Source organism: Collinsella sp. CLA-ER-H2 (assembly GCF_040092405.1).
Lineage (GTDB): Bacteria > Actinomycetota > Coriobacteriia > Coriobacteriales > Coriobacteriaceae > Collinsella.
This window is the reverse complement of record NZ_JBBNLO010000003.1, coordinates 57,672-106,792: the sequence shown is the minus strand read 5'-3', so window position 1 is coordinate 106,792 and position 49,121 is coordinate 57,672. Positions and strand designations below refer to the sequence as shown.

At 60.0% G+C, this 49,121-nt stretch carries 35 protein-coding genes and 1 other RNA gene (1 of these 36 only partly in view); 8 read left to right on the top strand and 28 right to left on the bottom strand.

All coding sequences use genetic code 11. The features are described 5' to 3' along the window. Nucleotides 1-283: 283 nt before the first annotated feature. A complete protein-coding gene (locus AAAX59_RS01770) occupies nucleotides 284-2,371 on the bottom strand; it encodes a glutamine synthetase III (RefSeq protein WP_349070251.1) in 2,088 nt (695 codons plus the stop codon). Nucleotides 2,372-2,797: 426 nt separating this feature from the next. Here AAAX59_RS01770 and AAAX59_RS01765 point away from each other — a divergent pair, with 426 nt between their 5' ends. The 6 genes from AAAX59_RS01765 (at nucleotide 2,798) to AAAX59_RS01740 (ending at nucleotide 10,163) form a co-directional block, all read left to right on the top strand. Continuing rightward, the gene (locus AAAX59_RS01765; RefSeq protein ID WP_349070250.1) at nucleotides 2,798-3,670 is read left to right on the top strand and encodes a methylenetetrahydrofolate reductase; all 873 of its coding nucleotides are present in this window, start codon (nucleotides 2,798-2,800) and stop codon (nucleotides 3,668-3,670) included. Continuing rightward, on the top strand, nucleotides 3,670-4,458 hold the full coding sequence (locus tag AAAX59_RS01760; RefSeq protein ID WP_349070248.1) for a hypothetical protein: 789 nt from the start codon (nucleotides 3,670-3,672) through the stop codon (nucleotides 4,456-4,458). The genes AAAX59_RS01765 and AAAX59_RS01760 overlap by 1 nt, the downstream gene beginning before the upstream one ends. A 9-nt stretch (nucleotides 4,459-4,467) precedes the next feature. Continuing rightward, complete coding sequence (locus AAAX59_RS01755) at nucleotides 4,468-7,026, top strand: homocysteine S-methyltransferase family protein (protein WP_349070246.1); 2,559 nt, start codon at nucleotides 4,468-4,470, stop codon at nucleotides 7,024-7,026. Between the two features lie 108 nt (nucleotides 7,027-7,134). Continuing rightward, nucleotides 7,135-8,499: a PFL family protein gene (locus tag AAAX59_RS01750; protein WP_035136908.1), complete on the top strand. Its 1,365-nt coding sequence runs from the start codon at nucleotides 7,135-7,137 to the stop codon at nucleotides 8,497-8,499. Between the two features lie 318 nt (nucleotides 8,500-8,817). Continuing rightward, a complete protein-coding gene (locus tag AAAX59_RS01745) occupies nucleotides 8,818-9,705 on the top strand; it encodes a methyltransferase domain-containing protein (protein WP_349070244.1) in 888 nt (295 codons plus the stop codon). A gap of 158 nt (nucleotides 9,706-9,863) precedes the next feature. Continuing rightward, a complete protein-coding gene (locus AAAX59_RS01740) occupies nucleotides 9,864-10,163 on the top strand; it encodes a YhbY family RNA-binding protein (RefSeq protein WP_006234690.1) in 300 nt (99 codons plus the stop codon). Nucleotides 10,164-10,233: 70 nt separating this feature from the next. Here AAAX59_RS01740 and AAAX59_RS01735 read toward each other — a convergent pair whose 3' ends face one another. From AAAX59_RS01735 to ssrA, 8 genes are all read right to left on the bottom strand, one after another. Continuing rightward, nucleotides 10,234-13,233, bottom strand: coding sequence for a BTAD domain-containing putative transcriptional regulator (locus AAAX59_RS01735; protein ID WP_349070242.1), 3,000 nt, complete (start codon nucleotides 13,231-13,233; stop codon nucleotides 10,234-10,236). A 448-nt stretch (nucleotides 13,234-13,681) separates the two neighbouring features. Beyond that, nucleotides 13,682-14,410, bottom strand: a complete 729-nt coding sequence (gene nagB / locus AAAX59_RS01730) for a glucosamine-6-phosphate deaminase (RefSeq protein ID WP_195443890.1) — start codon at nucleotides 14,408-14,410, stop codon at nucleotides 13,682-13,684. Between the two features lie 271 nt (nucleotides 14,411-14,681). Then, on the bottom strand, nucleotides 14,682-15,149 hold the full coding sequence (locus AAAX59_RS01725; protein WP_229030367.1) for a PTS glucose transporter subunit IIA: 468 nt from the start codon (nucleotides 15,147-15,149) through the stop codon (nucleotides 14,682-14,684). 101 nt (nucleotides 15,150-15,250) lie between these two features. Further along, entirely contained in the window at nucleotides 15,251-16,588 is a 1,338-nt protein-coding gene (gene glmM / locus AAAX59_RS01720) for a phosphoglucosamine mutase (RefSeq protein WP_271730316.1), read from the bottom strand. 125 nt (nucleotides 16,589-16,713) lie between these two features. Beyond that, nucleotides 16,714-17,109, bottom strand: a complete 396-nt coding sequence (gene rpsI, locus AAAX59_RS01715; protein WP_022094634.1) for a 30S ribosomal protein S9 — start codon at nucleotides 17,107-17,109, stop codon at nucleotides 16,714-16,716. A gap of 2 nt (nucleotides 17,110-17,111) precedes the next feature. Beyond that, nucleotides 17,112-17,555, bottom strand: coding sequence for a 50S ribosomal protein L13 (gene rplM, locus AAAX59_RS01710; protein WP_022094635.1), 444 nt, complete (start codon nucleotides 17,553-17,555; stop codon nucleotides 17,112-17,114). A gap of 192 nt (nucleotides 17,556-17,747) precedes the next feature. Continuing rightward, complete coding sequence (locus tag AAAX59_RS01705) at nucleotides 17,748-18,626, bottom strand: patatin family protein (protein ID WP_349070241.1); 879 nt, start codon at nucleotides 18,624-18,626, stop codon at nucleotides 17,748-17,750. A gap of 689 nt (nucleotides 18,627-19,315) precedes the next feature. Further along, nucleotides 19,316-19,679: a transfer-messenger RNA gene (gene ssrA / locus AAAX59_RS01700) on the bottom strand. A gap of 237 nt (nucleotides 19,680-19,916) precedes the next feature. Between ssrA and AAAX59_RS01695 the strand changes: the two genes are divergently transcribed. Next, on the top strand, nucleotides 19,917-20,351 hold the full coding sequence (locus AAAX59_RS01695) for a hypothetical protein (protein WP_349070240.1): 435 nt from the start codon (nucleotides 19,917-19,919) through the stop codon (nucleotides 20,349-20,351). A 58-nt stretch (nucleotides 20,352-20,409) separates the two neighbouring features. Here the strand turns inward: AAAX59_RS01695 and AAAX59_RS01690 are convergent, their stop codons facing one another. From AAAX59_RS01690 to AAAX59_RS01665, 6 genes are all read right to left on the bottom strand, one after another. Next, a complete protein-coding gene (locus tag AAAX59_RS01690; protein WP_349070239.1) occupies nucleotides 20,410-20,925 on the bottom strand; it encodes a PIN domain-containing protein in 516 nt (171 codons plus the stop codon). Next, nucleotides 20,922-21,275 carry a hypothetical protein gene (locus AAAX59_RS01685; RefSeq protein ID WP_349070237.1) on the bottom strand — a complete coding sequence of 118 codons (354 nt, stop codon included), beginning with the start codon at nucleotides 21,273-21,275 and terminating at the stop codon, nucleotides 20,922-20,924. The genes AAAX59_RS01690 and AAAX59_RS01685 overlap by 4 nt, the downstream gene beginning before the upstream one ends. Nucleotides 21,276-21,417: 142 nt before the next feature. Beyond that, nucleotides 21,418-23,433 (bottom strand): heavy metal translocating P-type ATPase, encoded by a 2,016-nt coding sequence (locus AAAX59_RS01680; protein WP_349070236.1) that lies wholly within the window; start codon nucleotides 23,431-23,433, stop codon nucleotides 21,418-21,420. 78 nt (nucleotides 23,434-23,511) lie between these two features. Next, nucleotides 23,512-23,757 carry a DUF6110 family protein gene (locus AAAX59_RS01675; RefSeq protein WP_055250999.1) on the bottom strand — a complete coding sequence of 82 codons (246 nt, stop codon included), beginning with the start codon at nucleotides 23,755-23,757 and terminating at the stop codon, nucleotides 23,512-23,514. Nucleotides 23,758-23,938: 181 nt separating this feature from the next. Further along, nucleotides 23,939-25,696, bottom strand: a complete 1,758-nt coding sequence (locus tag AAAX59_RS01670) for an ABC transporter ATP-binding protein (RefSeq protein ID WP_349070234.1) — start codon at nucleotides 25,694-25,696, stop codon at nucleotides 23,939-23,941. After that, nucleotides 25,697-27,523, bottom strand: coding sequence for an ABC transporter ATP-binding protein (locus AAAX59_RS01665; protein WP_349070232.1), 1,827 nt, complete (start codon nucleotides 27,521-27,523; stop codon nucleotides 25,697-25,699). It lies immediately after the preceding gene. Between the two features lie 114 nt (nucleotides 27,524-27,637). Between AAAX59_RS01665 and AAAX59_RS01660 the strand changes: the two genes are divergently transcribed. Then, on the top strand, nucleotides 27,638-28,642 hold the full coding sequence (locus AAAX59_RS01660) for a helix-turn-helix transcriptional regulator (protein ID WP_349070230.1): 1,005 nt from the start codon (nucleotides 27,638-27,640) through the stop codon (nucleotides 28,640-28,642). A 64-nt stretch (nucleotides 28,643-28,706) separates the two neighbouring features. Here AAAX59_RS01660 and AAAX59_RS01655 read toward each other — a convergent pair whose 3' ends face one another. The 13 genes from AAAX59_RS01655 to AAAX59_RS01595 form a co-directional block, all read right to left on the bottom strand. Continuing rightward, complete coding sequence (locus tag AAAX59_RS01655) at nucleotides 28,707-30,071, bottom strand: ATP-binding protein (protein WP_349070229.1); 1,365 nt, start codon at nucleotides 30,069-30,071, stop codon at nucleotides 28,707-28,709. Nucleotides 30,072-30,423: 352 nt separating this feature from the next. After that, a complete protein-coding gene (gatB, locus tag AAAX59_RS01650; RefSeq protein WP_349070227.1) occupies nucleotides 30,424-32,100 on the bottom strand; it encodes an Asp-tRNA(Asn)/Glu-tRNA(Gln) amidotransferase subunit GatB in 1,677 nt (558 codons plus the stop codon). After that, nucleotides 32,100-33,614: an Asp-tRNA(Asn)/Glu-tRNA(Gln) amidotransferase subunit GatA gene (gene gatA / locus AAAX59_RS01645; RefSeq protein ID WP_349070226.1), complete on the bottom strand. Its 1,515-nt coding sequence runs from the start codon at nucleotides 33,612-33,614 to the stop codon at nucleotides 32,100-32,102. Before gatA ends, gatB begins: the two co-directional genes overlap by 1 nt. After that, nucleotides 33,614-33,925, bottom strand: a complete 312-nt coding sequence (gene gatC, locus AAAX59_RS01640; RefSeq protein ID WP_055250987.1) for an Asp-tRNA(Asn)/Glu-tRNA(Gln) amidotransferase subunit GatC — start codon at nucleotides 33,923-33,925, stop codon at nucleotides 33,614-33,616. The genes gatA and gatC overlap by 1 nt, the downstream gene beginning before the upstream one ends. A 285-nt stretch (nucleotides 33,926-34,210) precedes the next feature. Then, entirely contained in the window at nucleotides 34,211-35,095 is an 885-nt protein-coding gene (locus tag AAAX59_RS01635) for a class C sortase (protein WP_349070224.1), read from the bottom strand. A 982-nt stretch (nucleotides 35,096-36,077) separates the two neighbouring features. Continuing rightward, complete coding sequence (locus AAAX59_RS01630; RefSeq protein ID WP_349070222.1) at nucleotides 36,078-37,907, bottom strand: isopeptide-forming domain-containing fimbrial protein; 1,830 nt, start codon at nucleotides 37,905-37,907, stop codon at nucleotides 36,078-36,080. Nucleotides 37,908-38,021: 114 nt separating this feature from the next. Then, nucleotides 38,022-39,686, bottom strand: coding sequence for a SpaA isopeptide-forming pilin-related protein (locus AAAX59_RS01625; protein ID WP_349070221.1), 1,665 nt, complete (start codon nucleotides 39,684-39,686; stop codon nucleotides 38,022-38,024). After that, nucleotides 39,679-43,083, bottom strand: a complete 3,405-nt coding sequence (locus AAAX59_RS01620; RefSeq protein ID WP_349070220.1) for an FctA domain-containing protein — start codon at nucleotides 43,081-43,083, stop codon at nucleotides 39,679-39,681. The genes AAAX59_RS01625 and AAAX59_RS01620 overlap by 8 nt, the downstream gene beginning before the upstream one ends. Before the next feature lie 506 nt (nucleotides 43,084-43,589). After that, nucleotides 43,590-44,411 carry an HAD family hydrolase gene (locus AAAX59_RS01615; protein WP_349070218.1) on the bottom strand — a complete coding sequence of 274 codons (822 nt, stop codon included), beginning with the start codon at nucleotides 44,409-44,411 and terminating at the stop codon, nucleotides 43,590-43,592. Between the two features lie 183 nt (nucleotides 44,412-44,594). Continuing rightward, the gene (locus AAAX59_RS01610) at nucleotides 44,595-45,863 is read right to left on the bottom strand and encodes an MFS transporter (protein WP_349070217.1); all 1,269 of its coding nucleotides are present in this window, start codon (nucleotides 45,861-45,863) and stop codon (nucleotides 44,595-44,597) included. Nucleotides 45,864-46,126: 263 nt separating this feature from the next. Next, complete coding sequence (gene mobB, locus AAAX59_RS01605) at nucleotides 46,127-47,431, bottom strand: molybdopterin-guanine dinucleotide biosynthesis protein B (protein ID WP_349070215.1); 1,305 nt, start codon at nucleotides 47,429-47,431, stop codon at nucleotides 46,127-46,129. Between the two features lie 4 nt (nucleotides 47,432-47,435). Then, on the bottom strand, nucleotides 47,436-48,491 hold the full coding sequence (gene moaA, locus AAAX59_RS01600) for a GTP 3',8-cyclase MoaA (protein ID WP_349070214.1): 1,056 nt from the start codon (nucleotides 48,489-48,491) through the stop codon (nucleotides 47,436-47,438). 233 nt (nucleotides 48,492-48,724) lie between these two features. After that, nucleotides 48,725-49,121 carry the end of a hypothetical protein gene (locus tag AAAX59_RS01595; protein ID WP_349070212.1) on the bottom strand. Its footprint extends 641 nt past the window's final position, so the window shows 397 of its 1,038 coding nt (coding positions 642-1,038); its start codon lies beyond the right edge, outside the window — the gene reads right to left on this strand; the stop codon is at nucleotides 48,725-48,727.

Genomic DNA, 49,121 nt, shown 5'->3' with positions numbered 1-49,121 from the left:
ACACGACGTGGTACTTGCACATCCACTTCGTGTGCGACAGGCTGTAGGCCTTCTGGGCCATACGCCACCACCGCCCTCTCGACTCGGATTCCTTGCGGCCTGAACAATCGCAAGTGTCCGGCGAGGGGGCGGCTTTGTAAAGCCGTTTGTCCCCACCCGCATAGCGGGTGGTTTCTGATGCGGCGCGCTGCGCGCCCCGCACAGGCTAAAGCCTTTAAACAAAAACCGGGGCCCGCATGATGCGGACCCCGGCTCAATACCGTGACGATATGTCAGTTACGCTCTACACGTAGAACAGGATGTCGTCGTAGGTCGGGACCGGCCAGTAGTCGGCGGCCACGATCTCCTCCATGGCATCCACGGCAGCACGCAGCGCATCCATAGCGGGAACGACCTCGTGCGCGTAGACGTTGGCCTGCTCCTGACCATCGAGGCCCTCGGCCTTCTGATGCACGGCGTCGAGCGCCTTGATGGAGTCGTTGATGGTGGTGATGCCGTTGCAAAGCTTGTTGAGCGTATTCTGCTCACACTGCATGGCGGCCTCGGCGCCGGCGGCGCGGATAGTCTCAAGGCCCTTAGCGACCTTGGTGGCATAGGCGGTAATGACCGGGCGATAGGTACGACGCGCCTCGCGAACCATCGTGGTAGCCTCGATGTTCATGAGCTTGTTGTACTTCTCGAGCTTGCAGTCGTAGCGGCACTGGGCCTCGGCCTTGGTCAGGACACCCGTCTCCTCAAAGAGCGCGATGGCCTTATCGGAAACAAAGGCGGGCAGGGCGTCGGCCGTGGTCTTGTTGTTGGCAAGGCCGCGCTTCTCGGCCTCGACGGGCCACTCGTCGGAGTAGCCATCGCCGGAAAAGAGGATGCGCTGGTGGTCGGTCAGGACCTTCTTGCAGTACTCGAGCGCGGCGTCCTGGAACTTATCCTCGGGCGTACCCTCAAGCGCGTCGGCGAAGGACTTGAGCGACTTGGCCACGGCGGCATCGAGCACCAGGTTGGAGTCGGAGACGTTCTGCTCGGAGCCGCAGGCACGGAACTCAAACTTGTTGCCGGTGAAGGCAAACGGGGAGGTGCGGTTGCGGTCGGTGTTGTCCTGCATCAGCTTGGGCAGGGTATCGGCGCCCAGGTCAAGCACGCCGCGCGTGGCATGGACGGAAGCCTTGCCATCGATGATCTTCTCGACGACCTCGGTAAGCTGGTCGCCCAGGAAGATGGACATAATCGCCGGAGGGGCCTCGTTGGCGCCCAGACGATGGTCGTTGCCGGCCGAGGCAACGGAGGCACGCAGGAGCTCCTGATAGTTATCGACAGCCTCGATCACCGCGGTGAGGAAGACGATGAACTGCAGGTTGTCGAGCGGGGTGTCACCTGGATCGAGCAGATTCTCGGACTCGGTGCCGAGCGACCAGTTGTTGTGCTTGCCCGAACCGTTGATGCCCTCGAAGGGCTTCTCGTGCAGCAGGCAGACCAAGTCGTGGCGGGAGGCAATGAGCTTCATCTTCTCCATCATGACCAGATTCTGGTCGATGGCCTCGTTGACCTCGCCATAGACCGGTGCGAGCTCATGCTGGCAGGGAGCGACCTCGTTGTGCTTGGTCTTGGCGGGAATGCCGAGCGCCCACAGCTCATCGTCCAAGTCCTTCATGTAGGCCGAGACGGTGGGGCGGATAGCGCCAAAGTAGTGCTCCTCAAGCTCCTGACCCTTGCATGGAGCAGCACCAAAGAGGGTGCGGCCGGTAATGACCAGGTCCTTGCGCTTGCGGTAGGCGTCCTTCTTGATCAGGAAGTACTCCTGCTCGTCGCCCACGGAAGGAACGACCTTCTTGGGGGTCTTACCGAACAGCGCCAAAACGCGCTTAGACTCACGCGAGAGCGCGGTCATGGAACGCAGCAGCGGGGTCTTCTTGTCCAGGGCCTCGCCCGTGTAGGAGCAGAAAGCCGTGGGGATGCACAGGACATCGTCCTTGATAAAGGCGGGGCTAGTGGGGTCCCAAGCGGTGTAGCCACGGGCCTCGAAGGTAGCACGCAGGCCGCCGTTGGGGAAGCTCGAGGCATCGGGCTCGCCCTGGATGAGGTTCTTGCCCGTAAACTTTGTAATGGCGGTGCCGTCGTGGTTGGGCTCCAGGAAGCTGTCGTGCTTCTCGGAAGTAATGCCCGAAAGCGGCTGGAACCAGTGCGCGTAGTGCGTCGCGCCCTTGGAGATGGCCCAGACCTTCATGGCATGGGCAACGGCGTTGGCCACATCCAGGTCGAGCGGCTCACCGCCCTCGAGGGTTGCAGCAAGGCGCTTCCAAATGTCCTTGGGGAGGTAGTCCTTCATGACTTCCTCAGAGAACACCATGGTCCCGAAGCGGTCAGTAAGTTCGGCCATACGGAACTCCCTTCGTATCGGCACCGCGTGAGAAGCGGTGTTGATTACTAACGAACGAGTCATAGCTTAGACTCGCCGTGTTTCCGCGACATTACCGTTATGTTGCTGTCGCGAAACCAATCAATGAGGTTACCCTATCAAGGCGGCGTTGCCACCCTCAACAGCCAATCAACTGCATAAATTGCAGACCTCTCTCCATGGTTTAAGGGTAGTCAATTTGGGATGGAGCTCTATTAACTGGTATTTTGCATCAGATACCAGTCTTTATAGTCCGTGCCTAGATTAGCCGCTCTGTTATAGAGAAAGCCGATAGCAAGGCATCTTTGATTGGTATCCTCAAATAGCGAGTGAAACTCCACCGTGACACAGTGGTGCTGTAGAATCCTTACAACACATCACACTATTACGTATCTAGAGGAGCACGATATGCGCGTCGACGAGGTTTTTAAGCAGGCAGCATCCCAGGGCACCGCACCCGTTTCGTTTGAGATGTTCCCGCCCAAGGGCGAGCTGACCCTCGACACGGCTCGCGAAGTGGCAGGCAATCTGTGCAAGCTTTCGCCGAGCTTTGTCTCGGTCACCTGCTCGGCCGGCGGCTCGGGCAACGGTGCCGCCACCGCCCCCATCGCGCATATGATTACGAGCGAATTCGACACGCCCTCGGTGGCACACCTTACCTGCGTGGGCCGCTCGCACGCCGATATCGCCGCCAAGATCGACGAGTATCGCACCGCCGGCGTGGAAAACATCCTGGCCCTGCGTGGCGATCTTCCCGCTGGCGCGACCGAGGACGACAAGCCCGCCTCGGACTACGCCTACGCCCGCGACCTTATCCCCGAGCTCGTCGACGCCGGCTTTTGCGTGGGCGCCGCAGCCTACCCCGAGGGCCACATTGCCTGTGAGGACCTCAACCTCTCGGTCGAACACCTCAAGCAAAAACAGGACGCCGGCGCGAGCTTCTTTGTGACGCAGCTCTTCTTTGATAACGAGTGCTTCTACCGGTTTCGCGAGCTTGCCGACAAGGCCGGCATCACCGTGCCCATTACCGCGGGCATCATGCCGTTTATGGGCAAGTCACAGATCAGCCGCATGGTCTTTATGTGCGGCGCGTCGCTGCCCTCCCCCGTCATCAAGATTCTCGCCAAGTACGAGAACGACCCCGAGAGCCTGCAGGCAGCCGGTGTAGATTATGCAGCCCGCCAGCTTTGCGACCTCAAGGAGCACGGCGCCGACGGCTTGCACCTGTACACTATGAACCGTCCTGCGATCGCCGCAACCATTATGGAGCGCCTAGGGTAATGGAAAAACCGCACATCGATACAGCTTTTGTCGAAGTGCCGGCCGACCTTGCGTCGCCGGCGCTTTACCGTGTCGATGCTGCGCACCATCCCCGTGTCGACCGTGCCGAGATGCTGCGGTATCTGGGTTACGGCGGCCAGCAGATTGAGCCCGAGTTGTCGCAGCGTATTGAGCTTGTCGTTGAACGTCTGGAATTGGACATTGAGCCCCGTGGCGTGCGCCGCGTGTTTGCCGTCGATGCCACGGGTGTGGACGAGCAGGGAGAACCTTGCATTCGCCTGGTCGGCACCAACGTTGAACTGCGCGGTCGCGATATCTATCGTCATCTCAAAGACGCCCGCTTTGCCGCGCTCATGGCATGCACCCTCGGCATGGACGCCGAGCGTCGCCTGCGCATCACGGGAGCCCAACATCCCCTGGAGGGCGCCGTGCTCGACGCCGCGTGCTCCGCTTACGTGGAAGCCGCCGTTGAGCAAATGGACCAGCAGGTCAAGGCTGCGGCCGCCGCACACGGACTCGCCGGCAACTGGCGCTTCAGTCCCGGCTATGGCGACTGCCCGCTCTCGGCCCAGCGCTCGATCGTCAATGCGCTCAACGCCACGCGGCTCATCGGGCTTACCGTCACACCCACCAGCCTGCTCATGCCCACCAAAAGCGTGACCGCGGTGATCGGCCTATTCGACGGCGAGGTCCACGACGCCCAGAGCCGCCCCACCTGCAATATCTGCCGCATGCGCGAACACTGCCGCTTCCGCGCCGCCCACACCACCTGCTATTCCAGCCATTAGGAGCCCCCGATGTTTACTCCGCTTATCACTCATGATTCTGACGGCACTGCATTGGCGGCACCCGTTGATGCCGCACGTCGCAACGGTGCCACGTACAAGACGCGCACGATCGACGACCTTCGCATTAAGGACGATCGCCTGCATGCGGCCATCGAGGGCACGGGGCACCTGCTGTTCGACGGCGGCATGGGCACCATGTTGCAGGCCGCTGGCATGAAGGCGGGCGCCCTGCCCGAGCTGCTCAACTTTGAGGAGCCCCAGGTTATCACTGATATCCAACGTCAATATGTCGAGGCCGGCTGTGACGTGATCACCGCCAACACCTTTGGCGCCAACGCCCACAAGCTCGACGGTGCCGCCACCGTGGCAGGCGTCTTTGCCGCGGCCGTCGCCTGTGCCCGCGAGGCCGGCGCCCGCTACGTCGCCGGCGATATCGGCCCCATCGGCGCGCTGCTTCGCCCCTTGGGCACCCTGAGCTTCGACGAGGCCTATGACCTCTTTGCCGAGGAAGTGCGCGCCGGCGTCGATGCGGGCGTGGACCTCTTTATTATCGAAACCATGACCGACCTGGCCGAGATCAAGGCGGCGGTCCTCGCCTGCCGCGAGAACTCCGACCTGCCCGTCTTTGCCACCATGACCTTTGAGGAAGACGGCCGTACCTTCCTGGGCACGAGTCCCGAGGTCGCCGCCATCACGCTCGACGCCATCGGTGCCGACGTTTTGGGCATCAACTGCAGCCAAGGACCGGCCGAGCTCCGAGGACTCGCCGCACGTATGCTCACCGTTACCGACAAGCCCGTTATGGTGCAGGCCAATGCAGGACTCCCCCATGTGGACGACGACGGCAACACCGTCTTTGATATCCAGGCCCCCGAATACGCCGAGGCCGTCGCCGGCATGATCGCCGACGGCGTGAGCGTCGTGGGCGGCTGCTGCGGCACCACGCCGGCGCACATGGCGGCCTTGCGCACGCTTATCGACAACCACACGCCCAGCCCGCGCCGCCGCAAGCCCAGCATGTCGGTCACGAGCGCCCAAACGGTCGTGGACCTTCCCTGCGACGGCCACAAGATCGCCGTCATCGGCGAGCGCATCAACCCCACCGGCAAAAAGCGCCTGCAGCAGGCCCTGCGCGACGGCGACCTGGACTACGTCGTGAGCCAGGGTATCAGCCAGCAGGAACAGGGCGCCGACATCCTGGACGTTAACGTAGGCCTGCCCGAGATCGACGAGGTCAAGATCATCCAACAGGCCACCGAGCAGCTCCAGGGCTCCACGCTGCTGCCGCTGCAGATCGACTCCACCGACCCCGCAGCCGTCGAGGCCGCCGTGCGCCGCTACGCCGGCAAGCCCATCATCAACTCGGTCAATGGCAAGCAGCAGATCATGGATGAGATCTTTCCGCTGGTCGCCCACTACGGCACCAACGTTGTCGGACTTACGCTCGACGAAGGCGGCATCCCCGATACCGCCGAGGCCCGCTTTGCCATCGCCGAGCGCATCGTGGCCGAGGCTGCCCGCTACGGCATCGGACCGGACCGCATCCTCATCGACTGCCTGGTCATGACCGCCTCGACCAATCAACGCCAGGCCGAGCAGATCCTGCGCGCCATGTCCCTGTGTAAGGAGCGTCTGGGCGTCAAATGCGCGCTCGGCGTGTCGAACATCAGCTTTGGCCTGCCTGCCCGCCCGCTGCTGGGTTCGGTCTTTTTGGCCGCCGCCTTTGGCGCGGGCCTGGACGCCCCCATCATGAACCCGGGTTCCAAGCGCTTTATGGACACCGTCTACAGCTATCGTGTGTTGAGCGTTGAGGACGAGGGCTCGACCGGATACATCGAGCGCTACGCCGGTTGGACCGATCCGTACAAGATCGCCGCCAACCCGGCAGCGGCTCAGGCCGCATCGAGTGATGCCGCGCCCGCTGCTGGCACCGCCGGCACCGACGGCAACGACGACCCGATTCGTCGCATGGTCGTCTCGGGCCGCAAAGGCGAGATCGCTGCCGAGACCGAGCGTCTGCTGGCAGACCACGACGCCATGGACCTCATCAACAATCACTTTATCCCCGCCCTCGACGAGGTTGGCGTCCTCTTTGACCAGGGCAAGTTCTTCTTGCCGCAGCTCATGGCCTCGGCCGAGGCCGCACGCGTGGGCTTCGACACCATCAAACGCCTGATGCCCGCCGGCGAGATTGCCGACAAGGGCAAGATCTGCGTGGCCACCGTCAAGGGCGACATCCACGATATTGGCAAGAACATCGTCAAGATGCTGCTCGATAACTACGGCTACACCGTCTTTGACCTAGGCCGCGACGTCGACCCGCAAGAGGTGCTCAAGACCGTCAAGGAGCGTGACATTAAGCTCGTCGGCCTCTCGGCGCTTATGACCACCACGGTCGTCGCCATGGAGGAGACCATCAAGTTGCTCCATGCCGAGGTGCCGGGCGTCAAGATCATCGTGGGCGGCGCCGTACTCACCCCCGAATACGCCAAGCAGATCGGCGCGGACTACTACGCCAAGGACGCCGCCGAAAGCGCTCGCATCGCCGAAGAGGTCTTTGGGCAGTAACACAACGGAAACAACCGAGCACCAAAACGTGCCACATGCGCCACTTGGCACGTGCGGCACGTTAGAATAGATAAGACTATGCTCGTTTTGGCAGATAGGAGCGCAAGGATGGCGATCACGCCCGCAGAAATCGCGGAAACCCGCGGCATGGTTGAGGAGCAGAACCTCGACATCAGGACCATCACCATGGGTGTTTCGCTCATGGGTTGCGGTGACGAGAACCTCGACCGCATGTGCACGAAGATCTACGACCACGTGACGCACACGGCTGAGCATCTGGTCGAGACCGCCGAGAACCTCGAGCGCGAGTACGGTATCCCCATCGTCAACAAGCGCGTTTCCGTCACCCCGGTGGCGCAGATCGCCGCGTGCTGCAAGGATGAGGACCTCACCCCCATCGCGCACGCCCTCGACCGCGCGGCCGAGACGCTCGGCATCGACTACCTGGGCGGCTTCTCCGCGCTCGTCCAGAAGGGCATCGGCGACGCCGACCGTCGCGTTATCCAGTCCATTCCGCAGGCGCTCGCCACCACGAGCCGCGTCTGCTCCAGCGTCAACGTCGCCAGCCTGCGCGCCGGTATCAACATGGACGCCGTGCTTATGGCCGCCCAGACCATCATCGATGCCGCTAAACTCACGGCCGACCAGGACTCCGTCGGCGCTTCCAAATTTGTCTGCTTTGCCAATATGGTCGAGGACTCCCCGTTTATGGCGGGCGCCGTCCACGGCGGTGGCGAGGCCGACGCCGTCATCAACGTAGGCGTCTCGGGTCCCGGTGTTATGGCTGCAGCCCTGGAGACGCTGCCCGATTCCGCATCGATGATGGAAGTCGCCGAGAAGATCAAGCAGACCGCCTTTAAGATCACCCGTGCCGGCGAGCTCATGAGCCGCGAGGCCGCCCATCGCCTGGGTGTCGAGAAGGGCATTGTCGACCTGTCGCTGGCACCTACGCCTGCCATTGGCGACTCCGTCGCGCGCATCCTCGAGATCATCGGTGTGGGCACCTGCGGTGGCCCTGGCACGACCTGCGCGCTCGCCATGCTCAACGATGCCGTCAAGAAGGGCGGCGTCATGGCCAGCTCCAGCGTGGGCGGTCTCTCCGGCGCCTTTATCCCCGTGTCCGAGGATGCCGGCATGATCGCCGCCGTCGAGGCCGGTGCACTTTCGCTCGAGAAGCTCGAGGCCATGACCTGCGTGTGCTCCGTTGGCCTGGACATGATCGCCATCCCCGGTGACACCCCGGTCGAGACCATCGCCGGCATCATCGCCGACGAGATGGCCATCGGCGTCATCAATAACAAGACCACGGCCGTCCGCGTGATCCCCGCCATCGGCAAGGGTGTGGGCGACTGCGTCGAGTACGGCGGCCTGTTCGGGCGTGCGCCCATCATGCCGGTGAACCCCAACGCCGGCACCGTGCTTGCCCACCGCGGTGGACGCTTCCCGGCGCCGCTGAACTCGCTGAAGAACTAGCTGAGGGGTTCGGGCGAGGAGCCCCGGGGAGGGCAAATATATAAGGTCGCCTGCTCGGACAGTCCTGACTCGCACGGAGAGCACATTAAGTGCTCTCCGGCTCGTGCGGAACTCGCGATCGACCTTATATATTTGCCCTCCCCGGGGCTCCCGCACAACGGGACCTCAGTCGGGTTCTATCCCGATTGCAGTTGCTTCGCTCCTGCACCACTTGGCTGGTGCGGCGGTTTGGCGTTGGAACGGTTCTTTTTCTGATATATGCTGGTTGCGGCTCTTCTTTTGGGAGGAGTCGCTTTTTTGTTGCTAGGAGGTTGGCCCGTGGTTGATGGGGATGCTCGCTCTGAGCTTCTTTCTGCTGATTGGAATGGCGAGTGGATGCGTCTGCAAGCTGATCGGCGGCGGGCTGATGATTCTTTTGAGTGGGATAAGCGGGCTCGGCATTTTCGGCCGCTTGAGACTGCTCCGTATGCCCGGGATTTTATAAAGCTGTTGGCGTTAAAGCCTGGTGAATCCGTGCTGGATATGGGGTGTGGGGCTGGGTCGATTGCTATTCCGCTTGCTCAGGCTAGTCATCCTGTGATTGCGGCTGACTTTTCCCCTGCCATGTTGGGGACGCTTGATGCCGGCATTGAGTACTACGGGCTCGAGGGGCGCATAACGCCGCTTGAGCTTGCTTGGGATGATGATTGGGATTTGGTTGGACCGGTCACGAAAGCGGTAGATGTTGCCTTTGCCAGTCGCTCTGTCACCACGACCAACCTAAAAGGCGCACTTGCCAAGCTTGACCGTACGGCTCGTCGGCGTTGTGCCGTCACGATGGTCGCCAACTCCAGCCCGCGCTATGATCTGCACTTGATGAACGCCATCGGCGCCTCCGTTACCTGCAGCAATGGCTTTGTGTATGCCTTTAACATTCTCATTCAAATGGGTGCCCTGCCGCAGGTTACGTACTTTGAATCACCTCGTCGCGATACCTTCGATAGCCTTGAGGCAGGCGTAGCAGATTTTTCCCGTATGCTCGAGCATGGTAACGAAGATAAGATCGACCGCCTGCGCGACTACATCGCTCAACACATGATTGAGAACCCCCATGCCGGTGAGCCGGGCTCCAAGGGCGTGCCGCAGGGGCGCTATATGCTCGATCATGTCCGCAAGGTTCGTTGGGCGTTTATTGCATGGGAGCCGGTCTCTGCGCCCAGCTCATAGCCTGTTCGCAGCCCGCACCGCCCACTCGCTCGGCATCCGCATTCTTTTTGAACTGGGAAAACGCGCTCCACACCACGCCGTTCCTGCGCTATCGTGGGACAGCTCACGTAGATTAAGGCCCCGTCGCGGGGCGCCCCATACATAGAAAGCGAGAATCCATGGCACTGACAGGAGCCCAGGTCAAGCAGCTTCGCAGCATGGCCCATCACCTCAACCCCGCCATCATCATCGGCAAGTCCGACGTCAACGAGGGCACCGTCGAGCAGACGGTCGCCTACCTGGAGAAGCACGAGCTCGTTAAGTGCTCCGTGCTCGATGGCTCCAGCCTTTCCGCCCGCGAGGCCGCCGAAGAGCTCGCTGAGCGCTGCCACGCCGAGGTCGTCCAGGTCATCGGCCGCAAGTTCTCGCTGTATCGCGAGTCCTCGCGCAAGGACATCGAGAAGATCAAGCTCGTCTAAGAGCCAATGATCCGGCGAGCCAACACATAGCAAGTTTACGGGTGCCCAAGTACTTCGGGCGCCCGTTTTTTTATCGCTCGACCAGCACGCGATTGAGCCGCCCCTCCACCAAACGCTCGTATAGACGCCGCGTCTCGGGCTCGGGCACGCCATTGACCTGCTCCCTCAGATGATGCATATGCCCGCTGTACAGCTCGACGATATCGCGCCGTCGCCCCGCCGCACTGTAGACGCGCATGGCGCAGCGCACCATATCCTCACGCGCCGTTTCCTGCCGAAGCCCCGACTCCGCCAGCCAAATCGCCGACTGCAGATCGTTTTCTTCTAGAGCGGCATTTGCTCCCTTAATCATGCAATCGATGTACTTTGACTGCATAATGCGCCGCATGCGCAAAAAGTAGGTGGGATTACAGCCATTGGGAACATACAACGGTCCGGCATAAAGCTGCTCAATCTTAAGGCACAACTCGACCAGATGGGGCCCGCGCGCACCCGTGCGATTTCCCAAAACCTCGCGGCTTATCTGGTCAAACAGCCGTACATCGGTCTTGACGTAGTCGCCGTTGAGCCCAATGCATTCATTCTGGATGAGCACACACGACTTGCCATCCGGCGTCGGTCCCAAAGCCGACCGCAAGCGCGATATCGTCGAGTACAGGTTGTTGCGGGCGCTATTAAACTCGGCATGGGGCCACAGCTCCATGGCCAGCGTCTCACGATCGACGAGCGCATCCATGCCCAGCGCAAGCCGCTCGGCAAGTGTCGCCGCCTTCTTGCGGCGCCACATTTTGTCCGTGATGGGAAACCCGTCGCGCTCGGCGCGAAACGCACCAAACATGCGAATCTCGATATGGTCGATGGTATCAACGGCTTCAACCTCGCCGGCCTGGAATAGGCGCTCGCCCTCCCCTTCCAAATCGTCGCGCAGCGAGTACCGCGACAGCTCGCGCACGGGAAGCTTCTTGCGTATCCTGGCCGCCGGCTCGCCCAGACAATGCATGGCAAGGCGCGCAAAGAGCCGATACGATGGCTCTAGAATCCCCGCACGATTCATGGACATCCAGGCCGCAAGATCGCTGTCTCGGCCCGCACAGGCCAAATGCAGCGCCACCATCCAGGCTTCTGCGCCACCAACCTGCGTCTGGCTTATATCGAGTAGTTCCGCTTCCTCGCGCACCGAAACCATCGAGGTGTTACGCAGATATGCCGCGCGTTCCAGCAGCAATGCGTTATCGCGCATGTACGCAATCGACTCCTCGGCAAGTTTGAGCACTTGGACCGCACGGAACTTTGCATTAACCGGCCGTCCCTCTGCCAGCGACTGCCAACCTTCTAGCAACAGGCCAAACAGCTGAATCTGGTTGTCGCGCATGCGCACGGCAAAACGATCGAGCTCGTTGAACGCCGCATCGTCGGTTACCGGCAAGCCGGAAAGGAGCCGCCGTGCCGCCAACACCATGCGCACCCAGATAGCCATCGCCTTAAGCCCACGTACGTCGAGCGCCTCCCGCACCACCGTCATCTCGTCGTCGCGCTCGTCGGTTCCCGCAAACGATCCATCAAAGAGCTCCACCAGCATGCTATCGGCCCGTATAACAATCCCCGCGATGTCGAGCTCGCAATCGTAGGCCTTGCTCGTTTTGAGCTGCTGTAGAACGCCGCCGTCATCTCCCCGCTCGGTCAGGCACCGCTTGACCTCGATATGCGCAGACAACATATCGAGTGCGGTATGGGATGTCTCAATTTCTGGCACGGCCAGGTTCGTAGGAAGCCCAAGCCCGTTGTCCCCATAGCAAACAGCCGTCAGTGTCTGGGCCACCCTCCATGAAACAGGGTCTATTTCGCAGGCCGCCCGTTCGCCCCCGCGTTCGACGACCGATGCCATATAGCGGGCGAGCTTTGTATTGGACACGCTGACCGCTGCCAGATATACGCCAAGCGCCTCGGCAGGCGTTGGCTCTGGAGCCGGATCGTCGGCATCGATCGTGCCCAGCGCTGCTCGGCAGATATCGGCCCCGTGCCCCGTCAGAGCAAGATCGACCCCATACTGTCCAGCAAGTTCAAGGACCGCTTCACGGTCCAAAAAGGCGTCTGCCAGGCCCATCGCCGCATCGCATCGGCCCGCCTTAAGCAAAATCCGGGCCGCCCTCGGAACAAGTTCGGGGCGAACCTCGGCCACCAACTTACGCAAGCGCAAGCGTCCGTTATCCTCCGTGCCCAGACACGTAAAACTCCGCTCGGCGGGATCCAAGCCAAAGATCGGGTAGTCACGTACAAAGTAGGACTGGTCGACCATCGACAGCCTCACCCCGCAAGCCTCGAGTTCTGCGATATTGCCCTCGCCCATCAAAACCATGAGACATGCCACGCAAAACAGCGCATTATTGTCGAGCGAAGCCAGATCGGCAAGTGCCGCGCCATATACGTTGACAATCTCGTTTTCGAGCAGGCCGGCTACGTCGCCTTGGCCATACAGACCCGTCTGCAATGCCGAAACGAGCTCGGGCACGCCCTGCGTGAGCTGATAGAAGTCGAGCGATGTGCTGATCGAAAACGCCGATGCCCACGCCGAATACTCATAGGCATGCACCTTGAGCATCTGCGCATTGATCTTGACCGAATCGCCCAGCCCATGAATCAGCTGACGATTTGAAGGACGACAGGAGATAAAGACCCCTACCCCCATAGCGCGCAGGCCGCGAATCCTGTCGATGAGGTCTTCGGTATCGTGCTGATCGAGGTTTGGCACATTATCAATCGCGATAAGGGAGTGCGGTTTGTCTTTGAGTTCTTCGGTAACCACCTCGAGCTGCATAAACACCTCGCGCCCAATGGCGCGATCGGCCTCGATAATCCGCACGGGGCCTCGCGTCGGGTCGCATTTAACCTCATGGGTGTACTGCAGCAGCACCGAGGTCTTCCCAAACCCGTCGGGCGCATAAAGAACCACGATGCCGGCCTTTCGGCCCTTGGCGATAAGCTCATTCATCAAGCGTTCGCGTCGCACCATATAGCCTCCGCCCAGCGGCATCAGCTCGAGCTCGTCTATACTGCTTAAATCGTTTACCATGCCCGCTCCTCAACTCGACCGTATGGACACTGTAGCCGCAAGACCATACAAGCCGCGCTATGAATAGAGCGACCTTGTGTTTTAGGTTGTCTTTTGGTACGCAAGCGGCAAGTTTTTGTACAGCGAGGGCCGATTGTTATTAATCCCCCGACTAATCGGCCTTTAAGCAGGTAAATGAGCTTGTCAGCTTGTCCCATCTAAGCGGCAGTGTAACGCAGATGAACAAGGTTCAGCTATGTCATTCAACTCGCCTAGCACCCGCTACCGTCTACGACCTTCTAGTGGCATTTTTGCATAGAATCTGGTATAGAATGAATCAAGCTGTTAGACATCCGGCATTCGTCAGGCTTGCGGCAAGTTTTTGGTCAAGTGGGCAAAAAGGGATAGCAAAAAGGCCCCCGCAAAGCGGAGGCCTTAGGCAAGGCTATGTCGAACTGCAGGATTCGCGCTACTCGCAGAGCGAAAGGGCGGCCTCGTCGGCAACGACAACGCAATTGGTGTGCAGCTGCAGGATCGAAGCCGGGCACTCGGGCGTAACCGGACCATAGCACATGTCATGCACGGCCTGAGCCTTGGCCTCGCCGTTGGCGACGACCAGGATCATGCGGGCATACATGATGGTCTGGGTACCCATGGTGTAGGCCTGACGGGGAACATCGTCGATGCTGTCGAACAGGCGGCTGTTGGCCTGAATGGTGCTCTCGGTGAGGTCGACGCAGTGCGTACCCTTGGAGAAGTGGTCATCGGGCTCGTTGAAGCCGATGTGGCCGTTGTTGCCGATGCCGAGCAGCTGCAGATCCGGGTAACCGGCGTCGGCGACGATCTTGTCGTACTCAGAGCAAGCAGCGGCGGCATCGGGGTTGGAACCATCGGGCACATGTGTGTTGTTCAGGTCGATGTTGATGTGATCGAAGAAGTTCTCACGCATGAAGTAGTGATAGCTCTGGGGATCGTCGTGCGAAAGGCCGCGATACTCGTCCAGGTTGTAGGTGCTGACCTCGGCAAAGTCGACGTCGCCCTTCTTGTACCAAGCGGCGAGCTGCTTGTAGGCACCGATCGGGGTGGAGCCGGTGGCAAGGCCCAGCACACAGTCGGGCTTGAGGATAACCTGGGCCGAGATGATATTAGCGGCCTTGCGGCTCATATCCTCGTAGTCTTTAGCTTTAATGATCTTCATTACGCGTCCTTTCTCGTACAAGAGAGGCAAGGCTCCCTTACAAGCACTTGCCCGCGGCCCGCGTCGGCCGCAACCAACGTGTGCGGCCACCAGGGCGAGGTCGCGTAATGTATGTGTCTCGTGTCTAACCGCGTCGAGGCCCCTGCCCGTCCACGGTGACCCAAAGCTGTTTAGCCTCGGACAAATCCCATCTTGCCACGGAGGGCGTCCTCTTTCAAGGGCACCCTCCGTAAACGTGTTTGAATTGTAGGCTAATGGCCACGTGCACTTGCTAGCGCTCGCGAGCAACGATGAGTTGGTCCATCTCTTCGACATGCACACCAACGGAGCCCTTGATACTCGAGAACTCAACGGAGTTGCACACCAAGATGGGAACCGTCACATCGTAGCCCTCGGCAGCAATTGCCTCGCGATCGAACTCGATGAGCACATCACCCTTATGGACGATGTCACCCACTTGCGCATGTACGGTAAAGTGCTTGCCCTCGAGCTGAACAGTGTCCAAGCCAACGTGGATGAGCACGTCCAAGCCATCGACCGTGTTAAGCGCAACGGCGTGTCCCGTGGGAAAAATAGCCTCGACCTTGGCATCAGCCGGTGCAATCACACGCGTTCCGGTGGGCCGAATCGCCACGCCCTGGCCCAAAAGTCCGGTGGCAAACGTCTGGTCGTTTACCTCGGAAAGCGGAATGACATCGCCCGAGATGGGAGCATCCAGCGTAAGGACTCGACCACGCATACCAAAAGACCTTAGGACTTTAGTGAACATGCTCCCCCTCGGACATACCAATCAATCAAAATAACCTTAACAGTTTACCACTTGGCAACGGTTTTTGACCATTAGGGAAGTTCGCGCTTGACAACCTCGACGATGTCGTCAACAACGCGCTGGGTCAACTCGTGCGTCTCGGCCTCGGCCATCACACGGACCAGCGGCTCGGTACCGCTCGGGCGCACCAGAATGCGGCCGCGGCCATCAAGCTCCTTCTCGGCAGCAGCGACGGCATCCCAGATGGGCTGACAATCGTCCAAGCCGGCCTTGTTGTCGGAATGCACGTTGACGAGCACCTGCGGGTACTTCTTCATAATGCCGGAAAGATCGGTGAGGGTACGACCGGTGCGCTTGAGCACGGCCAGCAGCTGCAGAGCCGTCACCAGGCCGTCACCGGTGGTGTTGTGCTCCAGGAAGATGATGTGGCCGGACTGTTCGCCGCCGATGACGGCGCCGTCCGCGAGCATGCGCTCCAGAACGTAGCGGTCGCCCACGGCGGTCTGAACCATCTCGAAGCCCTGCTCCTTCATAGCGATGGAGAAGCCCAGGTTGCACATGACGGTCGAGACGATCTCGGAGTTGGCGAGCTTGCCGCGAGCGGCGAGGTCAGAACCGCAGATAGCCAGGATGTAGTCACCGTCGATCTCATTGCCCTCGCTGTCCACGAACAGTACGCGGTCGGCGTCGCCGTCGTGGGCCAGGCCGATGTCGGCATGGGTGCGCAGCACGAGCTCGCGCAGGGGCTCGAGGTGCGTAGAGCCGCACTCGACGTTGATGTCGGTGCCGCAGTAATCGGTGTTGATGGCATGGACCGTGGCACCCAGGCGCTGCAGCGCGGCGGGCGTAGTCTGGCAGGAAGCACCGTGACCGCAGTCGACGGCAACGACCAGGCCGTCGAGCCTCAGGCCATCAAGCGTATCGATGGCGTGGTCGACGTATGCCTTGCGAGCGTCCTTCATCTTGATGATGTGGCCCACGCCGGCACCGGTCGGCAGCGTGTCGGCAGCCATGGCTTCCTCGGACATGACCCAGGCGCTGATCTCTTCCTCGACAGCATCGGGAAGCTTCATGCCCTTGCGGCTAAAGAACTTGATGCCGTTGAACTCCGGCGGATTATGCGAAGCGGAGATGACGATGCCGCCATCGAGCTCGTTTTGGACGGTGAGCAGCGCCACGGCCGGCGTAGGAATGACGCCGCAGCAGTGCGGGCGGCCGCCCTCGGCCATAATGCCGGCGGTCAGAGCGCTCTCGAGCATAGTGCCCGAAAGGCGCGTGTCACGGCCGATGCAGATGTCCGGACCAAGAAACTTGGTCGCCGCGCGGCCCAGGCGAAACGCGAGGTCGCACGAAAGATCGGCGTTGGCGACGCCACGAACGCCGTCGGTACCGAAGATGTTCTGGGGCATAGGATCGCTCCTTCCCTAGCAGGCGATATGCAACCGCCCGCCCTAGTCGAAAAAAAGAAAAGCGGGACCCGCCGAGGAATCGGCAGGCCCCGCTTGTACATTGTATCTCGAAAGGAGATAAAACCTTAGCGCTTGGAGAACTGGGGAGCGCGGCGGGCCTTCTTGAGGCCGTACTTCTTGCGCTCGACCACGCGAGCATCGCGCGTAAGGAAACCGGCCTTCTTGAGGTCAGCACGGTAGTCGCCAGCGTTCAGAAGAGCGCGAGCGATGCCCAGGCGCAGAGCGCCGGACTGACCGGAGATGCCGCCGCCATCGCACAGAGCGATAACGTCGAACTGACCGGCGGTGTCGGTCACCTTGAAGGGAGCAAGGGCGTTCTCAACAAGCTGATGACGGCCGAAATACTGCTCGGCGTCACGCTTGTTGATGGTCACCTTGCCGGTGCCGGGGACGAGACGGACGCGGGCGACGGCGTTCTTACGACGGCCGGTACCCTGGTAGACAACGGTGTTCTCAGCCATCTTTAAGCCTCCAGCTCAATCTTCGTGGGGTTCTGGGCAGCATGCGGATGCTCGGCACCAGCGTAGACCTTAAGCTTGGTCATCTGGGCACGGCCGAGGGTGGTCTTGGGCAGCATACCGCGAACGGCGCGCTCAATGACCTTCTCCGGGTGCTTCTCCATAGCCTGGCGGAAGCTCTCAGCCTTGAGGCCGCCGTTGTAGCCGCTGTGGCGATAATAGGTCTTCGTGTCGGCCTTGTTACCGGTAAGCTGGACCTTATCGGCGTTGATGACGACAACGAAGTCGCCGCAGTCGCTGTTGGGCGTGAACTGGGGCTTGTTCTTACCGCGCAGGATCATTGCGATCTGGGTGGCAAGACGGCCCAGGACAGCACCATCGGCGTCGACGAGAACCCAGTTGCGCTGGACCTCGCCCTGCTTGGCGTAGTGAGTCGATTTCGAAATCACTTAGACTCCTCCATGTACAGTACGTGTTGTTACAGAGATTCACGGGGCTCTGCAAGTAACCCGTCCATATTACCCCGCTCGCCGTACGAGTCAACAGGTATTTTGTCTCCGACCAGAGTTTCTGCACATGTCATCCACGAGCCGTGATTTTCCAGCTCTTTAGCTGTTGTCATTTTTGAGGGTTCGCCGTCGCTAGCGCTCAACGAACTCTTGGATTTCCGCGAGCAGGCGCTTTGCCTCCTGGCGGCCCTGGATATACAGGTCCAAAAGCTTTGCCGAATCGTGCTCGACATGGCCGACCTCGACCGGCTTTTGCGGAGCAACGACCAGCGCACGGCCCTCGCGCTCATACTTCCACAGATGCATGCGCTGGATGTTATAACGGTCGTGGCGCGTCTCGATAGCCTCGAGCAGATAGGGGTAGTCGGCATAACGCGCACGCGCGGCCGGCAAAAACTCGTAGGGCTTTTTCTCGTACGAGCGGTCCTGCGTGACGATGACGACCGCGCGATCGAAGCCCGCCTCTTCGAGCACATGCTCGATAGGAACCGAATCGGCCACGCCGCCATCGACGTATTTGTGCCCGTCAATCTCGACCGACGGCGTCACCAGCGGCAACGAGGTCGATGCGCGCACAGCGTCGAGATCGAGCACGGCGCTTTTGACCGGCAGGTAGGCAGCGGTTCCAAAGAGCATGTCCGTCGCGACAGCGTACATCTCGATGGGGCTCGCGTCGAACGTCTCGTTGTCAAAGGGATCCAGGCGGTCCTGGACATCATTGAAGATAAAGTCGTAACCCACAATAGAGCCCGTGGACGCAAACGATGCGGCGCCCATGAAGCGGCTGTCGTTGCAGAAAGCCAGGTTGATGCGGTTGGCACGACCGATCTGGTGCGACTTGTAGTTCACGCCGTTGAGGGCGCCGGCCGATACACCGTAGACAGCCGGAATCTCGACGCCAGCCTCCATGAGAACGTCGAGCACGCCTGCGGTAAATTGCCCGCGGAAGCTGCCGCCCTCCAAAACGAGCGCGACCTTGCCGGCGTTCTTTGCCTTATCTTCTGCAGTCATATTGACCTCCTGCGATTGCGTTTTGGCCTTCTTCTACCCAGTTTTGGGATGGAGAGCGCATGGGTTTTGGAGTTGAGGAGGGCGGGGCGGTCGGCGGGAAAGCGTGTCCCGTTCTCAGAGCAAATTCCGGGTCGCATTTTCCGCTGAGCCCGTCATCAGGAAAATGAATCCCATTTCGAGCTTAGATTCCGGGATGCGCTTTCCGCTTGAGCTGCCATTGGGAAAGCATGTCCCACTCTACGGCTCGATTCCGGGATGCGGTTTCCGCTTGAGGCATCATCCGGAAACTACGTCCCAGTCTGAGCGCGGATTCCGGGATGCGCTTTCCGCCTGGGCTGCCATCGGGAAAGCGCGTCCCGGCCTGCGTTGACGCGGCGTTTTCTTTACGCCCGCGCCCTGCATAGAGTTCGATTCTCCGCGGATGAAGGAGATCTGTCGGCGCGAGGCACAGCCAGCAGAAATGCTGTCGGCATCGCATCTATATCTGGCTGAAGCATTGCGCGGAGAATCCGCGTATTTGCTTCGCAAATCCGCACCGGCTTCGGCCGCCTGCCGGCGCCCTCGCCCGCTCGCTACAAACGCTCACGCGTTTTCTTTACGCCCGCGCCCTGCACAGAGTTCGATTCTCCGCGGTACGGACTAGAAATAAAAAGACAGGTAGATACGAATATCTACCTGTCTGTTACTTATGGTGGAGGCGCGGAGAATCGAACTCCGGTCCACGAAAGCCCCCTGATTGGCATCTCCAAGCTCAGTCGCTGGTTTAGTCTCGGACGCTTTGTGCGCAGCGACACGCTCGCGGCGTCCTAACCGGTTCGGTCTTAGCCTGCGCCATACCGATTACGTGCGCAGGAGCATTCCCCTAAAATGACGTCGCGCCGGTGTCGGGGAAATCACCGGGTTGACGCGCCGCTATAAACTAAGCAGCGAGAGCCATAGGCTCAAAAGAAGAGTTGTTGTCAATTCAATTTGACGGTACCCCTGTTTAACGAGGCGAGGAGACCTCGGCTTACTTCCTCTCTCAGAGCTATCGTGTCGAAACCAGTCGCCCCCGAATGTCGGGAAAGTCTGGATGGTATCGGGCACGAATACCCAACACCCGTCGACTTTTCAAGGAACATGCAGGGCGAGCCCCGCTTGTGGAGTGTTATCTTACCACGTTCTGAAAGCGGACAGCTGTTCTATGCACGAGCTGTGAAGACCCCAATGTGCGCCGCACTTCGCACTTTTGCTACTGATCGCGTCACGTATATTTTCGCCAAGCAAAATTGACCCGTCGAAAGGACCGTTATGGATACCAAGCAGCAACTCGTCAATGCCCTCGCAGGCCTGGGCTCAACCATTACCGAAGCTATGGATGTCATCGAAGGCTTTGTCCCCTGCGGACATCCCGCCCTCACGGTATCGAACGCACTCGTCGCGCTGGACGCTGACGATGATGCAGCTCTCACCCAGCAGCTTGAGACCGTCGAGGGCTTTATCGACCACGTGAGTGAGAACCGCGGCGTGGCCGCCTACCACGGCATCGAGGTCAAGCTCGCGGGTCCCAAAGCCGATCTGCTCGCAGCAATCCGCGAGGCAGGCGCCCTTATGCAGACCGCAGGCGTCAAGAACACCCAGGTCAACGAGTGGGTCTACCGCAGTCTGGCAGCACTAAACGATTCCGACGAAAAGGCAGCCGAGCAGCTCGCAGAAAGTCCCGCCATTAAGGCCGAGCTTTTGTAAATTGCAAACGCGGGTCCCTTGGCGCATCGTCGTCCAAGAGGCCCGCAAACAGTTCGCGTTAACCGATAGCCGCGCCGCCGCGTTCGGCCAGCGCGAGAATCGGCATCATTTGGCGCGGAGTCTTTGCTGCAAGATCGGCATGTTCGAGCAGCTTTCGATCGTTGGTCACCAAGTAATCGACCTGCGCGCGCTTGCACGCGGCGAGCACCAAGTTGTCCTCGTAATCGCGATGAAGCGCTAAGTATTTGTCGGCCAGCCAAAGGTCCGACGCATCTGCACCCACGGCCTTGGCGTTTTCGGTCATGTTCCGAACAAACGCCAACGCCGCATCGCCAATTGCACGAGCAGATGCCTCGTCGAGCGCTCCCCCGCTGGCAAGAACGCTACGCTTCAGCTCGTGTTGGACAACGTACAGCACATCCTTAGCGATATGCACCGGGAAGAACAGCAACGCCCCCGTCTCCGTCGCCTGCCCAATAAACGCACGCGCGGCAAGCGACTCGGCATGGTCGGCGCAAAACGAATCGACCCATACGTTGGCGTCTACCATGATCTTGAGAGGCGCCCCGCTCACAGGATCATCCCCTTTTGGCGATAGCGCTCGTCCATGGCTTCGGAATAGATTGTGTCCCAATCGCGATCGTCGGATACAGGCGACGCAGCGATGCCCATATCTGCATAAAGCCGGTCTGCCGCTGCCCACGACGCGGCGAACGGAGTATCGGGCGCGACGGTCTGCTGCCGGTCGTCGACGGCCGCAAGCACTTCCTCGCACTGCCCGCCACCCTGCGCGACCTTGGCCACCACCTTTTTGATGAGCTCGGGCAGTGATCTGCCCGAAAGCTGCAGTGCTTCCTCGGCACGGTTCTTGACCTGGCGATCCACGCGAACGTTCACCTGCGCCATGCCACTAACGGCACCCACGTCGAACCCCTCTCTTCAATTGCTAGCTTTGCTAGCAACACTATATAGAGAAGCTAGCAAATGGTCAAATGCAAAAGGTCTGCGCCCAGACAGCATCGGTGCCGTCTGGGCGCAGACCAGATAACGTGGGCGAACACGCCTGCTAGCGCAGATATGCCTTCGCGTTGCCCAGGCTGTAGGCGATCGTTGAGCCGTTGTGCAGCAGTGACGACGTCTGCGGAGTGATCATGCCGGTAATACCCAATGCCAACAGCGCCGAGTTGGTGAGCATCACCTTGGAATACGAACTCGTCAGACGGTCGATAAGCCCCTGACTCATGCGGCGCAGGCGCACGATCGCGGCCAGATCCGTATCGGTCAGGATGATATCGGCGACCTCCTTGGCAATGTCGCTTCCACCGCCCATGGCCAGACCCACATCGGCCAGGCCCAACGCCGGTGAGTCGTTGACGCCGTCGCCCACCATGGCAACGTGGCGCCCCTCGCTCTTAATGCGCTCCACATACGCGTACTTGTCCTCGGGCAGCAGCTCGGCCTTAAACTCGTCGACTCCCGCCTCGCGCGCAATACGTGCGGCCGTGCGCTCCGAATCGCCCGTGAGCATGACCACGTGCTTAACGCCCAACGCGTGCAAGTCGGCGATGGCCTCGCGCACTCCGGGCTTGAGCGGATCCTCGATGCCGAGCACGCCCACGACCGTGCCGTCGACCGCCAGGTACAGCGGCGACAAACCCTGCATCTGGGACTCGATGCGCTCCTTGATGTCGGATTCGAGCTGCGCGCCCTCATCCTCAAATACAAAGTGCGCGGAACCGATGATGGCGCGGCGCCCTTCGATGGACGAGGCAATGCCGTGCGCCACGATGTACTCGACGGCGGCGTGGCGCTCGCGATGCTCGAGCCCGCGCTCACGTGCCGCATTGACCACAGCGCGCGCCACCGGATGCGGAAAATGCTCCTCCAGGCAAGCGGAAAGGCGCAGGACCTCGTCCTCGCTCCAGCCATCGGTGGTGAGTACGCAGGCAAGACGCGGCTGCGCCTCGGTGAGCGTACCGGTCTTATCAAACACAATGGTGTCGGCCTTGGCAAACGACTCAAAGTACTTCGCGCCCTTGACCATGACGCCCATCTTGGCAGCATCGCTCATAGCGGTCATGACGGCGACCGAACCCGTGAGCTTGAGCGCGCACGAGTAGTCGACCATCAGTGCCGCTGAGGTCTTGATGAGGCTGCGGGTGGTAAGCGCAACAAGGCCCGCGAGCAGGAAGTTCCACGGGACGATCTTGTTGGCGAGGTCTTCCATGTGCGACTGGCCCTCGGACTTGAGCGAGTCGGCCGCCTGCACGAGCGAGACGATTGAGCGGAGCTTGGTCTGAGCCGTGTTGGCGCGCACGCGCACCAAGATGCTGCCGTCTTCCACGACAGTGCCGGCGAATACATCGTCGCCCACGCTGCGCTCGACGGCAAGCGGCTCGCCGGTCAGGGTCGCCTGGTTAACCATGGCGCTTCCCTGCTCGACCACGCCATCGATGCAGATGGACATGCCGGTGCGAACGGCGACTAAGTCGCCGGGCTCAAGCTCGGTGGCGGCAACGCTCACCTCGGTGTCGCCGACCACTTTTTGCGCCTTGTCGGGTACGTCGAGCAGCGAGTTGATGAGCTCGTTTTCGCTCATGGCGCGGGTGTAGTCCTCGAGCAGCTCGCCCACGTTGAGCAGAAACATCGTCTGGCCCGCGGTGTCGACATCACGTTTGACGAACGAAATGCCGATGGCCGAAGCGTCGAGCACGGGAACGGTCAGGCGCGGCTGCGCCAGCTCATGAAGGGCAGCGCGCAAAAATGCCATGTAACCGGCCACGACAAACACCGCACGCAGAGGCGTCGGCAAGAACCAGCGGCGCGCGTAGTGGGCGCCGATAAGTGTGGCAAGATCCATGACGAGCTTGTGCTTGCGCGGCTCGAGTTGCATCACGTAGCCCGACTTGGCATCGGCAATGGCCTGGGCATCGAGCGCACCCAAGGCGTCGAGCACGCCCGCACGACACCGCTCGTCATATTCGAGCGCCATCTGGCCAATACGGCCATAAACGCGCACCTTGTGCACGCCATCGATGTCTCCGCCGAGCTTAAGAAGTGCATCGAGATCGCTCTCTGGCACAGGACCCGCCAATTGAAGACGGGTCCTGCCGGGGATCTCGCTAATAATCGAGAATCTCATAGTTTGTGCCTGGGAGCGTTACTCGGCTGCCTCGTCAGCAGCGGCCTCGCTCTGGGTGATGTAGGCCGCCTCGGCAACCATGTCGTCGACATTAGCCTTGGCCTGCTCAACCATGTCCTGGTAGCCGTTCTTGATGCGCATGCCGCACGCAATGCCCTGCACGCAGGCGTTCTTGACCGGAGCGCTGGTAAGCAGCTTGATGCCGGCCGTGCCAAGCAGAAAACCGCCACCGACAAGCAGGGTGTTAAACGTCGACTTCTTCATGTTGCTTCTCCCTTTTGCCGCATTGGACGCGGCACGGTGCCTCAGCACCCGAGTAAACAAGTTTGCTCGAGCACACTTTTGAGACTAGTTTAGTATAATTATTTGGTCAACAACGGCTAACTTTTTGGAAACTATGGGGGTGAACTCAATATGACAAAGGGACTGTCCCTTTGTCACACTCCTACAGCTGCCAGGCCGCCGCTTCCTTTTGCAGCGCAACCATGCGGGCGAATTCTCCACCTGCCGCTTTGAGCTGCGCCGGGGTGCCCTGTTCGGCAACCACGCCATTCTTGAGCACAACGATTTTGTCGGCATTTTCCACCGTACGCATACGGTGGGCAATAACGATAACCGTCTTACCTGCAAGCAGACGGGAGAGTGCCTGTTGCACCACGGTCTCGTTCTCCACATCCAAGCTTGCCGTCGCCTCGTCCAACAGCACGATAGGCGCGTCTTTGAGCAGTGCGCGGGCGATAGAGATGCGCTGGCGCTCGCCGCCGGAGAGTTTGGAGCCGTTCTCTCCAATCATAGTGTCATAGCCCTGCGGCATGCGGTTCACGAACTCGTCACAGTTGGCGGCACGCGCGGCTGCAAGCACTTCCTCATCGGTGGCATCACGACGCCCGAGGCGGATGTTTCCCATCACCGTGTCGTCAAAGAGCAGCACGTCTTGGAACACAATGGCGTAGTCGCGCAGCAGCACCTCGGGATCCACGCCCGCAACATCCACACCGCCCACGGCAACCTTGCCCGCAGTGGCATCCCAAAAGCGCGCGGCCAGGCGGCTCACCGTAGACTTACCGGAACCCGAAGGACCGATCAGCGCCGTGACCTCGCCTTCCTTGGCGGTAAAGCTCACATCGGTAAGAACTTTCTCGCCGGCGCGTCCGTCCTCGCCCGCACCATAGCCAAATGCCACGTGATCGAACACCACATCGTGGCCCGCAGGCTTAAAGTTCTCGCTGCCCCGCGCCACAGGCTCTTCCATGATGGAACGCATGCGCTTGGCAGACGACTCGGCGGCAAACAGCTCGGACATTAACATTAATGCCTGGTCAAAGGGCGCATAGATACGGCTCACCATAAGCACGAAGGCAAACAACACCAAAAAGTCGACCTGCCCGGAGGCGACCATCGCGGCGCCCGTGACCAGCGTGGTGGCAATGCCCAGACGCAGGATGGCAAAGGCGGAGTTGACCAAAAGCCCGTTAACGAGCTCGCCCTTGGTGGTCTCGCGCTCCTCGGCATCGATCACGGCGTTGAGTCCCTCAAGATAATGGGCCTCCTGGTTGGTGGCGCGAATCTCGCGAACGCAGTCGAGCGTCTCTTGAATAGCCTCGGTAACCTTGACCTTCTCGGCGCGCACGCGATCAAACACCGGAGTCATGGGGCCGCGTGTTAGATACAACACGGCAAAGGCCACGGGAACGCTCCAAAACGCCGCAATCGCCAGCTGCCAGCAAAAGAACAGCGATGCCACGAAGACAATGGCGCTTGCGATGATGGCACCCCAAAGCTCTCCCAGCACGTGGCTGTAGGCGTGCTCCATGGCCTGGACGTCGCCCATGATGGTCTCGGTTAAATCGGCCAGATCACGACGACCAAAAAACGACAGCGGCAGTTTGCGCAAGCGCTCGGCAATCTCCATACGCTGCTTGCCGCACTCCTCGTAAAAGATGCAGTAGGTGTAGTAATACTGCTGCCAGTTAGAGGCAAAGAGCAGCACGAAAAAGACCAGGAGGCCGCCCACGATCGGCAGGGCATCCGGCAGGTCGGCCCCACTGGCAAGATGCTCGACAAAGCCGGCCATAACCAGGAATAAAAAGCCCATGCCGGCCATGGTAATGAGATTGGTGAGCGTGGTCCAGAAAATGCCGCGTTTTACGCCGGCGACGCCTTTATCGGATAGGAAATACTTCTTTTGGAATGAGGCGAACATTTAGGCCTCGCCTCCCTTCGTGACGGCGGCATCCGCGGTCGCTGCAGTGATTTTCCAGCTCGCGGCCTGTTCGTATTCGGCCCACATCTTGGCATACAGACCCTCTTGGGACAGCAGCTCGGCATGGGTACCCGACTCCTGTACACTGCCCTGGTTGAGCACCACGATTTGGTCTGCGCCCACTACAGTCGAGAGTCGGTGCGCAATCATAATGACCGTGCGACCCGCCGCCAGCTTGCTAAAGGCGCGCTGGATGAGCGCCTCGTTCTCGGGGTCGGCAAACGCCGTGGCCTCATCGAGCACCACGATAGGCGCGCCTTTAAGGATCGCGCGGGCGAGTGCCACGCGCTGAACCTCGCCACCCGAAAGATATGCTCCGCCGGCACCGAGCATGGTATTGATGCCCTGGGGGAGCTTGGCCACAATGTCGTCGCACTGAGCTGCGGAGAGGGCCGCACGCACTTCGTCGTCAGTGGCCGTAGGCTTGGAGGCGCGCACGTTGTCGGCAAGTGTTTGCCGGAACAGCTGGTTGGTCTGGAACACGAAGGCGACCTGGTCCATAAGCTCGTGCGGATCCATTTCGCGAACGTCCACACCGCCTACGAGCACTCGACCCGAGGAAACATCCCAAAAACGCGGGATCAGGCTTGCGCAGGTTGACTTGCCGCCACCCGAGGGACCCACCAGGGCGAGGGTGCTACCAGCGGAAACGCTAAAACTCACATGGCTGACAGCAGGTGCTTCGGCGCCCTCGTAGGTAAAGCTCACGTCCTCAAATCGCACGTCGCCGCCGGCAGGGTGCTTGGGTTGGGCGGGCACGGAGAGCTGCTTGGAATCCATGACGCTTCGGATGCGAGCCAGCGAATCGGCACTCATCTGAGAGGCCTCGCCCACAAACATGAGCTTGGTCATGGCCGTCGGCACCACGGCCGAAAATATCGCGTAAAACGTGAAGTTGGTCATAAAATGCGCGAAGTCCGTCTCGCCCGGCGCCAACAGCAACGCCACGGGCAACAGGAATGCCACAAGACCATTGAGCGCGGTAAGGTTGAGTACCTGCGGACCTCGACAGAACGTGCCCGCATAGTTTTGCGCCATGTCGGCGTATTCGGCGATCGCATCGTGGAAGGCCTTAAAGGAGTAGACCGTCTGCTGAAACACCTTGACCACGGGGATGCCGCGTACGTATTCGGTGCCGGTCTTGTTCATCTTGACCAGCGCTCCCATGTAGGCCTTCATAAACTCGCCGCCCTTGCCGCCCATCATGGCGGCCATGGTGCCAAACGAAACGACGACCGAGATAAGGCATGCCGCCCCCAAACGCCAATCGAGCGCGAAAAGAAGCACGAGCAAGCCCACGACCATGGCGGCGGCGCCTGCGATATCGGGCAGCATGTGTGCGAGCAAAGTCTCGGTGGAGGCGGCGCATCCGTCTACAACACGACGCAGCTCGCCGGTGGCGTGCGTGTCAAAGTAGCCAAGCGGCAGCTTAAGCAGGTGCTCGCTCGTAGTCTTGCGGATATTGGACGCGCAGCGAAACGCGGACAGATGCGTGCACATGAGCCCCACGAAATAAGCTACGATGCTTACCAGGGCAAAACCCACGGCCCACCAACCGTACATCGCGATGTTAGTGGCTTCGCTCCAGTTGGGCGCCACGGCGATCAGGTCGCGCGCGACAAGCCAAATGCACACGTACGGGCCAAAGCTCAGCAGCTGCGAGAGCGCCGAGAGCGCCATGCCCAAATACGTTAGGAATTTGCGGTCACCGGCATACGCGAGCAACTCGCCGATGCCTCCACCTTCCCTTTTTGATTCCTTTGCCATGAGATTCCTTTCTAACGGCTTGAGAGTTAACCGTAATGAACTTATCATTGATGTGTTAGCCATGGCTCACAATCAAGCCAGGCGTGGACGTTTCTGCAAAGGAAAGGGACGCTTTTGCAAATACGACGGGCAGCGACCGACATAACCGAGCTCTACGCACCGCAATTTGAGCAGTTTGGCCTGGAGCTTACCGGCAAGGGCGCCGTCTTTACCGGCGAGGTGGCAAACGACCGGGCGCACGGACGCGCATGGATCATGCCCCTCTCCCCTGCCTGCATCGTCATGGAGCATTTCATTACCCCGACGCACGATATGTACCTGGCCGAATACACACCCGAGCCGTACGCCTGCGTGAGCGAAGTCAGCGCGCCCACACTTACATGCATGCCCGAGGCTGGTATAACGCCCGCGAACCTCAAACCATTGCATGGACCGTGGCCAAACAATGCCGTTTGCAGCTTTATCCAAGATAGCTGTGGCGAGGAATTAAGCCCGCTGTTTGCGGGGGAGCTTTATCACTCGCGCTCGGTGCTCTTTTTGCCTGGATATTTTGACGAACTGGAGCACCGCTATCCCACCGAGTTCGCGGGAATCTTTGAGGCGTTTGCCGAATCATGGCACGAGGAAGCGACGTCTGCCATCTGCCACACGCTGCGCCGGATTAACGAGGAACGCGCCCGCACCGTAGGCGGACACGTCTATATGCGGGGCATCGTGGAGACCATGGTCGCGGAGCTCGCCTGTTCGCGCGCGGCCCACAAGCAGGCGCGGCAGGCGGCAGACACACGCGTCAGCATAACCATGGCCGAAGAAGCAACGGCAATGATTGAGCGCACGCTCGACAAAGGCAGACATGTGGGTATCAACGAGGTGGCCGAGAGGCTCTACACAAGCCGCTCCAAACTATGCGCCACCTTTAAGGCCCAAACCGGCGAGTCCCTGGGCGCCTACATTCGCAGACGCCGTATGGAGCGAGCGCAGGACCTTTTGGCAGATAGCGCGCTCACGATAGCGCAGGTGGCAGAGCGTCTAGGCTACCCTCAGCAGGCCGCCTTCGCCCAAGCCTTCAAGCAATACACCGGCATGACACCCACGGCTTGGCGAAGCAAGCATCGCTAAGGCCCAAGCTCCCTGGCCGTAACGGAGCGATTAATTAGCCGCCGCCCGTCAGCTCACCCGGGATCTAAACGTCAAGATGCGCACAATCAAGCGCCTTTTTGATAAGAGGGACAGATCGATCAGCCAAATACAACGGAATGTTGAGCACCCCGTCGTCGAGCTTTAGGTTCTTAAGTGAGTAGCGGACCCTCAATGGAGTCGTCTCCGCATGCTTATCGGCATAGTACTTAAGGCTCTTGGAATGAACGACCTCTCCCGATTTGACCTCGACGGGCACGATTTCGTTCCCGACTTGAATCAAAAAATCGACTTCGTGCTTCGGCTTCTCGTTTGTCCAATAACGCGGAGCAGCATCTAACTGTGAAAGTAATGCCTGAAGCACATAATTCTCGGCGAACGAACCTTTGAACTCCGAAAATAGCGCATCCGAGATGGCAAAAGCGGACGCATCCAGTCTTGCCATGCGGCGCAGCAAACCGACATCAAGACAGTAGACTTTAAATGCCTTGAGGTCATCGTATGCAGAGAGCGGCACGCCACCGGCAGCATTAAGGCGAACCGCCATGATGAGCCCAGCATCGGCAAGCCATTCCAGAGCATCCTCGTATTCTCGAGCACGAGCCCCCTCGCGCACCGCACCCCAAACGAACTTTTTATTCTCGCGCGCCAACTGAGTTGGAATCGAGTTCCATATTTGCGAAAGCTTGGCGAACTGCGCATGGCCACCATGCTTGGCAAAATCGCGCTCGTAGGAATCCAAGAGATCGGACAACACCTTATCGACCTGAACGATATCGCCCGTCTTCACCCACCGACCAAGAGCCTCTGGCATGCCGCCACATGCAAAATAACGACGAAGATGCTCGACGAGACGGATATGGAAGAAATCGGGCACTGTCTCGATCTGATCCAGGCCGCCAAGGTATTCGTCGTAGTTTGCAGCGCCCTCGGCTTTCAGAAACTCGGAAAAGCTCATAGGGTGCATCTCCATGAACTCGACCTTTCCCACCGGAAAAGCGCTGGTCTCACGGGACAAGCGAACGCCCAACAAAGACCCTGCGCATGCGACGTGATACTCGGGGGCCTCGTCACAGAAGTATTTAAGGGCGCCGACTGCAGAAGGGCAATCCTGGATCTCATCAATAATAAGCAGCGTCTCGCCGGGATCGATAGGCTGTCCAAGTGCCAGGGAAAGGTTTGAGATGATCCGCCGAGGATCGCGCGTACCTTCGAAAAACTGAGCGTACTCGCTCTGTACCCCAGGTGACGGCTCCTCGAGCGTCAGATACACAAAATTGCGGTACGAGGTTCGACCGAACTCCTTAAGCGCCCACGTCTTTCCAACCTGGCGCGCCCCCTTAAGGATAAGCGGCTTACGATATTCCGACGCTTTCCAAGCGTTAAGCTTGGCAATGATATCTCGCTGCATGACCGAACCTCCCGCAAAGAATCTTCCGTAAACGTGATATTTCCCACATTTTACCCTAGGTAAAACGTGACATTTATCACATTTACGGAAGTTTTAAGCTCATTTCGCCACACTTTCATCACATTGAAAAGGCGGAGGCGCATTTTGCGCCTCCGCCACCATCTTTCCTATCAGCCCGCCTGACCCGAACGGCCGAGTCGTCTGGCCGGGGAAGCCCCGAGTCGCCGGGGTGTTTGCTCCAAATGAGTTCCGCATGCAAAGAAGGCCACTAAATGTGGCCTTCGTCTTGCATAGGACTGTTTGAAATTTGGAGGAAACACCCCGGCGACTCGGGGCTTCCCCGGCCTCGCAGCTACGAGAGCGACGTTCTCAGCAACTCGTTGAAGAGTTTCGGGTTGCCCTTGCCGCGGCTCGCCTTCATGCACTGGCCCACCAAAAAGCCGATGACCTTCTGGTTGCCGTCACGATACTGCTGCGCCTGCTCGGAACAGTTTGTCAGCACCTCGTCCACGATCGGCTGTAGCGCGCCGGCATCGCTCACCTGACGCATACCACGCTCGTCGACGATCTTGTTGGGGTCGTCGCCGGTCTGGGCCATGGCCTCAAAGACCTCGTGCGCCTGGTTGGAGCTGATGGCATCGGTCGCCAGCAGCTTGGCAAGGGCTGCCACCTGAGCCGGCGCAATACCGGACTCGGCGAGCGACACACCCGCACCCTTAAGGTAGGCAATCATCTCGTTCACCAGCAGGTTTGCAACCGTCTGGGCCTCCTTGCCGGCCATACCGGCAGCAGCGGCCTCAAAGAACTCGGCAAACTCGGGGTCGCCGGCAATCTGCTCGGCGTCGGCCGCCTTAATGCCAAAGTCGGCCTCAAAACGGACGCGCTTGGCATCGGGCAGCTCGGGAATCTCGCCACGGCAACGGTCGATGAACTCGTCGTCCAGGTCGAACGGCGCCAGGTCGGGATCGGGGAACAGACGATAGTCGTCAGCCGTCTCCTTCACACGCATGACCACGGTGCGCTTGCGGCTGGGCTCCCAGTGGCGGGTCTCCTGATAGATGATGCCGCCCTCCTCGAGTACCTCGGCCTGACGGCAGATCTCGTAAGCAAGGCCGTCGTGCAGGCTCTTGAACGAGTTGAGGTTCTTGAGCTCGGTCTTGGTGCCCAGCTTGGTCTCGCCGCGGCGACGCAGCGACACGTTGCCGTCGCAGCGCATGGAGCCCTTCTCCATGGAGCAGTCGGAGATGCCCAGCGTCACAAAGATGCGACGGAGCTTCTCCATAAACAGGCGGGCCTCCTCGGGTGTGCGCAGGTCGGGCTCGGTGACGAGCTCAATCAGCGGCGTACCGCAGCGGTTGTAGTCGACGAGCGACTCGGCCGCGGCGGTAATACGGCCCTCGGCACCGCCCACGTGCACCATCTTGGCGGCGTCCTCCTCCATGTGGATGCGCAGGATGCGAATGGGCACCGTGTAGGAACCGTCCTCGCGACGCTCAGGCATCTGCAGGTTGGACGCATCGTAGCTGGCCAGATGACCGGCACGCTGGTTGCCCTCGCGCATGGTCGACGTCATGGACGTGGACAGGCCCTCGGCGTTGGCCGAGGCGCTCGCCAGGCTCTGGGCCTCGGCCTCGCCGAATGCGCAGTCGGGGCGCTCGGCGGCACCGCGACCGGTCACATCCAGATCCAGGTGACCGTACATGGCAAAGGCGACCGGACCCTGCGTGGTCTGGAAGTTCTTGGCCATGTCGGGATAGAAGTAGTGCTTGCGGTAGAACATCGAGTGGCGCTGGATCTCGCAGTTGGCGGCGAGGCCGGCCTTGACGATGCTCTCGATGGCGCGCTTGTTGGGCACCGGCAGGGCGCCGGGCAGGCCCAGGCACACCGGGCACACGTTGGCGTTGGGCTCGTCATCGTGGCTGAGCTTGCAGTTGCAGAACATCTTGGTATCGAGTGCGGTGAGCTCGGTATGGATCTCCAGGCCGATCACGGCCTCCCAATCCTGCAGGACCTCGGAAAGCTCCTTCATTACAGCTCGCCTCCCTTCCCGGCAAAATCGGGCGCGACGGAAAGCGCGGGCGCGCCCGTGGCGGTATCGGCAAAACCGCGCTCAAGGGCGCGGGCAAACGTGAGCAGCTGACGGTCCTTAAAGGCAGGTCCCACCAGCTGGGCAGAAACAGGCAGCTTGCTGTCCTCGCCCAGGCCCAGCGGCACCGAGATGCCACCGTTGCCGCAGATGTTAAGCGAAATGGTGTACAGGTCGGACAGGTACATCTGCGTGGGGTCGCTGATCTCGCCAAACTTAAAGGCCGTGCGCGGCGAGGCGGGCATGAGGATGGTGTCCACCTTGGCATACGCGGCGTCGTAGTCCTGCGTAATGAGCGTGCGGGCCTTCTGCGCGGCGTAGTAGTACTTGTCGTATACGCCCGAGCTCAGCAGGTAGGCGCCGAGCATCTGACGGCGCTTGGCCTCGGCACCAAAGCCGTGGGCGCGCGAGAGCGAGCTCTGGTCGGACAGGTTGGCGCAGCCCTCCTCCTGGTAGCCATAGCGAATGCCGTCGAAGCGGGCCAGGTTGGAGAACGCCTCGGCCGGGCCGATGACGTAGTAGGCGGCGATGGCGGCGTCCAGGTGCGGCAGGTCGACCTCGACCAGCTCGGCGCCCTGATTCTGCAGCTCCTGAGCGGCGCGCTGAACGGCGGCCTTAACCTCGGGCGTCAGGCCCTCGGCCTCCATAAACGCGGGGATGATGCCCACGCGCTTGCCCTCGATGCTGTCGTTGAGGTGCTCGGTAAAGTCGACGGCGCAATCCTGGCTGGTGCAGTCGTACGGATCGTGGCCCGCGCCGGTGAGCGCATTCATGGCCAGCGCGACGTCCTCGACCGTACGGCCGAAGGGGCCCACCTGGTCGAGCGACGAGCCAAAGGCCACCACGCCATAACGGCTCACGGCTCCATACGTGGGCTTAAAGCCCACCACGCCGCACAGCGACGCCGGCTGGCGAATGGAGCCGCCGGTGTCCGAGCCCAACGAGAGCGCGACCTCGCCCGCGGCGACGGCGGCAGCGGAGCCGCCCGAGGAGCCGCCGGGCACGCGCTCAGTATCCCAGGGGTTGTTGGTACGGTGGAACGCCGAGCTCTCGGTAGAGCTACCAAAGGCAAACTCGTCCATGTTGGCCTTGCCCATGGGCAGGCAGCCGGCATCGAGCATGCGCTGGACGCAGGTGGCGGTGTAGACGCTCTGGTAGTTCTCGAGCATGCGGGAAGCGCAGGTGGTGCGCGTGCCCACGAGGTTCATGTTGTCTTTAATGGCCAGCGGCACGCCCGCGAGTGGAGGCAGCGGCTTGCCTGCGGCACGGTCGGCATCCACGCGCGCAGCGGCCTCGAGCGCGAGCTCGGGCGCCACCTGCAGGAATGCCTGGACCCCGCCCTCGCGCGCCTCGATGGCGTCAAGTGAGGCCTGGGCCACCTCGGTAGCGGTAAAGTCGCCGGCGGCAACGCCCGCGGCAATCTGGACGGCGGTAAGGGAATCGAAGCTCTGCGCCATTACTCGCTCTCCCCCTCTCCCAAAATGGACGGCACGCGGAAGTAGCGGTCGCGCGCGCTGCCGGCGTTCTCGAGCGCAACGTCGAGCGGCAGGTCGCGCTCGGGTTCGCGCAGGTCGTCGCCCATCACGTTGGACAGGCTTCCGATAGGATGGAACGTGGGCTCCACGTCGGGCAAGTCATATTGCAAGACGGGCTCGAGCATCTGGACGGCGTCGTTCATGTAGGACGTCATCTGGGTGAGCTCGTCATCGGTCAGTGCGATCTTTGCGTACTCGGCGATGCCGCGCACGTCTTTCTCGCTGAGTGCCATAGGCGCTCCCTTCCGCATAACAGTTAAACCGCTCTAGTATACAGGGCAACGCCGGCTTGAAGCAGGCGCTTTACCCAAATGCAGCGAAAACGTAACGAGAGCGGCGGGTTGGCAGGGCGGGTCCGGCAGACCTGCGGCGAAAACCGTCCCGCCCACAACAAAAACCGTCCCAACATTCGACGTTTTTCGGCAAAATCGCGATTTTCGTCGAATGTTGGGACGGTTTGGAAGCCCTCGAGCCACCACAAAGGTGCCTGTCCCCATTGTGGTGGTTCTGAACAATGGCTATGCCGAGGCCTTGGCCTTGCGGCGTTTGCGGATCGTGTGGACGACGATGTCCAGCAGCAACAGCACAATGGCAATAAACACGATGAGCAAGGCGAACTCGCGCTTGCCCCAGTGGCGGCCGGCGAGCGACTTCTGCTTGTCGACGTCCTTCTTGTTGTACTTAGTGCGGACGCAATGCACCAGCAGGCGGTGATCGTTCACGCCGTAGGGCGTGCAGGTAACGAGCGTCAGTTTGTCGGCGCCGGGCTCGATGGTCAGCGACTCCATCTCCTCGGGCAGTACGACCTCGGAGTCCACCATCTTGTAGGCGAGCGTCTTGTTCATGGTGTGCAACAGCACCAGGTCGCCGGGCTCCAGCGAATGGATGTCGTCGAACATGCTCAGATTGCGCATGCCCGAGTGCGCGGTGAGCACGCAATGCGTCGAGGTGCCGCCCACCGGCAGGCTCGTGCCCTCCAGGTGGCCGACGCCCGCCATAAGGACTTCCTCGCTCGTGCCGTGATAGATGGGCATGCTCACGTCGATGGAAGGGATCTCGACCCAGCTCATCATGGGGTCGCGGTCAAAGATGAGCTGCTGATCGTAGGGCTCGATCTGGTCGGCGGGAAGCTCGGTGGCCTCGCCGGCAAGTTGCTCGTTAAAGGAACGAGCCTGAAGCAGGATGCGCTCGCGCTCCTCTTCGGAGAGCGCGTCCACGGTGCTGGACACGGTGCTGATCTGGTTGAACACGCCCGAAGCCTCGAGCCGGTCCAAGATCCACGGCCAGGTCATAAGGCCCACGCCAATAAGAATGATGACGATGGTGATGAGCCGGTCGGCCCAACGCGGCAGCCGCTTGCGACGACGCTTGCTTGCCTTTTCTAAATGCTTGGCGCTCTTCACCACCGCACATCGCCTCCAATGATGTCTAAACAAATAATAGCCGATTAACAGGCCCCACGTCGGGCATGGGTTCGTATTTGAGTTTTCAAAATATCTCGAATCAACTGAGCGATTCGGGATACAATGTTTATAGAAAACGACGCATCCCGCGTAAGTGTTAAGGAGCGCGGGCAGCCTAGTTTTCTAACGTGTTAAACGGCCGGGCTGCAACCCCGGCCGTTTTTATTTGCGCTTGCGGCGCAAACGCCGAGAACTGTCCGCACCGCGCGTGCGCCTACGGACCTTAAACCGAACTTCATACGAGTCAAGAAACGCGATGACGAACGTGCCCACCGCCGCGAGGGCGGCGAGCGCGTTAAGGAATTTCAGCATTTGGGGACCTCCGATCGAGTCGTCGGCCGCCCGCGCACGGGATGCGTCGCAAAGCCATTTTACTGCGAGTGTATGCACCCACTGCTGGTAAACGCGATTTTGACAAACATTTGTTCGATAGTTACACACACGGTTCCTCATCCAGCGGAGCCTGGCCGCATTGTCCGGGTTTGCCCGACGTGTTTGCGTTTTCAAAATGTCCCGAATCGGCGAAACGATTCGGGATACAATAGCTACAGGAAACGACGCACCCCGCGTAAGTACTTTGGAGCGCGGGCGACCAGTTTCCGGTGTTGTTAAATGCCCGGGCCTCTAACCCCGGGCATTCTTATTTGCGCTTGTTGCGGCGCAAATGCCTTCTACCGTCCGCACCGCGCGTGCGCCTACGGACCTTAAACCGAACCTCATACGAGTCAAGAAACGCGATGACGAACGAGCTGCATCGGACGATGGAGGCTGGCTGCGTTATCCCAAAAGAACGGGGCAGACTCCAGTGCGAAGTCTGCCCCGAAAAGAGAATGGCAAAGCAAGAACGTGGATAGACGAGAAAAGTGTCCGCAAGTCTCATGGCCATCACATCCCACCTGCCAAAGGGATGGGTGAGCGAGCGTTACTCCTGCTCGGATTCCTCGGCCTGCTTACGGCTGCGGATGAGGTGTTCCACGCCGATGCACAGCACCGCGCCACCAGCGATCCAAGTGAAGGTCACGCCGTTAAGACCGGTCAGCGGGAGGCCCACGGACTTGGTGTTGCCGACGTTGATGGTGACCTCACCGGCAGTGGCGTTGACGGCGGCATCGTTAGCACCGTTCAACTTGTTGTCGCCGGCACTGTCGTCAAGCTTACCGAAGGCGATGTCGGTGCGTTTCTCGTCTGCCTTAGACACCTTTGCCTCAAGGGTCTTCACATTCATCGTGCCTTTGTCATACGTCGAGGTGATGGTGAAGGTGAAGGGGTCGGCCGTGGTTGGGTACTTGGCAGGGTCGGGGGTCTGGATCTCGGTCACCTTGTAGGAACCGGCGTCGAGACCGGAGACGACGATCTTGCCGTCATTGCCGGAAGTAAACTTCACACACTCGGGCAGGTTTTTAGTATCGGTGACGGTCACGAGCTGACCCGCGACGACGCTGACGCCATCAACAGTACCCTCCGTCGAGGCAATATACTGATTATTGGTATTCGTATCCGCGGACTGGATAGTGAACACAGCATCTCCAAGACCCTTCTCAGTGCCCTGGTCGACCTTCTTGAGGTTAAGCTTGAAGGCAAAGTCGGCGACGGTGTCCCCGATCGTCTCGCCCTTGTCCACGCCATACGGGTTGTTGGAGTACTCAAGCGTAACGGTGTTAAGGTTGCCGCCCTTCTTGAGGCTACCAGACTCATCCTTAGCGTTGCCAATTACAGCATTGCTATTGAGCTTGGCCTTATAGAAGACGACAATCTTGGTGCTGGCGTTTACGCCCTCAACGTCCTTGAGGCCCTTCTTGCCCTCGCCGACCTTAAACTCCACCGTCAGTTTGTTGTCAACACAGCGCGCATCGTACTTATTCGCTTGGATCTCGGTGTAGCTGCTGCCGTCGAACGCATACACCTTAACCGAGTCATTAACATAGTCGAGACCGCTGGAAAGATTGTCGGTAAACTTGTAGGCATAGCTATCGTAAGTAGCATAGTTGCTGGCAACCGAACCGGTAAGCTTGTAGTTGACCTCCTGGCCGATTTGGGAATCGGCAATTTTTTCCCACTGACCGGAGGTCTTGATATCCGTAGCAGCAGCAGCGGCAGCGGCATCGTCAAGGATCTCCTTATCGACGGTGGGAACATCCTTCTTGGGGGTGACGTTCATGCTGGTCTTGCCGTCAATCACGGCGTACACGGGCGCCGAGAAAGCATCGGTCGAATTATCGGTAGCCGTGCTATCCACCGCGTTAGTGAGGAACAACCAGTAACCGGCACCGAGCCCGGTGAGGGACGGGGTTCCTGCGCTCGTCGTCTTCCAATCGAAACCACTGCCATTCAGATTAGCGGCGATCATGCTCAGGACGTTGTTATTTGCCACCTGCTCTTTGTTTCCAGTCACACCGTGATTGTTGCTCAACCAGTCGGCAGCATCCTGAGCAATCGTGCTGGTATAAGTACCCTTACTATTAGCCACACTCCAGTCGTTAATTGCTTTTACGACGGCATCCTGAATGGTTTTTTTCTGCGCATCATTAGCACCTGCCCACTTAATATTCTTGACGTTAGTGTCATTCACGTCGGCCGTAAAAATCTGGATGCCCTTGTAAGTCGTAGTCGAAGAATACCCATCGTCCTTGAACGTCACAGCCGAGCCGCCATCAGCCGCAAACGCCATCGTGACCGGGGCCATGACTCCGCCGAAGCTCAGCGCTGCTGTGAGGCCGGCGGTTACTGCCAGGCGTGCGATGTTCTTGCTCATGCTCATCTTCTTTTCCTCTGCTTTCTGCTCGAATTCCATTTGATCTAAATCTGTCTGTCTGAATCTTAGCATTTACTTCGCTACGTCTCGCCCCGCTCTCTGTGGGGCTGCCAGCTACTCTTTATGGCTGCCACCTCCCCGCTTGACCAGGAGCGCGACCACGATGAGCGCGGCTCCGGCGACCGCTGCGGCGGCCGCGGCGTACATTGCCATATCGCCAGTCGAGGGCATAAAGCCTCCGGTGGTAATGCTAGGAGGTGTGCCGGTGGGCGTGTTGATGAGCGACGCCTCCAGGCTGCCCGTCGACCCGTCCGCGCTGTCGGCGCGCAGGGGCGACTCGGCCGTGATGGTGAGCTTGGGCTTGGCGGCGGCCACCTGATCCACGTCCAGGCCCTCGGCCTTGACCGCCACGGAGCGCGTGCCCTCAAAGGCGGTGTAGCCCTTGGGCGCCTTGAGCTCGCGGACCTCCAGCTTACCCGAGTCCACGCCCGAGACGGACACGCGGCCGTCCTCGCCCGTGGTGATGGTGGCCTTGCCGTCCGCATCCCACGTGCCGTCGGCCGCTAGCGTGCGGCCGCGGTCGTCGGCGATGCTCAGAACCGCCCCGGCAAGCGGCTTGTCGCCGTCGCTGCCGCGCTTGGTGAGCGCGAGGTCCCAGGTGTAGGCACACGCATCGTCGCTCGGCGTGCGGGCAAAGCCGGCGTCGCCGGACTGGTCGGCAAAGGGAGAGCGCGGGTAGCGCAGGTAGGCCTCGTTGGGGTTGCCCTTCGCGATGCCGTGGTTGCACGCGCTGTTGAGCGGCGCATTGTACACGGCGACCACGCGGGCGCCCGCGGTGAAGGCGTCGGCCCCGCCGAGCGCGGCGATCAGGTCGCCGGTGCGCACGGTGAAGGTCTTGCCGTCAACCGAGGCCCCGCACTGCGCCGTGATATCGGTCCAGCCCTTCGCGGGCTCGGTGCCGGCGCGGTCGGCCTTGCCGGTCGAGACGGCGTCAAAGCCGCCGTCCGTGCCCGCCGCCACGTACACGCGCATGCTCGCGACCACCTTGGAGGAGTCGAGTCCCGCGCCCATGGTGTCGACGAACCGCACTGTATAGGTGTCGTAGGCCGTGAGCCCGGCCGGGACCGTAGCCGAGAGGCGCCAGTACAGGTCGTCGGCGACCGTGGCGTCGGCGGCCTTCTGCCAGGCGGCGGTGCTGTCCTCCAGCACATGCTTAGCAACCTTGGGCGTCGCGGCCTTAGGCTTGACGGTGACGGCGCTGCCGCCCACCAGGGCCATGATCGGCGCGGTGCCGGCCTCGCCCTGGGCGATGGCGTCGTCGTCGGCGACGATGAGCCAGTAGCCGCAGGGCAGCTCGGCCGTCGTGCCCGCGTTAAGGGCCACGGACACGGCGCCAGAGCTCTGGAGGGAACGAGCGAGCTGTGCGCTCAGCGCGCTCGTAAGGTGGGAATCGGTGTTGAGCCACTCGGCAGCTTCCTGCGCGGTGGTCTGGGACTTGGGCATGCCGGCGCTGTGCAGCACGGGCAGGACGACGTCGCGCGCGGCGTCGTTTGCCCAGGCGAGATCGGTGGCGATCTTGGCGTCGCTGTCACCGTCGACGACGTCGGCGCTAAAGATCTGGTAGGCATCGTAGCCGCTCGCTACGGTGCCGCTCACCGTGATGGAACCGGTCGAGGTCGGCGTGGCCTGCGCGGAGGCGGGGAACACGACCGCGCAGGTGCCGATTATGAGGGCAAACAGTGCAAACAAGATCGGGAAGGAGCTAACATTCTTATTCACGACGCTCACCCCCCTTCGCATTCGCCTTGCGGCGAATGTGCATCCAGGCCGCAGCAGCGCAAAGCACCGCCGCGCCGGCAAGGTACGTCAGAGAGACGCCCGACATACCAGAAAGGGGCAAAGAGGTGGAGTAGGTGTTGGTGAAGGTGGGGGTAGTGTCGGTGAGCTTATGGTCGGCGGTATCGTCGCTTACCCACTTTCCATCGGAGCCAACGGTTCCTTTCCTGTAGGTCACCTGGCAGTCAATGGCTCCATCGGTTTTGTCCGTTGCAACAACCGTGAACTTATAGACTGACTTATCGAACTTGTAATGCGAGAAAAACGAGCTATCGTTCTTCTCGCGCACGTAGTACGTGAAGGTCTTGGAAGCACCACGACCCGGAACACCAGAATCGTTCTGCTTCAAACTGCCAAGGTCGTACTTAATCTCGTGGAACTCAAGCGTCTGAGTCTTTTTGTCATTAGCCGTCGTCTTAACCGTCTGAGCGCCCGCGAAGTCCGGGTTGTCCGCAAACTCGAGCGTAAACTCCTTCATCTCGCCACCCTCAACGACCTTAGTCGCCTTGGGAGTCCAGGAACCGTTGGAGGTGTACGGAGTGTTGGTGAAAGTCGCACCGCCAGTAAGCGCAACACATGCAACACCGTCTTCGGACGTTGGTGTAACCACAGTCTCAGTTGCACCATCAGACATCTTGGTGATCTTTACGTTACTTACCTTGTAGTACGTGTATTTAATGCCAAGCACGTCGTGCGTCCTGGTCGGATCCTCTATGACCGTAGGATCTATCTTGTAGATAGTCTTGTCATAATTAACAACGTCCTTGTCTGCGCCCGGAACCTCTACCAAGTAGTAAACAAGAGCGTCATCGGCATAAACTTCACCCAGATCAAAGGTGAAATTTCCATTTCCATCGTTTTTCACCGTATTGACCACCGAGCAGCCATTGAGCTGAAGAGTGTCATTGGCATCAAAACTCGGCACCGTATATCCCGTAACCTGACCGTTCTCATCCTTAATCTCGTTCTGCTTGAGTAGCTGGAAATCAAAGTCATTTCCTTTAAGCGTGCCGCCCTCAAACACCTTGGAGCCATTGAGCTTCATCTTGGGATAAACCTGGACCCCTTGGGTGGAGCCAGCGAAAACATTACCGTTGGTCATGATGCCGCCACCGTGGATGTTGGAGCTGTTGCCCGTGATGAAGAGCGTGGCTTTACTAGCGGCAAGCCCTTGATCCTCGGGGGAAGGATTTGCCTCGAGGCCAATCATGTACTTAGCTTGAGCGCCCTCGTACTTGCCGATGGTCGTAGGCGGCTCGATGATCGTAGACGGCTGACCGTCGATCGTGCCCTTCCAGTTGGCAGCGCCGCCACCAAGCATCTGACCAGTTACGGCAGCGATGTAGTCGCTATTATCTGACTTGCGAATCAGGAATAGATCCTTATGGCCGTTTTGCTTGAAGGTATCAGTGATTTCGCCACCCGTAACGGTTGTGGGCTGATCTTCATTCTTACCATTAGTACCACCCGATAGGTGGGCGCCGTTTTCATCGCGGTTTCCGAAAATCGCAATACCCTTGGTATCGGTAATAGCCGTTTTGCCAGTCGGGCAGGCAGCGAAGCCACCGCCAAAGCCCTCGGCATCATTGTTGGTAATCAATGCGTTATAAATCTTGAGGCTCGCTGAATTAACGCCCTTGTCGCTGTTGCCGCCTTGGACGAACACTCCGCCGCCACCCCAATCGTTGGTAGTATTGGTCGTATTGTTCGTGATGTAGGCTTTCTTACCGCTCACATTAAATTCGCCAACTGTAGGCGCAGCGATACGGATACCGCCGCCCTCCGAGTTTTGCGCCACGTTGCTAGCTATGGTTCCACCAGAAAACGTAAACCCGGAAAGAGCACTATTCCAAGCGCCAGCATAAACGCCGCCGCCAGCCTCGGCAGAGTAGTTGCCCGTGATGTAACCGCCTGCAATTGTGAGACTGCCGTCATTGAAAGCAGCAATGCCGCCACCACCGTGGCAACCGTTACCCTTGTGACTTTCATCGTAGTGCTGATATTTATTGTTAGTAATGTAACCATTCAAAATGGTCACCATGGAGTCCTTAGCACAAATTCCCGCGCCAAAACCCGGCCGATCCTTGAATGTACCGTTACCGGAAATTGTGCCGCCAGTCGTATCGCCAGTCATGTTGATTGTAGAGCCGTCAGCGTACACGCCGCCGCCTTCGGGAGCGTAGTTGCCCGCGATCACGCCACCGGTGAGGTTAAGAGTCGCGCCTTTGCCGTTCTTGATGCCAAGTTCGATGCCTGCGCCATGGCCCATAGAGGTTGCACCGCAAACGTAGCCACCGCTCATATTGACGGTAGAATCCTCCTCGGCATAAACCAAACTGCTAACACGGTTATTAACACTGTTATTTTGATCTCTGCTATTTTGCTGTTGCGTGATCGCGCCACTCTCGAGGTTAAACGTACCGAACTTGCCGCCAGTTTTGTAGAGATTAACGAGCCTCAGGTTGGCATGGTCACCGCATGCCACAATAGCACCCTTGATATCAACCTTATACTCTTTAAGGGTCTCAGTTGTACCGGTTATCTCGGTTGTACCGGTTCCTTTTGCGACCGATTCGGTTACGTAGTAGGTAAGTTTGTTCGGGATGTTGGAATCGTCGCATTCCATTGAAGCGAGATTGCCGTTCATTTTTTCTTGATTAACCGGGGTCTTTGTCGGAGCGGTTTGCGTGCCGTCCTTGACGGTCAGCGTCGCGCCACCGGTGATATTGAACAGAGGCTGACCATTACTCGCATACTTAATCTTATGGCCGTTTAGATCCAGCGTGATATTGCTACCGTCATTGCCGAGCTGAATTGTCTTATTGTTATCATTATCATTCGTAAGATCAATATCCTCCGTAAGCATAAAGTTGACTGTGCCCCTCGCCCCCTCCAGCTTAGTTTTCAGCTTATCCGCGCTATCTATCATCTCATCGGATGCCGTTTCAGCCTGCTCGTTTTCCGCGACCGCCTTTACAGCATTGTCATCCGACGTCTCGCCGTCTTCACCCCGTTGCTCGTCCTCAAGCTGATCCTCAGACTGACCCTGCTCAACGCCATTTGAAGAGTCGGCCTCGTCGCCCTCGGTCTCGTCACTATTCTGGTCTTCAGCGCCCTTGTCTGCGGCGTTGTCCGCACCGGCGTCCTCGCCCAAAGAGCCCTCATCCGCAACGGTCTTCACGGCCGCGCCCACCTGACCATCGTTGGCAATGGCCTGCGAGATCGGAGGCATGACGAGTGACAGTACCAGGCTCAACACGGAGGCTCCGCACAAAACGCCTGCCAGTACACGGCGCGTCGCTTTATTACTCTGCTTAGATTTGTCCGAATTCGCTTTCATCGATGTCTCCTCCCCAAGAGACCGCGATCTTGCTCTTTCACCATCAAACGTATCTGCGCAATCTGTAATTGCGTTCGTTTAGTAATGCAATTATACGATTGTTTAAACATCTGAGCAACAAAAACCGATAGTTTTGTAGTGAGTTCTCAATTCTCTTGACAATTGCTCGGATTTACCTTCGTTTATTCGCTATCTATTTGTTGTTTTTGCTGGTAATTTAGTTGCCTATTATTTTTTAATGGCATTAGATTTATTTGCACAACATTTTGCTCAAGAGCAAACATCCTGTGAACGGTCGAAAATCGACCGTGGGCGGTAGGTCATTAACCGGGATGAATATCCTACCAAACTGATGAGAATATCTTTAACCCATCGGTAGTTAGAAGCGTGATGTTCAGACAACAATATTTGAATTTTCGCACAGATTTTAGGTATCAATTCGCCCAAATCGCCTGAGGCCACCGCAAAAAGAGCCTGCCCCTTTCTGCGGTAGTTCTCCCCCAGCGCTACAGCAGATGTTCCTCGATAAAGATCGCGATGCCGTCTTCGTCGTTGCTGGCGGTTACATAGTCCGCAGCGGCGCGGGTGGCATCGCTGCCATTTGCCATGGCCACGCCTACGCCGGCGTCGGCCACCATGCAGGTGTCGTTATCGGCATCGCCAAACACGCAGATGTTCTGGAGCTCCATGTCGTTGAGCTCCGCCACGCGCACAAGGCCGCGCGTCTTGGACACGCGCGGATCCATAAACTCGTAGAGCCGCTGCGTGGTTTGCAGGGCGGCTGCCTTAACGGTGTCGTCGGCGAACGTCGATGCGCGCTCGATGACCTGCGGCATCACCTCGGGCGCCATGGTGAACATCACCTTGGGCTGCGGCTCGCGCAAGAACTCGGCAAAATCGACCACCTTATAGGGCACGCCGTCGACACGCGATAGATGCTCGACGCATGCATTGGTCTCGGGAACGTAGAACACGCCGTCTCGGGGGCAAACGGGCGTTGCCGGAAGGTCCGCCATGTGCTTGCAGATGCGCGCGATGGTTTCGCCCGGCAGCGGGTAGCTCAGCTCGTTGATGCCGTGCGCGCGGTCGATGACCTCGGCGCCGCCACAGCCCACCATCACGTCTACCAGGCCGTCGATGCCCCAGAGCTCGTACATAGCCTCGGTCGCGTGGGCGTCGCGCCCGGTGCACAGGCCAAAGAGCACGCCGCGCTCGCGCAGGGCGCGGATCGCGGCCACGGTGCGCGGGGACACCGTGTGCTCGCTTGTGAGCAGCGTGCCGTCGATATCGCAGAACACGGCTTTGATGTGGCTGAAGGTGGCGTCCATGGGGCCCTTTCTGGGTAGTGTGGCGGTGTGGGAAGCGATTGGAAATGGAGTACATGGTATACCAAGGCGCGAGCACGGCACGAAGGAGCAAAAACCGCCACAAAGGTGCCTGTCCCCTTTGTGGTGGAAGTGACGTTTGCCCAGATAAAACCTGCCAAAATAAACCTGTCCCTTTTTGGCAGGTTAGCGATCCAGATGTTTGCGTCCAAACAGCAGCAGCGCCGCGGGGACCGCCGTTACGACCATGCCCGCACCAACGAGCGTCTGCTGCACGCCAAACGTCGCCGCCAGCCAGGGGGCGATCGCCAGCGGGACCACGCCGGCGAACATGTTGCCAAAGCCCATGACCGAGTTGACGCGACCAAGCTGCTCAAGCGGAGCCGTCGTTTGTACGATGGTGTTGTGGAGCGGGTTGACGACGCCCCAGGCCACGCCTAGGGCGATCTGGCCGATGAGGGCCACGCCCACGTACGGCGTTCCCACGTAGAGCAGGCTTCCCAGGCCCACAGACATAAGCGCCACGAGCAGCGTTTTGAGGCTGACGAGGCGCGGCGGCATGCGGAGCGCGACCACGGTGCCCAACACCGCGCCCACACCGGATGCCGACGAGAGCCAGCCCATCCACTCGACGCCGACGTGCAGGACGTCACGATAGAAGAATGACTCCAGCGGGTCGAAGGCTCCGTAGCCAAAGTTCGAAAGGAAGATGATGCAGAAGAGCAGGGCGAGGACGCTGTTGGTGAAGACTGCCTTGATGCTGGTCGCGAAGGTGGCACGGGCGGACGCGCTGGGGTTGGAGTTTTGTCCCGTGCGCTTCCACTCCTCTGCCGAATCGGCATTCTCCCGTCCGGCGACGCGACCTTCCTGCGGCTTAAAGCCCCAGCCGGCGATGAACGCCAGCAGGGTGAACAGCATCATGAGCACGAACACCGCGCGCGACGATGAAGCCGCCGCGGCAAAGCCGCCCAGCGTGGGGCCGACGATAATGCTCGCGTTGGAAAACATGGTGATGGCGGAGTTGATGTCTTTGAGCTCGACAGGGTCGTCGGTGAGGTAGGCCGGATAGGACGTGGCGATGGGCTGTGCGAGCCCCATTACAAAACCCAGGAGCGCCGCGCCGGCAAGGACCGTTCCGGTCGCGTCGCCAAAGACGATGATCGCCGCGCCGGTTGCCAGCGTGCCGACGATGCTCAGCATAAAATGGCGGCGCGGGCCCCAGGCGTCGAGCACCGCACCACCCGCAAAGGACCCCAGGATCACGAAGACGTTCATGAACAGGACGGCCAGCGACGTCGCGACGACCGAGGCGCCATCCGCATAGGTAAGTGTTCCGATAACGCCGATAAAGTAGCTGGTCTGGAAGCCGGTGTAGATCAGAAACCGCATTGCCACCAGGCGCTTTGCTTGCATGGACAGCGATGGTTGGGATTTTGAGATTCGAGATAGGGACATGGGCGCTCCTTGTTGCATACGAATACGGGCCGCGGGCATTGACCGCCGACCATCGACTCAATCTTTCTGTATGCAACGTTAAGGACGCATCGGGCCCCTTCTCTCCGTTTTTGCCAGCACGAACTACTTGGTAGATTTTAAGGCATGTCCCAAACATCTACCAAAGCAAAAACCACCACAAAGGTGCCTGTCCCCTTTGTGGTGGAAATGACGTTTGCCCAGATAAAACCTGCCAAAATAAACCTGTCCCTTTTTGGCAGGTTTTAGGCGAGATAGTCTTGGATAAGATCACAGATGGCTCGGGCGTCGTTGATGTTGATGGCTCGGGTCGCGAAGCCGGCGTCGAAGGCTTGGCGTGCCAGGGCCTCGTTGCAGGCAAGGGCCAGCGTGCGGCCGTCGACCAGGTCGAGCGAGCTCTTGCCGCGCAGGCGATCGACGCCAAAGCGCGCGACCACGATATTGTCGAAGCCCTCGGTCTTGTAGCCCTCGATGATCACCACGTCGACGTCGTTGTAGCGCGACAGCAGCTCGCGCGCGGGCATCTCGTCCTCCTCGCGCGTGTCGGCATACTCCGCCCAGCGCGTGGCGCAAATGAGGCCCACGTGCTTGGAGCCCGCCTGGTGATGGCGCCAGGTATCCTTGGCAGGCACGTCGATATCAAAGCCGTGGTGTCCATGATGCTTGAGCGAGCCGACGCGCAGGCCACGGCGGGTAAGCTCGGCGATGACCTTCTCGACAAGTGTGGTCTTGCCCGAGTTCTGGTAGCCGATGAACGCGATCGCTGGGACGGCCGGGGTGGGAGCTGGGGGCACGGCCGGGGCGGATGCTCTCGCGGGCGCGGCGCCGTCAGCAGCGGCGGCCTCGGCAGCAGCAGCTTGACGCTCCGCGCGATCCCATACGCCCGAGCGGCCACCCTCTTTGTGCAGCAGACGCACATGGACGATCTCCATGCCGCGGTCGACTGCCTTGCACATGTCGTAGATGGTCAAGCATGCGGCACTCGCGCCGGTCAGCGCTTCCATCTCGATGCCCGTCTTGCCCGTCACGCCCGCCGTGACCAGCACGTGAAAGCCGACCTGCCCGTCCGAACGCGCCGGCGCCCAGCCCTCGGGCGTCTCGTCGGCCGGCGTTCCCGCCGGAGCGATGGGTTCGATATCGCACTTGCTTTTGGTGATGAGCAGCGGATGGCACATGGGGATGATGTCGCTCGTGCGCTTGATGGCCATAATGCCCGCCACGCGCGCGCAGGCAAGCACATCGCCCTTCTTGGCGCGGTCCTGCAGCACCATAGCCTGCGTCTCGGGATGCATGAGGATGGTGCCCTCGGCGATGGCGATGCGGTGCGTCTCGGCCTTGTCGGATACGTCGACCATGCGCACCTCGCCCTTGGCGTTTACATGCGTCAGCTCATCGCGGCGCGCGTCGCGGGCGGGCTCGGCGGCAGCGTCGGTGGTCGCCGTTGCGGCTTGCTCGGACGTAGTGTCTTTGCTGGCTGCCGCGGCTTTATGGGCAGACATCGCGGCCCTGCGAGCGGCCTTGGTGGCATCGGCGTACCTGCTCTTGGCCATATGATCATCCTCCGATTTGGGACATAAATCGTTGCGTGCCCTCAATTATCGCGTGTTCCTGCGGTTTGTGGGCCACGGCATCGCGCCAAATCGAAAGTACCTGCATATCATCACCACGGCGCAGCGCCTCGCGCACCGAATACTCGGCATCGCTGAACAGGCAAGGACGCACGCTGCCGTCGGCCGTCAGGCGCAGACGGTTGCAGCTCGCGCAAAAATGGTTGGACATGGCGCTAATGAAGCCGACCGTGCCCGCCGCGCCCGGAAAGCGCCAGTAGCGCGCGGGACCGGCACCGGCAGGAGCGTCGTTGATGTCGAGCGGCTCAAGCTCGCCCAGGCCAGCCGCAGCGGCCCCGGCATTAATGCGCGCCCGCAGCTCGTCACTCGGCACGGTATCGCTCGCGTCCCACAGCTCGGGATTGAGCGTGGGCGCATGAGGATCCACGGCGCAATGCGAGCTCGTGTGCTCATCGCCGATGGGCATGTATTCGATAAAGCGCAGGTGAATGGGGCGGTCGACCGTGAGCCGCGCGAGGGCCGCCACATCCTGGTTGAGCCGGCGGACCACCACGCAGTTGACCTTAACCGGCTCAAAGCCCCAGGTTAGCGCCGCATCGATGCCGGCCATGGTTTGCTCGAGCCGGCCCAGACGCGTGATCTTTCCAAAGAGCGCGGGGTCGAGCGTGTCGAGCGAAATGTTGACGCGGTCGAGCCCGGCGTCTTTGAGCTGCGGCGCCAGCTTGGGCAGCAGGGCACCGTTGGTGGTGAGCGAGATGTCCTCGATCTGCGGGATCGCGCGGATATCGCGGATGAGCGGGATAATGCGGCGGCTGACCAGCGGCTCGCCACCCGTCAGGCGTACGCGACGAATGCCCTCCCCCGCCACCAGACGCACAAAACGGGCGATTTCCTCAGCGCTGAGTAGCTCGTCGTGTGCGCGCGGAGCTACGCCGTCGGCAGGCATGCAATAGATGCAGCGGAAATTGCACTTGTCAGTAACGGCAATGCGCAGGTAGTTGATATCGCGGCCAAAACCGTCATGTTGCGTGCGCTCGTCCACGCAATCCTCCCCTCGCGCAGGCCATTATTCTTCAGGGAATATAGTACCGCACACGGGAACCGGGTCGACACGCGTACGACAGGACAGGCCATTCGAGCAAGATGGACTTCCCGAGCCCATCCTCAGCATTCAAACCGTCCCAACATTCGATACTTTTCCCGATATTGGCAAAAAACGTCGAATGTTGGGACGGTTTAGGTGTTCGCAGAGCTCGAAAGACGAGCTAGACACCCCTAGAGGCCGCCGTTCCAGTGCCGAATCACGAATTCCCGCAGGTCATTCTGCCGTTTCTGGAACGCCTCGCTTCGGTCGCACTTGAGGCCCATAGCGAGCGCGATGGCGTTCATCGCCCGATGCAATTGCAGCCGGTTGGCAAACTGAGTCCCGGTGAGGACGATCATCCTAAAGCCCAGCGCGCTCAGCACGGTCATACGCTCCGCGTCCGATGCACTGCGCTGTTTATCGAGATGGTCCGAGCCGTTGTATTCGACACCCGTATCGCTCGCAGGTGCATATACATCAATCTCGAAATACCCGGCCTTAGCGAGATATTTGAACTCGTTGGGGACATCGACCCGATGGTTGAGCTCGACCCTGGTATACCCGAGCCCTCCCTGGGAACGTTTCGCG

Coding starts and splice junctions, on each gene's coding strand:
- AAAX59_RS01770 (WP_349070251.1), bottom strand. CDS start 2,371: ATGGCCGAACTTACTGACCGCTTCGGGACCATGGTGTTCTCTGAGGAA.
- AAAX59_RS01765 (WP_349070250.1), top strand. CDS start 2,798: ATGCGCGTCGACGAGGTTTTTAAGCAGGCAGCATCCCAGGGCACCGCA.
- AAAX59_RS01760 (WP_349070248.1), top strand. CDS start 3,670: ATGGAAAAACCGCACATCGATACAGCTTTTGTCGAAGTGCCGGCCGAC.
- AAAX59_RS01755 (WP_349070246.1), top strand. CDS start 4,468: ATGTTTACTCCGCTTATCACTCATGATTCTGACGGCACTGCATTGGCG.
- AAAX59_RS01750 (WP_035136908.1), top strand. CDS start 7,135: ATGGCGATCACGCCCGCAGAAATCGCGGAAACCCGCGGCATGGTTGAG.
- AAAX59_RS01740 (WP_006234690.1), top strand. CDS start 9,864: ATGGCACTGACAGGAGCCCAGGTCAAGCAGCTTCGCAGCATGGCCCAT.
- AAAX59_RS01735 (WP_349070242.1), bottom strand. CDS start 13,233: ATGGTAAACGATTTAAGCAGTATAGACGAGCTCGAGCTGATGCCGCTG.
- nagB (WP_195443890.1), bottom strand. CDS start 14,410: ATGAAGATCATTAAAGCTAAAGACTACGAGGATATGAGCCGCAAGGCC.
- AAAX59_RS01725 (WP_229030367.1), bottom strand. CDS start 15,149: ATGCGTGGTCGAGTCCTTACGCTGGATGCTCCCATCTCGGGCGATGTC.
- glmM (WP_271730316.1), bottom strand. CDS start 16,588: ATGCCCCAGAACATCTTCGGTACCGACGGCGTTCGTGGCGTCGCCAAC.
- rpsI (WP_022094634.1), bottom strand. CDS start 17,109: ATGGCTGAGAACACCGTTGTCTACCAGGGTACCGGCCGTCGTAAGAAC.
- AAAX59_RS01705 (WP_349070241.1), bottom strand. CDS start 18,626: ATGACTGCAGAAGATAAGGCAAAGAACGCCGGCAAGGTCGCGCTCGTT.
- AAAX59_RS01695 (WP_349070240.1), top strand. CDS start 19,917: ATGGATACCAAGCAGCAACTCGTCAATGCCCTCGCAGGCCTGGGCTCA.
- AAAX59_RS01675 (WP_055250999.1), bottom strand. CDS start 23,757: ATGAAGAAGTCGACGTTTAACACCCTGCTTGTCGGTGGCGGTTTTCTG.
- AAAX59_RS01670 (WP_349070234.1), bottom strand. CDS start 25,696: ATGTTCGCCTCATTCCAAAAGAAGTATTTCCTATCCGATAAAGGCGTC.
- AAAX59_RS01665 (WP_349070232.1), bottom strand. CDS start 27,523: ATGGCAAAGGAATCAAAAAGGGAAGGTGGAGGCATCGGCGAGTTGCTC.
- AAAX59_RS01655 (WP_349070229.1), bottom strand. CDS start 30,071: ATGCAGCGAGATATCATTGCCAAGCTTAACGCTTGGAAAGCGTCGGAA.
- gatB (WP_349070227.1), bottom strand. CDS start 32,100: ATGAAGGAGCTTTCCGAGGTCCTGCAGGATTGGGAGGCCGTGATCGGC.
- gatA (WP_349070226.1), bottom strand. CDS start 33,614: ATGGCGCAGAGCTTCGATTCCCTTACCGCCGTCCAGATTGCCGCGGGC.
- gatC (WP_055250987.1), bottom strand. CDS start 33,925: ATGGCACTCAGCGAGAAAGACGTGCGCGGCATCGCCGAGTACGCAAAG.
- AAAX59_RS01630 (WP_349070222.1), bottom strand. CDS start 37,907: ATGAGCAAGAACATCGCACGCCTGGCAGTAACCGCCGGCCTCACAGCA.
- AAAX59_RS01620 (WP_349070220.1), bottom strand. CDS start 43,083: ATGAAAGCGAATTCGGACAAATCTAAGCAGAGTAATAAAGCGACGCGC.
- AAAX59_RS01615 (WP_349070218.1), bottom strand. CDS start 44,411: ATGGACGCCACCTTCAGCCACATCAAAGCCGTGTTCTGCGATATCGAC.
- AAAX59_RS01610 (WP_349070217.1), bottom strand. CDS start 45,863: ATGTCCCTATCTCGAATCTCAAAATCCCAACCATCGCTGTCCATGCAA.
- mobB (WP_349070215.1), bottom strand. CDS start 47,431: ATGGCCAAGAGCAGGTACGCCGATGCCACCAAGGCCGCTCGCAGGGCC.